This is a genomic window from Saccharopolyspora terrae, from assembly GCF_004348435.1.
Lineage (GTDB): Bacteria > Actinomycetota > Actinomycetes > Mycobacteriales > Pseudonocardiaceae > Saccharopolyspora > Saccharopolyspora endophytica.
In genome coordinates this window covers 57,672-113,920 of sequence record NZ_SMKS01000006.1, presented here as the reverse complement: position 1 = coordinate 113,920, position 56,249 = coordinate 57,672, and the positions used below count along the sequence as shown (strand labels likewise).

Genomic DNA, 56,249 nt, shown 5'->3' with positions numbered 1-56,249 from the left:
ACCACCCCCCGCCGCTTCCGTAGCGCTAATTGTCGCGCTAATGTTCTCGCATCGCTCAAGGAAGGAGCCCGAGAGATGGACTCTCACAACCACGACCCGTTCACCTCTGACCTGGACGGACACCACGACATCGAGGCCTACACCTCGTTCGGTGCCGAGCTGGCCTACTGCGAGGCCGAGCTCAGCGAGTTCGAGCAGGGAGCGGTGCAGGACTACTGGTCGCAGGTCGTCGCTGAGGAGCTGGGTGATCTGCCGGTGGCGCCCTTCGTCTGGTCGGAGTTGGGCGCGGGGGAGCGGACGCGGCTGCGGCGGTACGAGCGTCGCGAGGCCGGCGCGGTGCTGCGGCTGATCACGACCGAGGCGGACTCCGGGGAGGCGGCGTGAACGGGCTGGTGAATTGGCTGTTGTCGGGGCGGCGTGTTCCGCGGTTCTCGACTGCTGATGGTTCCCGGGGTGCTCGGCGCCGCCGTGAGCTGACCTGCGGCGAGCACAAGCCGAGTCGCGGTGAGCAGGTCAGCGAGGTCTCGGTGCGGTGGACCTGCGAGTGCGGGGCCTATCGCTTCGAGATCGACGCGCCTCCGCCGCACGTCGACGAAGTCCCCACGGCCGCCTATCTGGAGATGGAGCGCCGGGGGCTTCAGGGCAAGAAGGGGCCGTGGCGGTCTCAGATCACCGGCAAGCCCCTGAAGGTCGAGCCCGCCGAACCGGCCGCCGAGGAGGCCGAGGCGAGCGCACCGGAGCGGGCAGAGCACGAGCTGCGCTGCGACCGGAAGGCCAGGGAGTACGTCAAGCGCTACGGGCCGCAAGCGGCGCGGGACGAGGCCTATTGGGCGGATAACGCCAACGATGTCTGGATGGCCGAGGCCCTGTTCAAGGCCGCCGATCGTCTCGACGGCGGCGAAACCACCTGGCCTTTTTGATGACCCCGACCCAGCAGGCCAGTCGCCAAACCAACTGCTGGGCCGGGTCTCCCACCGATCACCAAACCGCTAGGAGACCTCTGATGCTACGGATCGCCACTAGCCCCTGTGGGGGTGTGCGATGAAGTCCCTGATCATCGGGCTGTTGAGCCTGGTTCTGCACCTGGCCGTGACCCTCGCACTACCGCTGGCGCTCCTGTTGGTGGCCGGGCTGCTGCGGGTCACCGTCGTGACTGTCTTTCCGTTGGTCGTGCTGCTGGCTCTGGCGGTGGCCTCCGGGATTGCCCGCACTGTCGGCCTTGGCCTGTTCGGTCTGGGTGTGGTGCTGCGGCTGGTCATGACCGCTGTCGATGCGGTGGGCGCTCGGGTGCCTGCTCCGCGGCTTCCCGTAGGGGTGGTTCGATGACCACCGCGAAGAGCTCGTATCCGGTGCCGGTCGCCGAGTTGCTGCCGCAGGCCCGCCAGCTCGTCACGCAGCTGGGACGGGTTCCGAGTCGGAACCAGTTGATGGCTGAGCTGCGGATTGGGGCGCCGAAGGCCCGTGAGGTTCTGGAGCGTCTGGCCGCCGAGGGGCCGGTGAAGGCTTCCAACCCGGTGGGTCTGCACGTGGTCACCGATCCTGCCCCGGCCCCGGCCGAATCCACCGAGGCCCACGACGACGAACCCACCGAACCTGATCCCGAGCTCACGGAGTCCACGCACGACTCCGCCGAGGCGGAGCAGGAGACCGAGTCTGCCCCGGTTTCGGCCGAGGAGTCGGAGCCGGTGCGGGAGGCGGTGTCGGAGCCGATCACGGTCGACGCAGACCCGGCCACGCCCACCCGACCGGCCGAGACGACCGCCTCGAAGCCAGTCGCCGTGTGGCCGGTGATGCTGCTGGCTCTACCGGCGTTCGTTGCGATCTGGTCCGGGTGGGTCGGACTCGGTCAGCTCACAGGGTTCGGGATCGTGCACCCGCTGCCCGGGATCGCGGATGGGTTCGCGATCAACACCGCGATCACGCTCCCGATCGGGGTCGAGACCTACGCGGCCTACGCCCTGCGGGTGTGGCTGTCGGGTCAGGTTCCGGCCCGTGCTCGGCGGTTCGCGAAGTACTCCGCCCTGGGCTCGCTCGGGCTGGGGGCGTTGGGTCAGATCGCGTTCCACCTGATGAAGGCCGCCGGCATGACCTCCGCGCCCTGGCTCATCACCGCCGCCGTGGCCTGCCTGCCCGTTGCCGTGCTCGGCATGGGCGCGGGCCTGGCGCACCTGATCAAAGACACCCACCGGGAGGTGCAGCAATGACCGAACAGCCCCAGACCCACAAGCCCACGGGCAACGAGCACCAGGCAGAGGAACAGGCGCGGGTACTGCGCTTCCCCTCCGAACGCCTCAACCACGACCAGACCCAGGCCAAGGCCGAGGCCGAGGCCGGTGCTGAGACGCAGGTGATCGACGGCGAGCTGGTCGACGACGACCGGGACCAGGCCGCACAGGTCGACCAGGCCCAGACCGAGGCGGGTTCGAGCCTGATCCGCCGTGAGAAGCGCGAACCCGTCCTGCCCGGCTGGGCGAGCAGCGTCGAGGAGTTCCGGGAGACCGCGAAGTGGGCGGTCAGCTACGCGGGACACACGCTGGCGTTCCACGCGGTGCGGTGCCCGGTCTACCTCGCCCGCATCCTGATCCGCGTTCCACAAGGGACCCTGCGGCTGCTGCGCGGTTTCCTGCGGTGGGTGACCGACGCCGAAGGCCGGCCGGTTCGGCACGCTGCCGCTGACCGCGCCGACGCCGCCGAATACCTCCGCCTGTCCGGACAACGTGATAGCCGAGTCCGGGGCCGGGTCTACACCACGGTGGGTCTGGGTGCGGCGGCCCTGGCGGCGTTCTTCCTGGGCCGCGAGTTCCTGCCGGAGATCGTGCAGTACGCGATCGTGGCCGGTGCCCTCGGCACTGTGGGGTGGTTGGGAGCTCCGGCGGATCAGCCGATCGCCTCGCGGGCGGTGGAGGCGACGAAGGTGCCGAAGCTGACCAGCAACGCCGTCGAAATCGCCCTGGCCGCCCTGGGCATCTCCGGCATCAACCAGGCGATGGGCAAGGGCGGCGAAGGCATCGGCTTTCCGAAGCCGATTTCGCGTGATGGCAAGGGGTGGCGGGCGGATGTGGACCTGCCGCACGGTGTGACGCCGGGCGACATCATGGACCGCCGCGAAAAGCTCGCCTCCGGTCTCCGCCGGCCGCTCGGGTGCGTGTGGCCCGAGGCCGACAACGGCGAGCACGCGGGCCGGTTGATCCTGTGGGTGGGGGATCAGGACATGCGCAAGGCCAAGCAGCCCGCTTGGGCGCTGCGCAAGGGCGTGCGCGTGGACCTGTTCCAGCCCCAGCCGTTCGGCACCGATCAGCGCGGACGCTGGGTGGACCTGCGCCTGATGTTCACCTCGGTGGCGATCGGGGCGATCCCGCGCATGGGCAAGACCTTCGCACTGCGCGAGCTCCTGCTCATCGCCGCACTCGATCCCCGAGCCGAGCTGCACACCTACGACCTCAAGGGCACCGGCGACCTCGACCCACTGGAAAAGGTCACCCACGCCCACGGCGTCGGAGACGACGACGAGGAGATCGAGAAGGCTATTAGTGACCTGCGGAAACTCCGCGACGAGCTCCGCCGCCGGGCGAAGCTGATCCGGGACCTGGCCAAGCAGGGGCTCGCGCCGGAGAACAAGGTCACCCCGGAACTCGCGGGCAAGAAGTCGCTCGGTCTGCACCCGATCGTCATCGGGGTGGACGAGTGCCAGGTGTGGTTCGAACACCCCGACCACGGCGAGGAGTTCGAAGCCATCTGCACCGACCTGGTCAAACGAGGCCCGGCGCTGGGAATCATCATCATGCTGGCCACCCAGCGCCCAGACGCGAAGAGCCTGCCCACCGGGATCAGTGCGAACGTGTCCACGCGGTTCTGCCTGAAGGTCCAAGGGCAGACCGAAAACGACATGGTCCTGGGCACCTCGAAGTACAAGCAGGGCGTCCGAGCGACGACGTTCGCTTGGGCGGATAAGGGCATCGGCTACCTGGTCGGTGAAGGCTCGGACGCGCAGATCGTGCGCACGGTGGCAGGTTTGGACGGTCCGGCCTCGGAGAAGGTCGCTGCCTACGCCCGCACCTTGCGCGAGCAGGCCGGAACGCTGACCGGCCACGCCATCGGCGAGGCACCGGAGGTCGACGAGTCGGTGTCCAAGAAGGACACGTTGCTCGAAGACATCCTGGCCGTGGTCGGTGAGACGGAGAAGAAGGTCTGGAACGAGCGCGTCATCGCCCGCCTCTACGAGCTGCGGCCGGAGGTCTACGGCACCTACCGCGAGTCGGCGGACCTCACCGCGGCTTTGAAGCGGCACGGCATCCGCACCGCCCAGGTGTGGGGCACCACCGACGACAACAAGGGCGCCAGCCGCATCGGCATCACCCACGCCGACATCGCCCAAGAAGTCGCGGAACGTAATCGCCGCGAGGGGTCCGGCTAGCCCTTGCCGGGTCTCTAGACCTAGACGACCACGCCTCTAGGTCTAGAGACCCCGCTAGACCCGCATTCCGTTCTTCACCAGCGCCCTAGCCCCTAGAGGTGCGTGGGCCAGTGCGCCCAAAAACAGCCCAGGAGGCCACCTGTGACCCCCGCCGACTCCGCTAGCACCGTTCTGTTCCTCGCCCTCGTGTTGGTCACGTTCGGTTACGTCGTGGCGTGCTGGTTCTGGCCGTTCAAGGCCTGCCGCACCTGCCGAGGCACCGGCAAATTGCGCTCCCCGTTCCTGCGCGCCATCCGCCTCTGTCCGCCCTGCAGCGGCACCGGCCTCCGCCTGCGTGATGGCCGCCGGGTCATCAACGCCGCTCGCCGCATCCACCGCGCCAACCACCACCGCCACTGAAAGGAGGGCAGCCATGACCACGAACCTCACCATCGCCAGCTGGCTCGCCGCACAGGGCATGTATGTCTTCCCACTGCGGCCAGGAAGCAAGCGCCCGTTCGCCAACTGCCCGCACTGCAAGGCCGGTCACGCCGCCCCGGCCGCGTGCAGGTGCCTGACCGCCGAGCAGCCCTGCCACGGCCTGCTCGCCGCCAGCACCGCTCGGGAGTTGATCCGCCGGTGGTGGGCCCGCACGCCGGGCGCCGGCGTCGGCATCGCTACGGGGCCGTCCGGGATGGTCGTGCTCGACCTCGACCGCAAGCCCAAGCCGCCAGCCCCGGCAGCGCACGACGTGCCCAGCCCGGTCGGCGACGGGCTGGAAGCCCTCGACGCCCTGACCATCACCGCCGGAGCACCCTGGCCAACCACGCTCACCGTCTCCACACCCTCCGGCGGCCGACACCTGTACTTCCGCGCACCGGCCGGGCTGGAAGTGCCAAGCGATGCGACGGGGCGTGTGGGGCACCAGATCGACGTTCGTGCCCTGGGCGGCTACGTCCTGGCGCCCGGAACCAGCACCACAACACCCCCGGAGGACGTCGCCGGGTCCTACACGCGGATCTCAGCGACCGCTGAGATCGCCGAGCTGCCCTCCTGGCTGCGATCCAGGGTCATGCCCCCGGCCACACCAGCCCCAGCAGCTCCCAACCTCACGGCAGCCCGCCCGGGTGATCACGCACCGGGCTACTGGCAGCGCGTCTGGGAAGGCCAGCTGTCCAAGGTCGAAACCGAGCCGGGGGAGCGCTGGCGCCTGGTCTATGCGGCAGCTCGACGCCTGGCCAACCTCGCCACCCACGACACCGCCCCCTGGACCGCGACCGACGCGATCGACGCCCTGACCGCCGCCGCGCTCCGCCGACGTGAACGCACGGGCAAGCCCCTCGAACCCGCCGCCGCCCGACGCAACGCCATCCGCGGTTGGGAGCGCGGAACCCACGACGACCCGGAATCCCTGCACGGCCTCGGAAACCGCATCGCATGACCACGAGCTCGGAAGGAGGTAGCTCAATGACGACTCAACCCAACGGGGCCGGGCTACTGGACCAGCTGCACACCGCGCTGACCCGCTACGTCATCCTGCCCAGCCCGCAGGCCGTCGACGCCGTAGTGCTGTGGACCGCCGCGACCCACGCCCAGCCGGCATGGGCTCACGCCCCGCGCCTGGTCATCCGCGCACCGGAGAAGCGCTGCGGGAAATCGCGACTGCTCGATGTGGTCGAGGCGGTCTGCTACGAGCCGTTGATCACCGTCAACGCCTCGCCCTCAGCGATCTACCGCTCCATCACCGACGACCCGCCCACGATGCTCGTCGACGAAGCCGACACGATTTTCGGTGCCGAGGCCGCGAGCAACGAGGACCTGCGCGGCCTGCTCAACGCCGGCCACCAACGCAACCGCCCGGCGATCCGATTCGACGCCAACACCCGCAAAGTCGAGTCGATCCCCACGTTCGCCATGGCTGCGTTGGCCGGCATCGGCGCCATGCCCGACACCATCGAAGACCGAGCCGTGATCGTCCGGATGCGGCGACGTGCTCCGGGCGAATCGGTCTCGCCCTACCGCCACCGTCGCGACCGCCCGGCCCTGACGCACTTGGGCGACCAGATGACCGCCTGGCTTCGAGGCGACCTCAACGTTCTCGAACGCGCCGAACCGGAGATGCCGCTGGAAGACCGAGCCGCGGACACGTGGGAGCCGCTGATCGCGGTGGCAGACCACGCCGGCGGCAGCTGGCCGGACCGCGCACGCCAAGCCGCGGTTGCCCTTCTGGCCGAGGCGACCGACAACGACGAGGGCACCATCCGCACTCGGCTGCTGGTCGACTGCCGCACCGCGTTCAACGACGCACAGGTCATCTCCACCGCCGACCTGCTCCGGCAGCTCAACTCCGACCTCGAAGCCCCGTGGCGCGACTACGGACCTGGCGGGTTGAGCCCGGCGAAGCTGTCCAAGCTGCTCGTCGAGTTCGAGATCCGATCAGCGAACGTGCGGTTCCCCGACGGCTCCCAAGCCAAGGGCTACCGCCGCGCCGACTTCGCCGACGCCTGGGCTCGGTACTGCCCGCCGGAGTCCCGGGCGGAGGAGCCGTCCCAGCCGTCCCAAGCGTCCCAGCCCAGGTCAGCGCGGGACGGCACCACCGCCCGGGACGGCTCAAGCCGTCCCACCCAGATCACCGGCCCAGTCCCCTGGGACGGCACAAGCCGTCCCAGCAACCCAAGCCGTCCCAGCCTGACCTGCATTGGGACGGATGGGACGGCTGGGACGGCTACCCCACGCACCATCAACTCCAGGGGGATCGCATGACCACCGCGCACTTCTCGGCTGAGGGCGTCCCACAGCGTCTGCTGTACCCAGTCCGCGAAGCGATGGTTCTTCTCGCGCTGAGCCGATCGACCATCTACGAACAGCTTCGCTGCGGTCGGCTCCGCTCCGTCACTCAGGGCGCTACGCGCCTCATCCCGGCAACTGCCCTCACCGACTACGTGGAACTGCTCGAAAAGGAAGCCAAGGAGGACGGCAATGGCGAAGCGGCGTAGCCGAGGCGAAGGCGGTCTGCACTGGCACGAGGGCCGACGTCGTTGGATCGCCTGGGTGACGGTCGGTTTCGATGCTGCGGGCAAACGCAAAACGCGCAGCGCAAGTGGAGTCACGAAGACCGAGGCGAAAGACAAGCTTCGTGAGCTCGTCGACAACCGTGAGAAGAACCAGCCTGCACCGAGTACCTACACCGTCGAGGAAGCTGTTCGAGGTTGGCTGGCCTACGGGCTGAGTGGCCGGTCCAAGTCCACAGTCGAGAACTACCGGAACAACGTCGAGATGCACGTGATCCCGTACCTGGGCAAGAGGAAGCTGGTTGATCTGTCCACAGAGGATGTGGAGCGATGGCTGGCAGACCGAGCAAACCAGCTGAGCACCCGGACGCTGCGGCTCTTGCACTCTCTCTTGAGCCGCGCCGTCCGGTACGCCCAGGCTCGCGACAAGGTCATGCGCAACGTGGTCGAGCTGTGCGAGATCCCAGCGGGGCTGCAAGGCCGGCCATCGAAGTCCCTCACACTCGACCAGGCCGAAGCGGTGTTGAAAGCCTCAGAGAACTCGAACATGCACGCCTACATCGTGCTCTCGCTGCTGATCGGGGCTCGGCAGGAGGAGCTTCGCCCGCTGACTTGGGATCATGTCGACCTCGACGGCGACCCAAGCGCAGATCCGCCGGTCCCACGCTCGATCGAGGTTTGGCACTCAGTCCGCGAGGGCGGTGACACGAAGACAAGGAAGTCACGCCGCACCTTGGCGCTCCCCGCCCGGTGCGTCGTGGCCCTCCGACTCCACCGACTTCGTCAACGCGACCTGGCACAACGTCAAGGTCAGCAGTGGGACCCGACAGGACTGGTATTCCCATCAACCAACGGCACGGAGCTTGATGCCCACAACGTTCGGCGTGCCTTCCGGCGAGTCGTCAAAGCCGCCGACCTCGAACCACATCAGTGGACACCCCGCGAGATGCGGCACAGCTTCGTATCCATCATGTCCGCATCGGGTGTCTCTCTAGAAGAGATCGCCCGCCTGGTTGGCCACAGCGGCACCCGCGTGACGGAGCTGGTTTACCGCAAGCAAATCAAGCCCGTGATCGTCGAAGGCGCCGAAGCGATGGATCAAGTCTTCCAACGATCGAAGACTTAATTTCAGCCGGTAGCAAGAATGCAGCTAGGGCCGATTAACCAAGATCGGCCCTAGCTATACCCCATGCGCTCCCGGGATTTTTTCAGTTCACCCGGAGCCGTATTTAAAATGATCTGCACTCACCCCAAGATCCCCTCCTGATATTTTTTAGCGCTCGTTCCACCTGCTGCAGGGTCAGAGACCCCAGCCTCCTTTTAGCCTTACGCGACTAGCGTCATCCCTGGGCTTTCAGCTACCCCTTTCAACCCGTTGCCCGTTGTCTTCTTCACCGTGCTCGCGAGCTTCTTCGCTATCCGTCCGGCCAGGATGAACAACCACTCCTCCACTGACCGAGCCTGCTTGCAGTACCGTGCCGCCAGGTTCAACACGACCGAGGGAGTTCATAGACTCTCCTCCCCCCGTTGCGTACCGAACTGCGACACGCTCAACAATTCGGGCCACCGGCAGCAGGTGCGGCAACATGAGACCACCGATTAGCAGCGTCGCCACGATCCGAACAAGCTGGATAACCCCATCAATATAAAAGCCGCTACTGAGCGATAGCACTAACTGAGAAAGGGTGAGCAAGACAGCTTGGACCACGAACGGACGGACATGCTCCTGATCTTCCTTGACTCTTGAAACATCACCGCGCTCAAACGCGACTCCACCTTCCTCATTCTTCGGGTGAATGTCGGTCCAATTAGCCCAGTCACCACCGTCCGATATAAATCGGAACTGAACGCTCTGACCCGGTTCGAGGTGTCCGATCCGGAACCGGCGACTACCCGGTGGCGTATCGGAGTCGGTCACCTCGCTGACGTCCAACTCCGGCTCCGGGACCGGATCAAGAGCGGCCTCGAGCACCTTGGCATCGGAGGGAAACGCAAAGCGCACGAACTCATTGAAAACGGGTGCGCCACCGGTGTTGACGATCCGAAACGTGACCGTGGTCAGGTCACGCACGGTTTCCTCGCCATAACGAACTTGCACCTGCCCCCTGAGCTCTTCCTTGACCTCCACGAGACTCGAGTCAACGTCCATGTCCCAAGACAGCTGCTTGAGAGCCTTCTTGTTCTTCCTCGCCTCAAGACGCACGCCGGTGAGGTAGGCGAGCAGACCTGTGATGATCGCCGCGAAGACTGTAGGGCCATACTTGGTGACAAGAAGGTCAACCAGCTGCGTGTTACCAGCCAACGTGCACGCTCCTCCTAGATCAAGTACGGCTCATTGTGCCGCGCAGGGAGCCGCGCTGTCCTCTGATCGAGAAGTTAGACAGGCAGTTAGACAGGCAGAACGAGACCAGGGCCGATGCTCGGAAGCATCGGCCCTGGTCGTAAGGGTGGAGCTGACGGGATTCGAACCCGTGACCCCTTGACTGCCAGTCAAGTGCGCTACCAGCTGCGCCACAGCCCCTTGTTCTGTTTTCCCGAGGTGTTCGGTTTGTTTCCGCCCCGCTCATCTCGTGTGCCAATACAGTACAACAGCCGTTCGGGCCCGTTTTCAGGGGGTCCCCATAAGGTGGCGAACCGGCCCTGAGCTGGGCAAACGGGTGCTGTCGCCTTCATCGACGGTACCTGTCCTCACGGAGTCGTGGGGACTCCGTGAGGACGGTCACCCCGATCATCCTGCGGCGGTCGTTCCGCGGGGTTTCGGGAGGCCTCTGGTGTTGGCGGCTTTGACGAACTCCGCTCTCGGGTCGTGGAGTTCTCCCAGGGCGACGACCTGGCGGCGGAATGGGAGTTCCAGCAGCCAGTCGCCGAGGATGCGGGCCTTGCGGGACGTCGTCGGCATCTTCATCAGGTGGTACGCGCGGTGCAGCAGCCACGCCGGGAGGCCCTTGAGCTTGATGCCGTAGACCTCCGCCGCGCCCCGGAACAGCCCCAGGCCCGCGACCGAGCCCGCGTGCTTGTGCCGGTACTCCTGCAGCTCCTCGCCGCGCAGCTGGGCGATGATGTTGTCCGCCAGCAGCTTCGCCTGGCGGACCGCGTGCTGGGCCGAGGGGCTCGTCAGGGCTTCCGGATCGCTGCTGGTGAGGTCCTGGACCGCGGCGCAGTCCCCCGCCGAGAACACGTTGTCGGTGCCCTTCACCTGCAGCCTCGTCGTGCATTCCAGGCGCCCCTTGGAATCTCGGGGCAGATCGCTGTCCTCCAGCATCGGGTGCGGTTTGACGCCCGCGGTCCAGACGATGGTGTCCGCGTGGAAGTCGTCGCCGTCGGACAGGACCGCGTGCCCGTCCACCAGGGAGCTCGCGGTCGTGTTGAGCTTGACCTCGATGCCGATGTTCTCCAACTGCTGCTTGGTGTACTCGCCCATGTGCGGGCTGACCTCGGGCATGATGCGGCCCATCGCCTCCACCAGCACCCAGCGCATGTCGTGCTCGGACAGCTGCGGGTAGCTGCGGATCGCGTAGCGGGCCATGCTCTGCAGCTCCGCAAGGGCCTCGATGCCCGCGTAACCGCCGCCGATGAACAGGAACGTCAGCAGCCGTCGGCGCAACTGCTCGTCCTCCGTGCTCGCCGCTATGTCCAATCTGGACAGAACGTGGTTGCGGAGGTAGATGGCCTCGCCGATGGTCTTGAACCCGACGCCCTGCTCCGCCAGGCCCGGGATCGGCAGCGCGCGGGAGATCGAGCCCGGGACCGGGACCAGGATGTCGTAGTCCAGCTTCTCGGCCTTGCCGTCGCCCAGCGTCGCCGTCAGGCACCGGTTGGCGTGGTCGATGTTGTTGACCTGCGCGGTCAGCACCTCGCAGCGGCGCAGCGCCTCGCGCAGCGGAACCACCACGTGACGCGGTTCCAGCGAACCGGCGGCGGCCTCCGGCAGGAACGGCTGGTAGGTCATGTGCGGCTGGGTGTCGATGACCGTCACCCTCGCCTCACCCGCGTCCAGCTTCTTCTGCAGCCGGAGGGCCAGGGTGAGCCCCACGTGTCCGCCACCGATGATCACCACGCGTGGACTAGGCATGCTGCGGCTCCCCTCGTGCACCATCGCGCGTTCGGCGCGGGTCGACGTCGCGCTCCGGGTAGCGGCGCAGGTACTCCTGCTCCAGCTCGAACGTGCGGGCGGTGTGCTCGCGCAGCGCGTCCGGCGAGCCGTGCAGGAACGTCTCGTTGCGCGTCTGGTGCAGGTGCCGGAGTTCCCGCAGCAGCAGGTCCTCGGTCAGCTCGTGCCCCGGAATACCGGTGGTGTTCATCTCGTCCTCCCGCATCGGGCAGGGGCAACCGCAACGCCGGCGGCGTCACACCCGAGTACCCGGAACGGGGGCGATCAACACCTCAGGCCGCGGCACGCACCTGTTCGGTGCCCGATTCCGGGCGCGGACGCGTCTCGGGTGCACCCACCCAGGCCAGCAGGCCGAGGGCAGCGGTGGCGCCCGTGACCAGGAACGCGGCCTGGTAGGAGACGGTGTCGGCCAGGACCCCGGCGATCAGCGGCCCGAGGATGGCGCCGAGGTCAGCGGCCTGCTGGAACGTCGCCAGCACCGTTCCGCCGCGCCTGTTGCCGCCGATGATGTCGGCGACCGCCGCGTTCTGCGCCGGATTGAGGACTCCCGCGCCCATGCCCGCGATCAGCGACGCCGCCAGGAACACCGGGACCGACGTGGTGAAGCCCAGCGACGCCGTTGCCACACCCGAGACGACCAGGCCGATGAGCACCATCGGCTTGCGGCCGTGCCGGTCGGTCATGCGCCCCGACAGCAGCAGCACACCGGCGTTGCCGATGGCGAACACCGACAGGGCGATGCCGGACATCGACTGCGGAGCCTTGAGTGCCTCGACCACGAACAGCGGGACCAGGGCGATGCGGACGCCGAAGACCGCCCAGCCGTTGCCGAAGTTCGACAGCAGCGAGGCGACGTAGGAGCGCATGCGCATGGCCTCGCCCAGCGGCATCGACGGGGTCGCGTCATCACCCAGCGGAGCGGCCAGCGTCGACTTGCGCAGCAGGAACCAGCCGAGGAAGGCGGCCACGAACAGCGCGATGCCGTAGGTGACGAACGGCAGCCGCAACGAGTAGCCGACCATCACGCCGCCGACGATCGGGCCGGAGACGTTGCCCAGCAGGAAGCTCGTCGCCCACACGCCCGAAGCGCGTCCGCGCAGGTGCGGCGGCGACATCCGGATCAGCAGGCCCACGCCCGCGACGGTGAACATCGTCGAACCGATGCCGCCGAGCGCGCGGAAGATCAGCAGCTGCCAGTAGGAGTCGGCGAACGCGCACGCCGTGCTGCTGATGCCGACGATCGTGATGCCGATGACGTAGATCGTGCGCTCGCCCGCCGCCGAGACCAGACGTCCGCTCAGCGGGGCGAACAGCAGGCGCATCATCGCGAAGGCGCTGACGATGAATCCGGCGGCGGTGACGCCCACGTCGAAACTCGTGGCGAACGCGGGTAACGCGGGCGCGACGATGCCCATGCCGACGGCGACGATGAAGCTGCCCGCACCGAGGATCCAGATCTCCCGGGGCAGGGAGGAGAGGCCCTGGCTCGTGGTGGTCTTCTCTGACGCTGAGCCGCTGGACACAGGCTTCCTCCCGGATTCTGGACAGTTCGAGCCACAGCAACCAACGCCGCCCGCGGGCGAGGAAATTCCGCCGGAGCGCTTTCGTGGCGCGCACCTCACCCGTGCGGTCCAGCATCCACATCGCGAGACGCCCGATGGGGCGGTGGCCGTTCGAATTTCGCGCGAAGTTCGAGTCCCGAAGTTCCCGCTCGAATTTCGCGCGAAATTCGAATCGCCACCGCGCCCGGGCGTGTCTTCGCAGGTCAGCGAACTCGGAGTCGGGTTTGGGTCACATTTCGCGCGAAATTCGAAACGCCACGCTCGCGAACGGGCTCGCCGCGTCAGAGCAAGTCGTCGATTCTGCGGGCATAGGCGGTGACGCCGTAGGCGACGTCGAAGCCGATGGCTTCGGCGAAGCGCTGAGCCGTGCCGCCTTCCTCGGTGTGGGCGGCGACCAGCAGCGCGCCCATGCGGCGGAGCTCTTCGGAGGCTTCGGTGACCAGGTCGTGGCCGATGCCGCGCCGACGGCGGCCCGGACGGACCACGACCTGCTCGACGAGACCGACGCCGCGTTCGACGAAGCCCTGGACGAAGCCGGCGATCCGGTCGACGCCCGGATCGTCGACGACGAGCACGACGCTGCGGTTCTCGTCGAAGCGATGTGCCAGGTGGCGGGCGAGGCGCTGCTCGCCTTCCTCGGACAGGCCGGTCTCGTCGGCGTAGAGCTCGACGATGCCCTCCAGGTCCCGGTCCTCGGCGGGGCGCGTGACGCCGCGGCTGAAGCCGCGGGTGCGGTGCAGCAGCACCACCTGCTCCTCGACCGCGCGCCAGGCGGCGTCGTCGGCGATGCCCTCGATCTCCCCGACCGTGGTCGGCGAGGCGTAGACGACGGCTTCGGACCGCCCCGCCTCGGCGAACACCTGCTCCAGCTCCATCAGCGTGCCCGCCACCTGCGCGCCGGTGCCCCACAGTGCGCACGCGTGGTTGGCGACCGGCAGCGGGTTGTCCTGGTTGAGCACGACCGTCGCCACGCCCACCCGGGTGCGCATGCCGTAGCGGACCACGGCGGAGGCCAGGCGGGCGGTCTCGACCAGCCCGGCCAGCTCGCGGGCTTGCCTGGGGTCGAGGAGGGTCTCGTCGTCCGGATCGTGCAGCGGGTCCACGGGGTTCATTGTCCCCTCAACCAATCCCGTTCCGCGTCGCCCTGCCGGATGTCGGTCCGGAGGGGCAGGATTGTTCGCGTGACGACGCCGGATCAGCTCGCCGAAGAACTGCTCGATCTCGAACTCGACTCCGACCCGATCGGTGCCTCGCTCTACGGGCTGCCGGGCCGCGATCACCTGCTGCCGAACATCTCGACCGCGGCGGAGCTCACCCAGCGCGACCACGCCGAGGACATCCGGGTGCGGGCGATGGCCGTCGACACCACCCACTCCAGCTTGGAGGAGCGGCTGACCGTCGCCGTCGTCGTGCAGCACGCCCAGTCCACGGTCGACCGGCTCGACGCCCGCGCCCCCGAGTACACGGTGATCGGCAACCTGTTCGCGCCGGTCGCGGGCCTGCTGTTCCACCTCGGGCAGGTGCCGGTGAGCGGCAGGGAGCAGTCCGAGGACTACCTGCGGCGGATCGCCCGCATCCCCGACTTCACCGCCGCTGCCGCGCAGCGCCACCGCGAAGGCGTGCGGGCCGGACGGGTTCCGGTGCGTCCGCTGCTGGACGGCGCGATCGCGGACCTGGATTCCCGCCTGGCCAACCCCGACCAGGACCCGCTGCTCACCCAGCAGCTCCCCGACGACCTCTCCGAGCAGCGCGAACGCCTGATCCGCGACGTGGTCAACCCGGCGCTGGCCGAGTACCGCGAGGTCCTGGCGCGGGAGATCGCCCCGCACGCGCGGGACGCCGAACACCCCGGGTTGTGCTGGCTGCCCGAGGGGCACGAGATCTACCAGCGGCTCATCCACGCCCACACCACCACCGAGCACACCCCCGGTGAGCTGCACGAGATCGGGCGCGCGCAGCTGGCGTCGCTGCGCGCCGAGATCTCCGGGCTGGGCGAACGGCTCTGGGGCGAACCCGATCCGGAGGCGGTGCTGCGGCGGATGCAGACCGACCGGTCGCTGTGCTGGGACGAACCGGACGAGATGCTGGCGGCGGCGCGCGAGGCCATCGACAAGGCGACCGCCGAGGCGCCGCGCTGGTTCGGGCGGCTGCCGCAGCAGCCGTGCGAGGTGCGGCCGGTGCCGGGCACCCCGTCGGAGAGCACGCCGATCGGCTTCTACATGTCGCCCGCGCTGGACGGCTCGCGGCCCGGCGTGTACTTCGCGAACACGCTGCGCGCCGAGCAGCGGCCGCGGTTCGCCGCCGAGGTCATCGCCTTCCACGAGGTCGTTCCCGGCCACCACCTGCAGATCAGCTTGGCCCAGGAGCTGACCGAGCTACCGCTGCTGCGCAGGCTCACCGGGTTCAACGCCTACACCGAGGGCTGGGGGCTCTACACCGAGCGGCTGGCCGACGAGATGGGGCTGTACTCCGGGGATCTGATGCGGCTGGGCATGGTCGTGCAGGACCTGCTGCGCGCGGCGCGGCTGGTCGTCGACACCGGGCTGCACGAGTTCGGCTGGAGCAGGCAGCGCGCGCTGGAGACGATGATCTCCAGCACCACCCTGTCGGACCTGGAGGCCGCCTCCGAGGTCGACCGCTACATCGTCTACCCCGGCCAGGCGCTGTCGTACCTGGTGGGGAGGTTGGAGATCGAGCGGATCCGGGACGCCGCGCGGCAGCGTCTCGGCTCGGACTTCGACATCAGCCGGTTCCACGACACCGTCCTCGGGCACGGTGCGCTGCCGATCTCCACTTTGGAGTTCCTGGTCAACGATCAGCCCCCTGCTACATCCAGGTGACGCCGTCCCAACTCGCTCGAAATCGCAACGGAACGCATTAATGTCGATACCGAGCGTGTTCACTGCTGCGCGCGATCAAGCACGGGTGGAGCTGGACAGGAGGCGCCGTGACCGGGACTTTCCACCACCGCCAGGAATTACTCCGGCGCGAAGCGGAGGCCCAGCTGCGGGACCGGCCACTGCCGACGTGGCAGAAGCGCGTCCTGCACCGCTTCGCGGCCGAGCGCGACAACGGCTGGTACCCGTTGCTCAACCAGTTCGCACCGCACACTCCCCGGCAGCGGCCGGATCTGGTGCTCGTCGGCCGGATGGGCGTTCTGGTGGTACTGCTCCGGGAAGCCGAGCCGGACTGGGAGGACTCGCGGGCGGCGTTCGTGTGGACCGCCGAGCTGCTGGCCGGGGCCGCGATCGGGTCCGGGATGCTCAGCGAGTCGGTGCTGCGCACCGTGGTGGTGCACCCGATAGAGCACACCGGACGCAAGGGCCGCAGCGCCGATCACCTGGCGATCACCGAGGACGAGCTGGACCGGTTGCTCAAGCGCGGCGAGCGGATCCTGACCGCCGACGAGGCGCTGGCGCTGGCCAAGCACCTCGACAGCCGCACCTTCGACCTGACGCCGATCATGTGGAACTCGCAGCGCATCCCGCGGCAGCGCGGCAGCGTTCCCGAGGTGCTGCAGGAGCCGGTCGCCCCGTCGTCGCGGCGACCTTTCCGGGACTGGCGCTACTTCCTCGACGACGCGCAGCTGGGCGCGGTGCGTCGCAGCTTCTCCGGTCCGGCGCAGATCAGCGGCCCGGCCGGGACCGGCAAGACCACCCTCGCGCTGCACCGGCTGGCCTACCTGGCCCGCCGCGGTGACGGCAAGCTGCTCTACACCGCGCCGCTGGACCGGGTTCCGGAGCGGGCCGCCGGCCGGTTCGGGCAGATGGCCCCGGAGCTGTCCGGGCAGATCGAGTTCGCCTCGCTGCACGGATGGGCGCGGGACTTCCTCGCCGGGCGCGGGCGTTCGGCGGACGTCGACGAGCAGGAGGTGCGGCGCGCCTTCGACGCGGTGTGGTCGCGGGACGAGGTGCTGCGCGGTGTCCGGAACTCGCGGGAGTACTGGAAGGACGAGATCGACCGGGTGATCAAGGGCCGCGGGATCTCGTCTCTCGACGCCTACCGGACGGTGTCCCGGAAGGGCCGGGGCGGTCAGCTGCCGGCGGATTTCCGGTCCCACGCCTGGCGTTTCTACTGCGACTACGAGCGGGAGCTGTCCGAGCGCGGCGTCTTCGACCACAACGACGTGCTCAAGCGCGCGCTCGCCGAGCTGGAGCGGCGGCCGCTGCCCCGGCAGTACACCGCGGTCGTGGTCGACGAGGCGCAGGAGCTGACGGTGATCGGCCTGCGGCTGGCGCACGCGATCAGCGGCGACGAACCGGACCAGCTGCTGCTGGTCGGGGACGGTCAGCAGCAGGCCTTAGCGGGTGGCTGGCGGTTGTCCGATGCCGGGATCTCGTTGCACGGGCGCGGTGAGGTGCTGCGCAACGACTACCGCAACCGGGGCATGGTGCTGGAACGCGCCGGGCAGGTGGAGGCGATCAACCGCTACGACGACGGGCCGTCGCTGCCGTTGAGCGCCGCGCTGCCGGTGCGCAGCGGCGGGCGCGTCGTCGAGTGGCACGGCGAGGACCAGGAGCGCGCGCTGCTGGGTGCGCTGCTCGCGCTCGACGACGGCTCGTCGGCGGCGATCATCACCCAATCCGAGTCGGCGACCGAGCACTGGCTGCGCGTGCTGCGCGACGCGGGCATCACGACTCTCCCGCTGGCGACCTGGGACGGCCGCGACACCTCGGACACCCTCGTCGGCACGGTCCTGGAGGCGAAGGGAGCGGAGTTCCGCACGGTCTTCCTCCCCGCCGAACCCGCTCCCCCGGCCGATTCCCACGAGGACCGCGAGACCCACGAGCGCCGACGCCTGGTGGCGATGACCAGGGCCCAGGACCACCTCTGGCTCTCCCACCTCCACTGACCGCACGTCACCGGGGTGGGCGGAACTCCGGTTGGTCGAGGAGGCGGAGCCAGGTGCCGTCGGGTTGGCGACGGGCGACCTGCGCTCGGGCGCCCGCGCCGTCCTCGGGCGGGGTCGCGGTGAGGGCGATGTCGCCGCTGATCAGGGTGGGCAGCGGGGGTTCCGGTTCGAAGCGGGGGCGGTTGGCCAGGACCTCCTCCCAGAGGGCCTGGATCGCGTCGCGGCCCACCGTCGTCTCGCCGGGCGGGTAGGCCATGACCGCGTCGGGTTCGTAGAGCTCGGCCACTCCCTCGGCGTCCCCTGCGTTGCTGCGTTCGACGAAGAGCCTGGTCAGGTCTTCGGGTTCGCGGGCCTTCTCGCGCATCTGAGTTCTCCTCTCGGTCACGGGTCCAGCCTGCGTCCGCCCTCACCAGAAGTCCAACAGATGGTTCTGATGATAACTAGAATCAGCGGTTGTGGACTTGCGTCAGCTGGAGTACTTCGTCGCGGTGGCCGAGGAGCGGAACTTCACCCGGGCCGCGCAGCGCGTGCACATCAGCCAGTCCGGGGTGAGCGCGCAGATCAGGCGGCTGGAGAAGGAGCTCGGGGCGGAGCTGTTCGACCGGTCCGCGCGTGCGGCGGAGCTGACCGCGGCGGGCAAGGCTGCGCTGGAGCACGCGCGCAGCGCGCTGGCCGCGGCAGGCGCCGTGGGGCAGGCGGTCGGTGAGATCACCGGATTGCTGCGCGGGAACCTCACTCTCGGGATGGTCATCGGCTGCACCGTCACGCCGCTGTTCGACGCGCTCGCCGAGTTCCACCGCGCGCATCCGGGCGTGGAGCTGTCGTTGCGGGAGGACAACTCCGATCGACTCGTCGACGAGGTGCGCAGCGGGACGCTGGACCTCGCCCTGATCGGCGCCGAATCGGCGCCCGAGGGACTGGAAACCCTCACGATCCTCAGCGAACCGCTGGTCGCGGCCGTCCCCGAAGGTCACGAGCTGGCCGGGCGCGCGATCGCGCTCCGCGAACTCGCAGCGCACCCGGTGGTCTGCATGCCGCCCGGAACGGGGCTGCGGGCGGTGTTCGACCGCGCCTGCGCGGCGCGCGGCGTGGAGCCGGTGATCGCGTTGCAGGCCAGTGCGGCGGGCGCGATCACCGACCTGGCGCTGCGCGGGCTCGGCGTGGCGATCCTCAGCGAGTCGATGGCCGCCGAGCACCCCGGCCTCACCGCGCTGCCGATCACCGACGCCGGCGATCCCGCCCTGCTCGCGATCACCTGGCGCCCGGACGCGAACGTCGCCGCGCGCGAGATGATCCGCCACTGCCGCAAGGCCTTCCGGACCGCCTCCTGACACCCTCACCCCAACGGACTACCGCGGCACCAGGGGTTTCGAATTTCGCGCGAAATTCCAACGCCAAAGTTCGGGCTCGAACTTCGCGCGAAATTCGAATTCGCCACCCCGGTGGGTTACTGCAGTCCGGAGGGTTCGCAGCTGACGGCGTCGCGGAGTTCGGCGCAGGGCCGGTGGCCGGAGTGCCGGAGGATGTCGACGCCCTCCTGGTAGGTGAGGAAGCGCAGGAACTTCGCGGGCAGGGACTCCGGCTCCGGTTCGCCGTAGGTGTAGGCGTACTCGGTCTGCCAGTACGGGTAGGCGCCGGCCTCCGCGGCGTCGAAGTCGGCGGCCTGCCCGTCGATGCGGACCTTGATGACACCGGGGTTGCTGTTCGCCGCGAAGGACTCGCTGTAGCCGATGGCACCGGGGGTCTTCGCGACGGTCTCCAGCATCGCGGGGGTGCTGGTGCGGCGGCACCGCAGCACCTGCCCCGTGGCGTCGCCGCGCACCTGCTCGCAGTCGGTCGAGTTCTCACCGGGTTGCGGGGAGGAGCCGAAGAACCGCTCCTCCAACGTCATCCGGGTGCCCGACTCGGATTCGCGGTCGACCACGACCACCGGAATGTTCTTGCCACCGAGCTCCGCCCAGTTGCGCACCTCGCCGCGCAGCACCCGGCGGAGTTCGTCCTGCGTCAGGTTGTGCACCTCGGTTCCGGGGTTGGCGATGATGCTGAACAGCATGAACGCCTTCGGCCGGGGAACCAGGGCCGGCGAGCCGGCGGCCGTGCTCCCGTCGGAGAAGACCACCGTGTTCGCCCGGAGCTTCGGATCGGCCTCGCCTTCCAGCCGTTGCAGGCCGTCGACGCTGCCGCGCATTCCGCTGGTGTCGATGTCCGCGCCGGAGCAGTAGTCCTCGTAGCTCTTGGCCGCCTGCTCCACCACGGGCTTGAAGGCGGTGGAACCGGTGACCTTCAAGGTTCCCCTGGCGCATTCCAGCGGAGCGCCCGTTCCCATCGTCTGGCCGAAGATGAACGGCTCGGTCAGGCCGACCATGAGCAGGAAGCAGATCAGCGCGACGACCCAGCGCGGAGTTCCGGTCTGGCCGCGGGTTTTGGAGATCCGGCCGTCCCCGGCCTTGGTGATGGTGCCGACCACCTCGGGCTCGGGCAGCGTGCCCTCCTGCTTGCCCGCTCGTTCGAGCACCACGAGGACCTTGTAGTGATCGTCGGGGTTGAGCTTGACCTTCGGCAGCTTGACGATGCCGACCTTGTGGCCGTCCTCCTCCTCTTCGTCGCTGGCGTCCGGCCACTTGTCCTTGTGGAAGAAGCTCTCCAGGTTGTCATCGCTGAGCTCGGTGACGAGCACTCCGGCGACCGTGCGCCCCGGGAACCTGACGGACAGGCCGAGGTTGTCGGTGTCGGGCCTGGCGTAGTCGCCGGTGTTGATGGGCGCGCTGCCGATGTTCTCGATGCGGATCAGCACGAACGACGGGTGCTTCAGCCGCTCGCCGGACCTGCGCTCCAACCGCTGCCAGGCCCGAGCGTGCTCGGTGTTGAGCCCGGAGGGCGTGGTGTCCATCTGTATCCGGTAGCCGAGCCGCTTGCGCCCGACGATCGCGAACTCCCACACGAACGCGATCACCGGGATCAGCACACCGAGAACTGCGAGGATCTCCTGCCACGGGAACCCAGTCACGACCGCCTCCGCGAAACGAATTGGGTCGTAACGGTATTAACCCCCACTCCTCGGCAGACCGGGTTCAGCCACCAATTCCCGCGCTGTTCACCACCCGTTCAGCAGTCTTGGGCCGGGGCTCCTGCTGCTAGGACTCGGAGGCGTTCCGCGTCGTCGAAGGAGCGGGCTTCGCCCGACAGGTAGTCGTGGAGCATCCGGAACAGGAGGTCGACCAGGTCGTTCATGCCCGCCTTGGCGGCGCTCTCCGCCGCGCACATGAGGTTGGGGCGTTCGGTGTCCAGCCAGTTCACCGCCGACTCCTGGTTCGACAGGGTCGGCATCGCCACCGGTCTCGGCAGGCCGCCCGCGTCCGGGTCGCGGGTCGGCTGCAGAATGCGCAGCGCCTGGTCGGCGGTGTGCAGGTAGAAGCCGAGCAGCCGGGCCACGACCTCCGGTCGGTCCTGCTCCAGCTCGGCGAGTTCGGCCGCGTAGTCGCCGAGCAGCGCGTGCATCTCGTAGCGCCCGTAGCTGACCTCGGTGAGCAGGTGCGCGCGGACCAGCACGTCCAGCAGGCGCCGCGTGGTCTGCACGTCGTCGGCGCCCAGCAGGGCGGTGAGCGCGAAGACGCCGATGCGGTGGCCCGCGTGCCTGCAGGTGAAGCCGTAGAGCCGGAACAGGCGGGCCGCGTCGTCGGGCAGGTTCCGGTACGACCACGAGAACACCGCGCGCACCGAGGTGTGCTCATCGCCGGTGTCCAGCGCGTCCAGTCCGCGCTGCTCGTCGGTGAGGTCCTCCAGCAGCTCGCCCACGTCGCGGCTGGTGCTCTGGTGGATGCGTTCGGCGGCGACCCGCAACGCGAGCGGCAGCCGGGCGCACCGCTCGATCAGCGGCTGGGCGGCTTCGGCGCTCATCACCTGCTCGCCGAGCCGGTCGGTGAGCAGCGCGTGCGCCTCGTCGGCCTCCATGCGGTCGAGTACCAGCCGGTACGCGCCGTCGCGGGCGCTGAGCCCGGACAGCGAATCGCGGCTCGTGACGACCACGAAGCTCGTGGGGGTTCCGGGCAGCAGCGGGCGGATCTGGCCCGGTGCGGCGGCGTTGTCCAGCACGATGAGCATCCGCCGCTGGTCGACCACGGTGCGGAAGCGGGCGGCGCGCTCGGTGGCGTCGGCGGGGATCGCATCGCCGGGAATGCCCAGGGCGCGCAGGAATCCGGCCAGCACCTCGGTGGTGGTCAGCGGCTGGTCCGGACCGTAGCCGCGCAGGTCGACGTAGAGCTGCCCGTCCGGGAAGCGGTCCCGCGCGGCGTGCGCCCAGTGCGTCACCAGCGCGGACTTGCCGACCCCGGCGGTGCCGGCGACGACGGCGATGGGCACCTCGGGCTTCTCGCTGAGCCGGTCGAGTTCGGCCAGCGCGGAGTCGCGGCCGACGAAACCCGGTACGTCGTGCGGAAGTTGCGCCGGGCGCGTCACCGGGCGCGCGGTGGGCGGCTCGAACTCGATGTGCTCGCCGGCGAGGATGCGCTGTTCGAGCTCCCGCAGCGCGTGGCCCGGTTCCAGCCCCAGCTCGTCGACGACGGTGCGGCGCGCGCGGCGGTAGACCGCGAGCGCGTCGGCCTGCCGGCCCGAGCGGTACAGCGCCGTCATCAGCAGCGCGTGCAGGCGTTCCCGCAACGGGTTCTCGCGCACCAACTCGGTGAGCTCGGCGATGATGAAAGCGTGCCTGCCGCAGTCGAGTTCGGCCGCGTGCAGCTGTTCCAGCGCGACCAGGCGGCGTTCGTCGATGCGCTGCGCCTCGCCGGCCAGCTCGGTCAGGTCGAGGTCCTGGTACGGGGTTCCGCGCCACAAGCGCAGGGCTTGGCGCAGCATGTCGGCCCGGCGCTGCGGGTCGAAGTTGCGTTCGGCGAGGTCCAGCAGCGTTTCGAAGCGCTCCACGTCGAGCTCGTCGGGTTCGACGTGCATCCAGTAGCCGCCCGCGTCGGAGACCAGGCGTTCGGGCTCGCCGAGGGTCTTGCGCAGCCGGTGGACCAGCAGGTGCAGCTTGCTGCCGCCGCGCCGCTCCGGCTCGCCGCCCCACAGCGCGGCCGAAAGCCACTCGGCCGAGACGGGCGTGTTGGCGTGGGCGAGGAGCAGGGCGAGCAGGCGTTGCCGCAACACCCCTGGAACCGGTACCTCCGCGGTGCCGTGCCGCACTCGAACCGGCCCCAGCACGTCGAACCGCACCGGATTTTCACCCCCGAAGAACTAGGCCGAATGGTGAGACCGAGTTTCCTCGGGTCCGGGGTTTCCGCGCAAGAAATTCGGGCGGCATTTCCGCGGAATCGACCCGATAATCCCGCTGGGCTATTCCAAAAGCGTGAAATCCACGCTAGTCGAGCGTGCGCTGCGGCAGGCCCGCCAGCCGCGACAACGCCGCGAACCCCTCGTCCGAACCCGGCCAGTGCCGGTGCACGGCGTCGGGACCCGCCCGACGGACCACGGACCGCAGCACCGCCACCACGACGATCGCGTCGTCGGCGTAGCCCAGCACCGGGACGAAGTCGGGCACCAGGTCGAACGGCAGCGCGAGGTAGGCCAGCAGGGCGCCGAGGCGCACCCGCACACCGCGCGGCATCTCGGGGTCGACCGCCAGCCTGCGCAGCAGGCGCAGGGTGTCCGGCAGCAGCTGCAGCGCCTCGGACAGCACGCCCTTGCGCGGGCACATCACCAGCAGGACCACCACGAGCGCCAGCCAGGCCAGCAGCAGACCCGCGGCGAGGCTCAGCAAGGCAGTCACCAGTGTCATGCCACGAGTGTAACGGTGGTTAGACACCGCAGGTAGGCCTCGGTGAGCGACGCCATCCGGTCAGGTGCTCGCCTCGGCGGCGTACACGCGTTCGGCGAAGGCGTCCAGGGCCCGGGCGCAGGCGTCCACGGCCGCCACGGTCTCCGCCCCTCGCGGGGCGCCGAGGGTGTCGCGGGCGCGGATCTTGTCCAGCCAGCGGCGGAGCTTGGCGAGGTCTTCCTCGTTCTCCTCCAGCTCCGCGTAGGTGAACTTGCCCGCCTCGGTCTCCTTGTCGATCTCGGCCTGGAAGTCCTCGCAGCGCGACAGGACCTCCTCGTACTCGGCGTCCCGGGCACCGTGGAAGGCGGCGACGACCTCGTCCTGCCCCGCCAGGGCCTCGGCCCGCAGCAGCTGCCCGGTGCCGCCCATGCCCTCGATCTCGGCCCGCAGCTTGCGCAGCGCCCGCTCGGCCTCCGCGGATTCCGGCAGCACGGCCACCGAGTTCGCCAGGTACACCGCCCCGGCGGCCTTCAACCGGCGCCACACCGTCGCCCGCAGCCTCGTCGGCTCCCCCGGAACCCGGTACACCAGCATCAACCACGCCCCAGCCGTCACACCCACAGTCTCCCGCATCGGCGCAACACCCGACCGCCGGTTGCGCTCGACCACCCGTTCATTGCGAATGCGATTCCGCCCGTCGAGCAACGGGTTGCCACCCGCCCTCGGCGACGCGATGGTGTTTTGACCAGCGAGCACCGTCGGCACGATGTTTCGAGGCGCCCATGGAATCGGTACTGATCTTCGCCGCCGGCGCGGCCCTGCTGATCTACAGCGCCGAGAAGCTCGTCGGATACCTCGTCGGAATGGCCGCCGGGCTCCGCATCTCGGTGTTCCTGCTCGCCATCATCTTCACCGGTATCGAATTCGACGACATCTTCCTCGGCGTGGCCCTCAACATGGAGGACCTCGACGGCGTCGCGCTGGGAATCGTGTTCGGCACGGCGCTCTCCCTGCCCGGGGTCGTCCTGGCCCTGGCCGCGATCCTCACGCCGACGAAGGTGAACATCCCCCGCGACTACCTGGTGCTGTTCGCCGTCGCTCCCCTGGTCCTGATCGGGTTCGTGGCGTTCGCGCCGATGAACGTGTTCGTCGGCCTGGTGCTGCTGGCGCTGTTCGTGGCGTTCCTCGGCTACGTCGTGGTGCGCGAATCCCGGGGCGCGCGACCGGTGTTCCGCGACGCCGAGCTGTACGAGGCGTTCGCGACGACCCGCGAGGGCGGCGGGACCGCGGTCGCCGAGCTGCCTCCGGACGTGCCGAAGGAGCCCGGCTTCGCCGATCGCATGCCCTTCGCCGAAGCGCGCAAGCTGCCCGGCTGGACCGGTGCCGCGCTCGCCGTTCTCGCGCTGGCCGGGCTCATCGCGGGCGCGTGGGCCACCGGCATGGGCACCGAGGGGATCCTGGAGGAGTTCGGCCTCGAAGGGACCGTGTTCGGCGCCACCATCGCCACGCTCGTGCTGACCATCGAGGACGTCTTCCTCACCGTCGAGCCCACCCGGCGCGGAGCTCCGGAGATCGGCGTCGGCAACGTCATCGGCAGCGTCGTGTTCTCGGTGACCGGCAAGCTCGGGATCATCCTGCTCGCAGGGGGTCTCGTGGTGGATTCCAGCGTGCTCAGCTGGCACCTGCCCGCGCTGGTGGTGCTCACGGCGCTGGCCGCGTACTTCCTGTCCACCGGGCGCCTGCGCCGCTGGCACGGCTTCGTGCTGCTCGCCGGTTACGTCGTGTACTGGGCCGTCAGCTACGGGGTTCTCGGCACCGTCCCCATCGAACTCGACTGACGCGGAACCCGGCCTCCACCAAGCGAAAACGATCGCTGCTCGAACTGAATCGCGGGGAACCCCCGCGGCAACCTCCGGGGTGCCCGGGACGTCTGCTGGGTGTTGGACGTACCGACTCACTGGGGAGTGACCATGCGACGTGCACTGGGGATCGTGGGGGCGTTGGCCGCGGCGCTGACCGTCGGGGGCACCGGGCTCGCGAGCGCCGCGGAGGAACCCGTCCCGATCGGGCCGGACTGCTACAAGACGCTGTGCCTGGGCCAGTCCGAGCAGGACGCGCTGGCCACCGGCCTGGTCGTCGACGAGACGCCCGGAGAGCCGCCGCAGGGCTGCAACGTCCTCGACTTCCGACCCGAGGAGGGCCAGGGCCACCCGGCCAACGGCGTGTTCGTCCACCCCACCCGCGGCGTGGTGGAGATCCAGGGCACCGACAGGATGCGGACGCCCGAGGGCGCCGGGTTCGGCCAGACCCTCGACCAGGTCCGGGCGATCTACCCGGACCTGTACAACGTGCCGCCGATGGACTTCACCTACGGCGCGGACGTTCCGGGCCGGCCGGGAGTGCGCTACATCTTCGCGTTCAAGGACGACGGGTACCTCGCCGACTTCGGTCTGGAGGACGTGGCGGGCATGGACGCCTGCTGACACCCTGAAGTTCGCGGGGTGATCGCAGTTCAGGAGTGTCGGGGTCGAATCTCGGGGTTGGGTCTCACCGGGGGCGTCGCTAGCGTTCGAGCAACGTCCGCACGCTCTGGGAGACCCGCTCGATGACCCGAAAGTCAGATGAAGAAAAGGCCCGCGACCTCACCGCCAAGACCGGCCGCAGCTACGACGACGCGCTGCGGCTGGTCCACATCTCGCGCAAGACCAGGCTCACCGTCACCGAGGCGGCGTTCGCGCTCGGCCACCCGCTCGCGGTGCTCGCCGACGGCCCCGGAGAACCCGCTGTCGTCGGCACCTCCGGGCTCGGACCGCAGCTGCGGGACGTGCGGCTTGCCTACGGCACCGGCCACTTTTCGGACGTCGTGGTGATCACCAGCATCCCGATGGCCGGCGAGGAGGTCGAAGACCACCTGCTGCCCGAGGTGCTGAGCAACTTCCTGCGGTTCCGGGACTCCTCGTACGAGGAGATCAAGCGCACCAGCCCCAGGGAGAGCTGGGACCGCGCCCAGGCCGCCGTCCCCGAGCCCGTGGAGATCTCCTTCGCCGGAGCCACCACCCCGGGCACCCGGATCAGCGCCGACGGCCTCAGCGCTCTGCGCGTCCCCTACCTCCACGGACAGGTCGTCGTCGGCACCATCGGCACCGATCTCCCCGCCCTGACCCTGGCGGACTGAGGCGCACGTCAACGGGGCCCGGTCCTCGATGGATCCGGGCCCCGTTCGTGGTGGGTGTCAGAGGGCTCGCCAGTCGAGGACCGCGTCCGCGAGGTTGGTGATGGTGGCCAGCAGGCCGAGGCGGGCCTTGCGGAGCTCGGCGTCCTCGGCCATGACCATGACCTCGTCGAAGAACGTGTTGATCGGGGCCACCAGCGGCCCGGCGATCGTGGTGAACTCGGCGAGGGTCGTGGTGTCCGACAGCCGGTCGGCGACCTCGGCGACCGCGGCGTGCAGGTCGCGCTCGGCCTGATCGGTGAGGCGGTCCGCGTCGTAGGCGGGCTCGGTGCCCTCCGGGACGATGCGGCGGGCCCGCTGGATCACCGCGACCAGCGCGGCGAAGTCCTCGTCGTTGATCCGCTTCTCCAGCTCGGCCAGCGTCGTGTCGGCCACCGCCGGGGCGTCGGCGAGCGGGAGGACAGCCTGCACGAGCCGGTGCTCGTGGTCGGCGTCGAGCAGCTGCTGCTCGTAGCGGCGGACGATGAACTCGTGCGCCTCGGCCAGGGCCTCGTCGCTGAGCGCGGAGCCCTGCGAGGCGACCTCGGCGCTCGCGGCCTCCAGGCCCGCCCGCAGCGTGATGGCGCTGGCGGCCGGGGTGGCGCGCAGGATCGTCACCACACCACCGGCGGCGCGGCGGAGGCCGAACGGGTCGGAGCTGCCGGTCGGGTTGGCACCGATCGCGAACAGGCTCGCGAGCAGGTCGAACCGGTCGGCCAGCGCCAGCACAGCGCCCGGGTTGCTCTCCGGGAGCTTGTCACCGGCTCCGCGCGGCTGCTCCATCTCGGCCAGAGCCGTTGCCACGGCGGGGGTTTCGCCCGCGCGCAGCGCGTACTCGCGGGCCATGGTGCCCGCCAGGCCCGAGAGCTCGACGACCATCTGCGAGGCGAGGTCGAACTTCGCCAGCGCACCGGCGCGCGCGACGGTCTCCTGATCCGCCCCGGACAGCCCGGTCGCGGCGCCGAGGGCGACACCGACCCGGGCGATGCGGTCGGCGCGGTCGGCCATCGAGCCCAGGCGTTCCTCGAAGGTCAGCTTGTGCAGGCCCTCGCGCAGCTCCTCGGGCTTGCGCTTGAGGTCGGCGCGCCAGAAGAACGCGGCGTCCTCGTAGCGGGCGCGGAGCACCGACTCGTTGCCCTCGCGGACGAGGTCGACGTCGCAGTCGCCGTTGGCGACGGCCACGAAGTGCGGCAGCAGGCCGTTCTCGCCGCGCACCGGCAGGTAGCGCTGGTGCTTGCGCATCACGGTGGTGAGGATCTGCTCGGGCAGTTCCAGGTAGCGCTCGGCGAAACCGCCCAGGATCGGGTTGGGCCGCTCGACGAGGTTGGTGACCTCGTCGACCAGTCCTGCCTCACCGGCGAAGTCGACGGTGCCGCCGACGCTCGCCGCGAGCTCGGTGGCGGCACCGACGATCGTGCGGCGACGCTCGGCGGCGTCGGCGACGATGCCGTGCCCGGCCAGGAACTCCAGGTAGCCGTCGGCGGAGGTCACCGGGACCTCGGGCTCGGCGGCGGTGCGGTGCACCCGGGTCGTGGTGCCGCTGACCAGCGAGGACACCGCCACCGGCAGCGGGGTGTCGCCGAGCAGCGCGAGCAGCCAGCGGACCGGGCGGCTGAAGGACAGCTTCGGGTCGCGCCAGCGCATGTTCTTGTCCGCGCGCAGCTCGCCCACCAGCTGGGCGAGCAGGTCGGTGAGCACGACCGGAGCGGTGCGGCCCTGCTCGGTGCGCACCACGGCGACGTGCTCGACGCCGTCGGCCTCGACCCGGCTGAGCTCCTCCGGGGAGACGCCGTGCTTGCCCGCGAAGCCCTGGGCCGCCTTGGTGGGCGTGCCGTCCTCGCCGAAGGCGGCGGAGGTCTTCGGGCCGCGCACGGTGCGCTCGGCGTCCGGCTCGGCCGGAGCGACGTCGGCGACCTGCACGATGATGCGCCGCGGCGTCGCCCAGGCGCTGATCTCGCCGTGCGCCAGGCGGGTCGAGGCGAGCTTCGACTCCAGCGAGTCGCGCACCGAACCGGCCATCGTGGACACGTCCGCGTGCGGGAGCTCCTCCAGTCCGATCTCGAACAGCAGCGTCGCCGGCTCGCTCACCGTCGGCAGCTCACCGGCCGTCGCGGCAGGCGCCGCCTCGACCACGCCGAGCGGGTGGCCGAGCTCTTCGCGGCGCTCGGCCCACAGCTGGGCGACGCGGCGGGTGAGGCTGCGCATCTGCCCGAACGCCTTGGCGCGCTCGGTGGTGCTGATGGCGCCGCGCGCGTCGAGCACGTTGAACATGTGGCTGCACTTGAGCACGTGCACGTACGCCGGCGAGGGCAACCGCAGGTCCAGCAGCCGGTCCGCTTCGGCGGCGCTGGTGTCGAACATGCGGTGGGTGGCCTCGATGTCGGCGTCGTCGAGGTAGTAGCGGCTCATCTCGTACTCGGACTGGCCGAAGATCTCGCCGTAGGAGACGCCGTCGGAGTAGCGGATGTCCTTGAAGTGGTCGACGCCCTGCAGCGCCATGATGATGCGCTCGATGCCGTAGGTGATCTCCACCGACACCGGGTCGAGCACCAGGCCACCGGCCTGCTGGAAGTAGGTGAACTGCGAGATCTCCAGCCCGTCGAGCCAGACCTCCCAGCCCAGGCCCCAGGCGCCCAGCGCCGGGGAGGCCCAGTTGTCCTCCACGAAGCGGATGTCGTGCGCCTTGGTGTCCACGCCCAGCGCTTCGAGGCTGCCCAGGTAGAGCTCCTGCGGGTTGCCCGGGTCGGGCTTGAGGATCACCTGGAACTGGGTGTGGGTCTGCAGGCGGTTCGGGTTCTCGCCGTAGCGGGCGTCGTCAGGGCGGACGCTGGGCTCGACGTATCCGACGTGCCAGGGCTCCGGACCGAGCACCCGCAGCATCGTGGCGGGGTTGGCGGTCCCGGCTCCGACCTCGGTGTTGAACGGCTGCATGATCATGCAACCTCGTTCGGTCCAGTAGCGTTGCAGCGCCAGCAGCGCGTCCTGCATCGTCGGTGTGCTGCTCTCGGTCACCGGTTCCGAACCCTTCATCGCCCGTGGTCGTGTGGATACTCTGGGTTTTTCGAACACGCGCATTCTGCCACGCTCGGTTCCAGCGCCTGTTCACCGTCATCATCGCCCCAGGGTGTCGAGGACCGGCCGGGCGGCCTCCTCCGGGGTGGCGAACTCGACATCGGCGGGCGGGTCGCGCGCATCACGGCGAGCACGGCGTCCGAAAAGGTGCCGTCGCGGTTCTCCACGTGGCCGGGCAACATCCGGGCGGGCGTGAAGCCGATGCGCTCGGCCAGCCGCAGCGAGGCCCCGTTGGCGGCGTCCGCGATCCACTCCAGCCTGGTCAGCTTCCGGCACCTCCTGCACCGCGCCCGCGCGTGAGGATCACTCCACGCTGACCCGGCCACCGGGGATGGTCAGCGTGCCACCGGCGAGGTCGGTGTTGCGGACGACCGCGTCGGTGAAGGTCAGCTCGGGCAGCTGCAGGAAGCCGAGGTCCAGGTCGGGCACGGCCAGCGACTCCGCGGTGAGCGTGGTGCGGGCGATGGCCAGGGTTCCAGTGAGCTCCCGGGTGTAGAGCTCGATCGGGCCGTTGACCACCCGCGACACGCTGCCCGGACGGGCTGCGGTGCGGAGGATCTTGCCGTTGCCCAGGTCGCCGCGCTGCACGAGATCGGTGATCTCCAGGCGGTCGACGGTGAAGTGCAGCGTCCGCACCCCGTCGCGCTCGACGACGCCGCGGTACCGCGAGCCGACGAGCTTCAGGGCGCTGGCGGTCATCGTCCACGACCGACCGGGGCCGGGCGTGGTGCCCGAGTCCCCGGCGGGCGGCAGCGCAGGCGGTTTCGGATCCGGCGCGGGTGCGGGTGCGGGTGCGGGGATCGGAGCCGGAGCTGGTGCCGGGGTCGGGGCCGGACTCGACCCCGACCCCGGAGCGGGAGCAGGCGCCGACGCCGGTGCCGGTTCCGGTGCGGGCGCGGGAGCCGTCGACGTCGAGGGTGGAGCCAGCAGCTCCCCCACGCCCGACAGCGGACCACCGCCGGATTCCTGCGCGGAGGCCACCGGGGCGAGCACGCCCAGCGCCAGCACCGGACCGAGCACGCCCGCGAGCAGGCGAAGTCTCGGCGAACTCACGCACGGCCTCCGGCGACCCCGGCCGGGCTGGCGGGAGCGTCGGACTCCTCGACCGCGGCGCGCTGGCGAGCCTTGGGCGTCCAGGCGATGCCGAGCGCCGCGCCCACCACGCCGAGCAGGGTGCCGAGCAGGAACGACCCGAGGTTGGCCGTGACGATCGCGGCCACCGACAGCAGCAGCGCCACGACTCCGGCGGGAACCCGGAACTCCTGTCGGGTCCAGAACGACAGTCCGCAGCACACCAGCAGAACCCCGATGACCATCGCGGAGATCCCGGTCAGCGTGTTCAGCGAGACGACGATGTCGCCGAACTTCAGCGAGGCGTACGGCGGGAACAGGATCAGCAGCCCCGCCGCCAGCGTGCAAAAGCCGGCCCAGAACGGGCGAGAACGCCGCCACTGGCGGAACTTCGCGCGGTTGGTGTTGTACGCAGCCATGAGATCACCCCCAGCTCAGAAGCACTCGTCGCGGCCGGCGCTGGCCTTGATCTGCACCTGGTTGAGCTTGAGCGTGGACGCCGTGGTGGACCAGGCGACCTGGCGCAGACCCGTGATCTGCGTGCTGTCGGCCTGGATGCCGAACGTCCCGGCGTCACCGAGCGCGCCGCTGGGGCCCTTGTCCATGGTTCCGGCGTCGCGGCCGATCTCGACGTTGTTCAGGGTGATGTCGCCGGTGACCTCCTCGATGCCGAGCACCAGGTTGTCCGCGCTCATCCCGCCCGGTGCGGCGATCTTCACGGTGATGTCGCCGACCGCGGGCAGCCCCGGGACCACGATGGATTGGCAGAAGTTGTCCAGCTTGGCCTTCCGGAATCCGTTGACCAGCACCGGATGGGCCTGATCGGCGCTGCGGTCGACGGAGCCGTACTGCACGACGCCCTGCGCGTCGAGCCTGTCGGCCGAGGCCTTGTAGCTGGTGCCGGCCACAGCGAACGAGGCCGCGATCGCGCCCTGCGACAGGCCGGTGAACATCAGCCCGACCCCGAAGATCCCGACCAGCAGCACCAGTCCGAACACGTGCCAGCGGGTCCGGCCGCCCGTTGTCTCGCCCACATCGGTTCCCATCACTCGGAGTGGTCGTAGCGCGATGAGCGCTACTCCGATGGGGGCAAACGTAGGCCGAATGTCACGCAGATCGCTGTGCCGGGCGTCACATTATCGGGAGAATCTGAAATTCGTTCGTTCCAAATCGAGCTCAGCCGTCACACCCGCCACAAAGCGGACCGGGCGAGAGCGACCCGGTCCGCGCGGCGAGTGCCCGAGCGGCGGCGACCGCAGGCGGTTCTGGTCCGAACTGACCGGGCGAGAGGGATTCCGATCATGGGCGGTTCGGACCGGCACCGCCGCTGCGGCCCACCGCGCTCAGGCGACGGCGTTCTTGTCCGGAACCACCAGGGCGTACATGACCAGCACCGCGAGCGCGATCGAGGCGAGTTCCCAGAGCGGGAAGGCCGCCAAGAAGGTCAGGTGCCCGATCGCCGACAACCCGGCCAGGCCGATCCCGGTCATCCGCGCCCACCGCTGCCCGGCGAGGCAACCCGCACCGGCCAGCAGCTGCAGGAGTCCGAAGGCCAGCCAGATGTATCCCCACGCGTCGAAGTTGAACACCAGCAGCTCGCCACCGCCGACCACGAAGTAGTCGGGGCGGAACAGCGAGGTCAGCCCGGCGATGATGTTGAACGCACCCGCCAGCACCAGCACCCAGCCGCCGAAGGCCAGCCACCCCGCTCCACCGGCGTCCGACCGGGCCCTGGACATCGCCCATTCCTGCCGCTGCCCGGCCGCCTGCTGCTGTTCACCAGCCTGCTGCGGCTCGGCCGCGTGCCGGGGCTCGGACCCCTGCCGCTGCTCGGGCGCCTGGGGCTGCTCGGATAACTGCCGCTCGGTCGGCCGTTCGCCGCCGGCCTGTCGTCCCGTGTTCGGACTGGACATGTCGAACGCCTCCTCCTCGCCGAGGTGTTGTCGGGCCATCATCACTCCGCTCCCCCGAATCCGCAGCCTGACCAGGACTTTCGACCCGGTTCACAACATCATCGGGAGTGTTCGCGGAGCCGGGGGATCACCTCGCGCTCCCCCGCATCTCGACCCACGCGTGGCGGAAGAGGACCTTCAACGCAGCGACCACCGGCAAGGCCAGCATCGCGCCGAGGACGTCGGCACGCGGCCTCCCGAGCCCGGTTGGCGCCCTCGGACGTCCACGCTGACGATTGCCGGAGGGCGCGGAGGTGGCCGTCTCCAACCCGCCGAACGGGAGGTCGTGATGTCCCTGGAAACCGGTTCTCAGCCCGCTCGACCGGCGATCGCGGCGGGCAACGCGGCGGTGCGCGAGACGTTCCCGTTCGACGACACCCGCGATCTCGACGACGCACGCCGCGGCTTCCTCGGCACCGCCGAGGACCCGCTCATCCGCGGCTCGTCGGGGACCGTCGTGTGGGACCTGGACGCCTACGGCTTCCTCACCGAGGACTGCCCCGACACGGCCAACCCCAGTCTGTGGCGGCAGAGCCGGTTGTGCGTCGAGCATGGGCTCTTCGAGGTCGTGGAGGGCATCTACCAGGTCCGCGGTTTCGACCTGTCCAACATGACGGTCGTGGAAGGTTCCCGCGGGATCCTGGTCATCGACCCGCTGCTGTCCGCGGAGACGGCCGCCGCAGCGCTCTCGCTCTACCGGCGTCACCGAGGCGACCGCCCGGTGACCGGCGTGCTCTACACGCACAGCCACGCCGACCACTTCGGCGGAGTTCGCGGCGTCGTCACCGAGGCGGAGCTCGCGGCCGGGATTCCGGTGCTCGCGCCGCGAGGATTCGTGGAGCACGCGGTCAGCGAGAACGTCTACGCCGGCACCGCCATGGCTCGCCGCGCGGCCTACATGCACGGAGCCGCGCTGGCCAAGGGGCCGCGGGGGCAGATCGGCGCGGGGCTGGGACCGACCACCTCGACCGGTGCTCTCGGCATGGTGCCGCCGACCCACGACATCACCGAGACCGGCCAGTCGGAGACGGTCGACGGGATCCGGATGGTCTTCCAGCTCACCCCGGGCACCGAGGCCCCGGCCGAGCTCAACATCCACTTCCCGGACCACGCCGCGCTGTGCATGGCTGAGAACGCCACCCACAACCTGCACAACCTGCTGACGCTGCGCGGAGCGGAGGTGCGCGACCCGCACGCCTGGGCGGACTACCTCACCGAGGCCATCGACCTGTTCGCCGAGGGTTCCGACATCGCCTTCGCCTCCCACCACTGGCCCGTGGTCGGCCGCGACCGGGTCCTCGAGTTCCTCTCCGAGCAGCGCGACCTCTACGCCTACCTGCACGCCCAGACGCTGCGGATGATCAACGAGGGCATGACGCCGCTGGAGATCGCCGAGCGGATCGAGATGCCTCCGGGCTGGAACGCGCCTGGCACACCCACGGGTACTACGGCTCGGTCAGCCACAACACCAAGGCGGTCTATCAGAAGTACCTGGGCTGGTTCGACGGCAACCCCGCCCACCTGTGGGAGCACCCTCCTGCCGAAGCCGCGGAGCGGTACGTGGAGTTCATGGGCGGTGCCGACGAGGTGGTCCGACGCGCCCGCGAGTCCTTCGAGGAGGGTGACTTCCGCTGGGTCGTGCAGGTCGTCAACCGCGTGGTGTTCGCACGGCCCGACCACGAGGAGGCCCGAGCGCTGCAAGCGGACGCCCTGGAACAGCTCGGCTACGGCTGCGAGAACGGCCCCTGGCGCAACTTCTACCTCATGGGAGCGCACGAACTGCGCCACGGACCAGTCGGCACGCCCACGGTGACCTCGTCACCGGACGTGCTCCGCTCGCTGGACCTGGACCAGCTCTTCGCGGCGCTGGCCACCAGGGTGGACGGTCCGAAGTGCTGGGACGCGGACATCACGATCCGCTGGAACGTCGACGGCGGCCGGACGCACACCCAGCGCCTCCGCAACGGGGTCTTGGTCCACATCAGAGGAACCGGTCCGGCGGCAGGCCAGCCCGACGCCGAGGTCACCCTCGAAGAGCAAGACCTCCGGAAAGTCCTCCTGGGCACCACGACCACCGACGACCTGGCAGCCCAAGGCCGCGCCACAACAACCGGAGACCCGAAGAGAATCACCGAACTCTTCCACTACCTGGCAAACCCGAACCCGAACTTCACCATCGTCACCCCATAAGCACAGGGAGAAGACGAGACAGGGGCGCGAAGCCGAGTCCCTGAGGAAACCAGGCCGGGAACGCCACGACGGCGAGGAACGAAGCCGAAACCGGCCACCGCACCGTGGGGGCCTGCGGGGGCTCGGCCCCCGCAATCGAAATCCGGAACGAGAAACGGCGAGCGCTCTCCGCGAGCGCTCGCCGCCCATCGAGTGGAGGTGCCGGGAATCGAACCCGGGTCCTCCGTCGCTTCACCAAGGCTTCTCCGTGCGCAGTCCGCTATGCCTCTACTCGGCTCCACCGGTCACGCGAACTAGCCGGTGTGACGAGCCCAGTCGCTGTTTGATGTCCCGCTGGGTTCCGCGACCGAACCCAGCGGTAAGAGCCTCCTAGCTGATGCCGGATTCCGGGACGGAGGCGTTCCCGGTCCGACAGAGTCGCTCCTCGCTCAGGCGGCGAGGGCGAACTCGCGCTGACTCTTGTCGGCGCTTATTTGTTTGCGGCGACGCTCACGGTGGTCTCCCGCCTGCACCGGCACGCTTCCCAAGGATCAACGTACGGAGTCGAAACCGTTCACCCCCATGTCCATGCTCCACTTGCTACCGGTTTTCGAACCGGTGTCCAACAGGATAACGCGTCGGGTCCCGGCGATCATTCCCATATCCCTCATACCTTCAAGCCCAGCAGCTTCGCCGGTGTGTCGTGCAGCACCGCTCGCAGGAAGGGCTTGCCGAGCCGGGGGTCGCCGCCGGCCCAGTCGGCGATGACGGCGAGCTGGTCGGCGTACTGGTACGGGATGTTCGGGTAGTCGGTGCCCAGCACGATCCGGTCGGGGTGCGCGGCGATCCTGGCGGCCCAGTCCTTGGGCAGCGGCGCGAACTTCTCGCTGAACGCCACACCCACCATGGTCGTGTCCAGGTGGACCCGCGGATAGCGCTCCACCAGGTTCAACGCCGCGAGGTAGTCGGGCATTCCGGCGTGCGCCAGCACCGCGGTCAGCCTCGGGTGCCTGCGCAGCACGCCCTCGAAGACGTCCAGCCCGGTGTAGGCGCCGGCGATCGGACCGTTCCCGCAGTGCACGACGACCGGCACGCCGGTCTCGCCGAGCAGGCCCCAGGCCTGGTCCAGCAGCGGGTCGCGCGGGTCGAACGACCCCACCTGGACGTGCATCTTCACGCAGCGGGCGCCCGCGTCCAGCGCGCGAGCGAGGTAGTCGCCCACGCCGGGTTCGGGGTAGATGGTGGCGGTGGGAACCGCGTCCGGCGTGCGCTGGGCGAAATCGCGAACCCAGTCGTTGAGCCACGCGGCCATCGCGGGCTTGTGCGCGTAGACCAGCGGGGCGAACGCCCGCAGTCCGAACTCGCGCAGCAGCCGCACCCGGGTGGGCTCGTCGTGCCGGTAGAAGATGTCCCACCGCATCCCGTAGTGCTCGGAGGCGTTGTCGAAGTACGCCCACACCTTGTCCAGCACGTTCGCCGGCAGGAAGTGGGTGTGGATGTCGACCAGACCCGGCAAGCCGAGTTCGTCCAGCCAAGCGGGGATTCGGTTGTCGTCTTGCGGTGCCGTCAAGTCAGCGCCGGCCCTTTCGCGCGCGCCCGATGGCGCGCTGGATCTCGCGTTCCATATCGCGCTTGGCGATGTCCTGACGCTTGTCGTGCGCCTTCTTGCCTCGCGCCAGCGCGAGCTCGACCTTGGCCTTGCCGTCGCTGAAGTACAGCGACATCGGCACCAGGCTCAGCCCGCTCTCCTTGATCTTGCCGACCAGCCGCTCGATCTCGTGCCGGTGCAGCAGGAGCTTGCGGGAGCGCCGCGGTTCGTGGTTGGTCCAGGTCCCCTCGGTGTACTCGGGGATGTGGACGTTGCGCAGCCAGACCTCGCCGTCGTCCACAGTGGCGAAGCCGTCGACGAGCTGCGCCTTGCCCTGGCGCAGGCTCTTGACCTCGGTCCCGGTCAGCGCGATGCCGGCCTCGTAGACGTCCAGCACCGACCAGTCATGCCGCGCCTTGCGGTTCTGCGAGATGACCTTGCGGCCGCGTTCCTTCACCATGCGAACAACTCTAGTCCTCGTGTCACCCGTTTAAGCCGAACTCGGCGGCCCCTTCCGCAGGGGCCGCCGAGCACCAGGCTACAGCCGCACGTAGAGGCGGAGCGTGACGTAACCGGTGACCGCGGAGATCGCCCCCGCGACCAGCAGCAGGATCGGCGAGATCAGCGCGATGTCGCCCCATTCGACGGCCGGGATGATGCCGGTGCCCAGCACCGGCCCCATGACCCTGTCGATGAACGCCGCCTTCGCGATCAGCAGGCCGGCGATCGCCAGCACCGCACCGATCAGACCCGACACCATCGCTTCCAGGAGGAACGGCAGCTGCGTGTACCAGCGGGTCGCACCCACCAGGCGCATGATGCCGGTCTCCGTGCGTCGGGTGAACGCCGAGAGCTGAATGGTGTTGGAGATCAGCAGCAACGCGGCCAACGCCTGCACCAGCGCGATCGAGAACGTCGCGTTGCGGACGCCGTTGAGGATGTCGAACAGCCTGTCCAGGTACTCGGCCTGGTCGACGACGCTGTCCACGCCCGGCTTGCTGGCGAACTCGGCCTGGATCTGCGGGAAGCGCTCCTGGTCGGTGAGCTTCACGCGCAGCGAGGCCGGCATCGCCTCGGCGCGGGCCACGTCCTTGAGCTCCGGCTGCGACTCGAAGACCTTGTTGAAGCTGGCGAACGCCTGCTCCCGGTTCTCGTACTTGACCGACTCGACGCCCTCGGCCTTCTTGAGCGACGACATGACCGAGGCGCAGGGCTGCTGGCTGCAGTCGTTGTCATTGGCGCTGACGTCGTCGGTCATGAACACCACGACCTCGACGCGGTCCTGGTAGGTGTCCTGCATCTTGTCGATGAGCCGGACCACCAGCAGACCGCCACCGAGCAGACCCACCGAGATGGCGGTCGTCAGGATCATCGCGATGGTCATCGTCACGTTGCGCCGAAGGCCGTTGACGACCTCGCTGAATACGAAGCTCGCACGCATCTTGGGTCAGCTTTCCTGCCGTTCGGGGGTGTGTGTCCTCGGGTGCACGGGCCGGGCGATCGGGTCGCGCCGGATCAGCGGCCGACGCCGTACACGCCACGGGCGTCGTCGCGGATGACCCGGCCGAGGCTGAGCTCCACGACGCGACGGCGCATCGAGTCGACGATGCCGTGGTCGTGCGTGGCCATCACGACGGTGGTGCCGGTGCGGTTGATCCGCTCCAGCAGCAGCATGATGTCCTGGCTCGTGTCGGGGTCCAGGTTTCCCGTCGGCTCATCGCACAGCAGCACCAGCGGCCGGTTGACGAAGGCGCGCGCGATGGCGACGCGCTGCTGCTCACCACCGGAGAGCTCGTTGGGCATCCGGTCGGCCTTGCCGTCGAGGCCCACCAGCTGCAGCACCTGCGGCACCACGCGCTGGATGTCGGCGCGCGGCTTGCCGATGACCTCCAGCGCGAACGCGACGTTCTCGGCCACGGTCTTGTTGTTCAGCAGCCGGAAGTCCTGGAAGACGCAGCCGATGCGCTGACGCAGCCGGGGCACCCGGCGGCGGGGCAGCTTCGCGACGTTCCAGTCCGCGACGAAGACCCGGCCACGGCTGGGCACATCCTCGCGCAGCAGGAGGCGCATGAACGTCGACTTCCCGGAGCCCGATGGCCCGATGAGGAACACGAACTCGCCCTTGTCGATGCCCACGGAGACATCATCGAGAGCGGGCCGGGTCGACGTCTTGTACGTCTTGGACACGTGCTCAAGGCGGATCACGGCCGGGAGTTTACCCCCGCCCGATAGGGCGACCCGCACTCACCCACAGAGGTGGTTGCACCAGTTGTGACCTGGGGTTTTGACGGACGCGCTGGGCGTCGATCAGGCCACGCTCTGCTGCTGGCGGCGCCAGCGGATCCCGGCTTCCAGGAAACCGTCGATGTCGCCGTCGAGAACCGCGTCGGGATTGCCCACCTCGTGCTCGGTCCGCAGGTCCTTGACCATCTGGTACGGGTGCAGCACGTAGGAGCGCATCTGGTTGCCCCAGCTGGAGCCGCCGTCCTTGAGGGCGTCCAGCTCGGCGCGCTCCTCCTCCTTCTTGCGAGCCAGCAGCTTGGACTGGAGCACGCGCATCGCGGCGGCCTTGTTCTGCAGCTGCGACTTCTCGTTCTGGCAGGACACCACCACGCCGGTCGGGATGTGCGTGATGCGCACCGCCGAGTCGGTGGTGTTCACGCTCTGCCCGCCGGGGCCGGAGGAGCGGAAGACGTCGACGCGGATGTCCTTCTCCGGGATCTCGACGTGGTCGGTCTCCTCGACGACCGGCAGCACCTCGACACCGGCGAAGGAGGTCTGGCGGCGGCCCTGGTTGTCGAACGGCGAGATCCGCACCAGGCGGTGCGTGCCCTGCTCGATGGACAGGGTGCCGTAGGCGTAGGGCGCGTTGACCCGGAACGTCGCCGACTTCAGGCCGGCCTCTTCGGCGTAGGAGGTGTCGTAGACCTCGGCCGGGTAGGAGTGCCGCTCGGCCCAGCGCAGGTACATGCGCATCAGCATCTCGGCGAAGTCCGCGGCGTCGACGCCACCGGCCTCGGCGCGGATGGTGACCATCGCTTCGCGCTGGTCGTACTCGCCGGAGAGCAGGGTCCGGACCTCCAGGGTTTCGAGGTCCTTGGCGAGGCGGTCGCGCTCCTCGTCGGCCTCGGCCAGACCGGAGCTGTCGTCCTCGTCCTCGCTGAGCTCGTAGAGGACTTCGAGGTCCTCGACGCGCTGGCGGAGCTCGGAGATGCGGCGCAGGTCGGCCTGCCGGTGCACGAGCCGGCTGCTGACGCGCTGCGCGTTCTCGACGTCGTCCCAGAGATCGGGCTTGGCCGCCTCCTGCTCCAGCTCGGAGATCTCCGCGCGGAGTGCGTCGAGATCCATCACGCTCTCGATGCCTTCGAGCGTGTTGGACAGTTCCTTGAGGGAGGCCGCGACGTCGGGATTCACAGTGCTCAGGGTACTTCACCGGTGAGCGGCCGCCCACGAGGACGGCACTGATCGGCTTTCTCCTGCGGGCGAACGCGAACAACGGCTGCGCCGATCGAGCGGCGCAGCCGTTGTTCGCGAGCGGACCCGGGTCTCAGTCCGGGATGGAATCCAGGAGCTTGTTGATCGCGCGGTTGTAGGCGACGGTGAAGTCCGCGGCAGCCTTCTCGTAGGGGTCGCCCGCCGTCTTGGCGGCGTTGCGGGCCTCGTCCATCTTCACCGCGGTCTGCGCGCGGGCGGACTCGACGAGCGCGGCGCGCTGGCGCGGGGTGAGGGTGCCGGAGTAGACCAGCTTGAGGATCAGCGGGCTGCGGACGTTGTCAGGCCCGGGCGCGGTGTTCAGCCACGACTTGAAGGCCTTCTTCCCCGCGGCCGTGATCGCGTACTGCTGACTGGAGCGCGGTCCCTGCTTGCCGAGGCGCAGCAGACCGTCCTCGGTCAGCGCGGGCAGCTCGCGGTACACCTGGCTGCGGGTGACGCTGAAGAACCCGGCGAAGCGCTCGGTGGCCGCGGCGACCAGCTGGCCACCGGTCTTCGGCCCTTCGTGCAGTAGTCCCAACAGGGCAGCGGATGTCGCATTCAGCTCGCTCACGACACCAACGGTGCCACGTCCCGACGGAGCTGTCCACAGTGGTCGGCGCTTCTGTCCACAGTGGTTGCACTTGACTGGTCCGAGTGGACGAACCATTCCGCCATTGGTCCCAGAACGGGATTACCGGTTTTTCGGCGCGCGGGGGCTCGATGATCACAGATCCCACCCGAATGCAGCCCTGGTAGATGCACGCATTGCAACCGCCCGGCCGTTCGTTCGCCTGTATGGGGGTTCTTGGCCGCGCAATGAGGTGCTATCACGTTCTGAAACTGCACAACTACAGGTGGTAACCCTCACGCTGCTGTTGGCCGCCGGGTCGCCGGCGGGCGCACGGCATGGAAAGCAGGAGGTTCGGGCGTGCATCGCAGTTGGTTGCGTACCAAGGTCAACGAGAGCAAGGAGAAGGTGACCCAGAAGGTCACCGAGCGAGCCAAGTCCATGGTCCCGGTGCAGCGCGGCGCCGAGACGGACACCTGCATGGTCTGCGGCCGCACCATGCGCCAGACGGCCGTGGTCCGAGGCGACGGCAGGGTCTGCTCCCCCGGCTGCGCCCGCAAGTGGGCCGAAGGCCTGAAGGACTGAAGGACTGAAGGACTGAAGGCACAAGAAAAGTGCCTCCGGTCATCCGGAGGCACTTTTCTCTAGTAGCGGGGACAGGATTTGAACCTGCGACCTCTGGGTTATGAGCCCAGCGAGCTACCGAACTGCTCCACCCCGCGCCGTCGGCTGAAGTTTCCAGCCGCTTCGTTCTGTTGTAAATGGAACTCTACACCCCCGAAAACCGCCCTTCACACGGGGGCCCCGAAAACCCGTTCCCCCAGCTCAAGAAGCCAGGAAACCTGGGTCACGATCAACCCGAAGGCGACCACCGCACCGTGGGGGCCTACGGGGGCTCGGCCCCGTAAAGACATCGAAGAAAAAGGGAAAGTCCCCCTCGGCGAAGCCAAGGGGGACTGAACACCAAATTGGTAGCGGGGACAGGATTTGAACCTGCGACCTCTGGGTTATGAGCCCAGCGAGCTACCGAACTGCTCCACCCCGCGCCGTCGGCTGAAGTTTCCAGCCGCTTCGTTCTGTTGTAGGTACTAGCTTACGGACCGGGTCACGGCCGTTCAAACCGGGGGTGGCTAAGCGTTCCGCACCCGCCCTGACCTGGCTTTCAGATGCATCGGCGGGGTGGGAACCGCGCCGGTTCCCACCCCGCCGACTTCCACACGGACGGCTCAGCCGCCGGTGCCCTGCCCCTGCTCGAAGCGCTTGATGGCGTCGTCGAGCTGCTGGTACGCCTGGCCCATCTCGGCGAAGTTGCCGGACTGCTGGGCCGTGCGAACCCGTTCCAACGCCTCGCGGATCGCGCCGACCTCCTGGTTCGTCTCCGGCGTCCCCGGTGCGGGCGGCTGCCCCGGCTGTTGGGGCTGCCCCTCGGGCGTGCCCGGCTGGGTCGCCTGGCCCGCTCCGGAACCGAAGACCTGGTCGAGCGCCCCCTGCAAGGTCTCGGAGAAGCCGACCTTGCCGCCGAAGGACACCAGCACCCGCGCCAGCTGCGGGTACGACTCCTGCTCGTTGCGCTGGATGTAGATGGGCTCGATGTAGAGCAGCCCACCGGCCACCGGCAGCGTGAGCAGGTTGCCGAAGATCGCCGTGACGTTCGGGTTGTTGAACAGCGTCCGGTTCTCGGTGACCTCGGGGGTCGATTCCATCTGGTTCTGGACCTGGTTCGGACCCGGGGTCAGCGTGTTGGTCGGCAGCCGCAGCACGGTCATCTGCCCGTAGTTCTGCGGATCCGAGGACACCGACACCCACGCCGAGAGGTTCTGCCTCCGCAGCGCGGTCAGAGCGCTGGTCAGCTGGAAGTTCGGCTGCTCCTGGCCTTCGACCTGGGCGAGCACGTAGTAGGGCGGCTGCTGGCCCTCGCTGCTCCCGACGGTGCCGCGAGCCGTGGGGTCGTTGGGCACCTCCCAGAAGGTCTGGGTGGAGAAGAAGTCGCCCGGGTTGTCCACGTGGTACTCGGTCAGCAGCTTGCGCTGCACCTTGAACATGTCCTCCGGGTACCGGAAGTGCTCGCGCAGCTCCGGCGTGATGGCGCTGGCCGGCTTGACCACGCCGGGGAACACGCCCTCCCAGGTCTTGAGGACCGGGTCGTTCTCGTCGGTGGCGTAGAGGTCGACGCTGCCGTCGTAGGCGTCGACCGTGGCCTTGACCGAGTTGCGGATGTAGTTGATCTGCTGGTTGGGCTGGCGCTCAACGCCCGTGAGGGTGTCGTTGGTGGCCTCGCCCAGCTCGGTCAGCTTCGAGTACGGGTAGTTGTTCAGCGTGGTGTAACCGTCGACGATCCACTTGATGCGACCGTCCACCACCGCCGGGTACGGGTCGCCGTCGAGCTTGAGCCACGGCGCGACCTTCTGGACGCGGTCGCGCGGGTTGCGCTCGTAGATCAGCTTCGAGTTCTCGCCGATCACACCGCTGAACAGGAAGTTCCGCTCGCCGTAGTAGGCGGCGAAGGCCAGCCGCTGGAACGGGTTGGAGATCGGCACGCCGCCGCGGCCGTCGTAGGTGAACTGCTGCGTGTCGGTGTCGTACTCGCGCGGGGCCTCACCCGGGTTGCCGCCGACGATGGCGTAGTCGTCGGGACCGAGGAGCTCGCCGTAGTAGACGCGCGGCTGCTTGACCGGGATGGCGCCCTGACCCTTGTTGGCGACGTCGCTGATCTGGAAGACCGGGTAGCCGCCCTGCGTGGCGCCCTCGTTGAAGGTCGAGTCGACCCGGTCGGCCGGTGCGGCGATGAAGCCGTTGCCGTGGGTGTAGACGGTGTGCCGGTTGATCCAGTTCTGCTGGTTGACCGCCAGGCCGTCGGTGTTGATCTCGCGCAGCGCGACCAGGTAGTCCTGCAGCTGGCCGTTGGCGTCCCGGTAGCGGTCGACGTCGAGCTTGTCGGGGAAGCCGTAGAAGTTGTACTGCTGCGTGAGCTGCGTGAACGTCGCCGACAGCACGTTGGGGTCCAGCAGCCGGATGTTGGGGATGGTGCCCTTGTCGTCGGCGACCTCGCTGGGCTGCAGCTGGGTCTTGCCCGGGTAGTCGACGAAGTTGACCTTGTCGTCGCCGATGCCGAACGCGGACTTGGTGGCCGCCAGGTTGCGCTCGATGGAGACGGCCTCGCGCTGGTTGGCGTTCGGGCGGACCGAGAACTGCTCCAGCAGCGCCGGCCACACCGCGCCGACCACGACGCTGGACAGCAGCAGCAGGACCGTCGCCAGCGCCGGGATCTGCAGGTTCTTCAGGAAGATCACCGAGAAGAACGCCAGCGCGCAGAACACCGCGATGCACATCAGGATCAGCTTCGCCGGCATCACCGCGTTGAGGTCGGTGTAGCTGGCACCGGTGAACAGGTTGTTGCGCTGGGACAGCAGCAGGTCGTACCGGTCGAAGAAGTAGTCGACGGCCTTGAGCAGCACGAACAGCCCGGCCAGCACGCCGAGCTGAACCCGCGCGGGCATCGACAGCTGGCCGCTGCGGCCGGTGAGCCGGATGCCGCCGAAGATGTAGTGGGTGACCAGCGCGCCGAGGAACGACACGGTGACCGCGATGAACGCCCAGGACAGCACCATGCGCCAGAACGGCAGCTGGAAGACGTAGAAGCTGATGTCCTTGCCGAACTCCGGGTCGGTCTGCCCGAACGGGACGCTGTGCAGGAACAGCTGCAGCGTCTGCCAGTCGGCCTGCGCGGCCAGCCCGCCGATCACGGCGATCAGGATCGGCACGCCCAGGCCGAACAGCCGGGAGTGCTCGGTGATGACCGTGCGGTAGCGGGTCAGCGGGTCGTCCGGGCCGCTGACCGGGACGAACACCGGGCGGTTGCGGTAGGCGATCCAGAGGTTGAGCAGCAGCACCCCGCCGAGGAAGGCGGCGGCCACGATGCCCAGACCGAGCCGCGAGCCGACCTGAGTCGTGAAGACCTGCCGGTATCCGACCTCGCCGAACCACAACCAGTCGACGTAGGCGCCCAGCATCCGCGATCCGAGGATCAGGGCGAGCAGGACGACCCCGCCCAGAATCAGCAGGATTCTGCTTCGCCGGGATAGTTTCGGCATTCCTACCGGGGGCCGCATGGCCACAGCGCACGCTCCTGGGGACGGTCAGCTGAACTTGGCAATCGCATCGGAGAACACGATTCCCTCGTGATGTTCAACTCTACGACCCAGGTGTGAAGTTCCTGGAAGGCCCCGCGCGAACGGTATTTTTCGGACACAGATTGGTATCGATCGGCTCGACTCGGCGCGCCTGCTCCCGCCGGAGGCGGTTCTGCGACGATTGCCGCCATGCCTTCCGCAGAGGAATTGGGGTTCGCCCTGCCCGTCGCGACCCGCGAGGTCGAGGAGTTCGTCGCCTCCGCCGGCTGGGACCAGCCGACGCAGATCTTCGCCCTGGTGGCGACCGAGACGATGATCGCCGCAGCTCCCGAGATGGCCGACCAGCTCGACCCGGTGGCCTCTCCCCTGACACCGCTGGCGCAGGAGTCGCTGCCCGCCGAGGACCTCGGCGAGGCGCTGGCCCGCATCGAGTGGCCTGAGCAGGTCGTCGGCTGCGCGCTGGTGCAGGAGATCGTCGTGCTGCCGCCGGAGGCGGAGGCCGCGCTGCCGGAGGACGAGGACGGCGCCCGCAAGCTCGCCGCCGAGCACCCCGACCGCCGCGAAGCGCGGCTGGTGGCCGCGGTCCTGCGCGACGGCGGCGGCCAGTCCTGCGTCATGCGGCTGCGCGGCGAGGAGGACGAGGTGTTCAGCGACCCCTCGCTGGCCCCCAACCTGATCAAGGCCCTGAGCGCCACCTTCGCCTGAGCTCGGACTCATTTCCCGCGGTCGTTCTGCGTGGCGGTGCGGGTAGCGGAACCTGACACGGCGTCGCGGCGTCCTCGCGTGTCAGAACCCGCGGCGGTGCGAGTTGCGGGAGCGGCCTGCCGCGCTCGCGGCTGCGCCGCTCGCACGCAGTTCAGAAGTCGTGCTCAGCAGGCTGCCGGGGCTTGGTTGGCGCGCAGCGCTTCCATCGCCTTGGTGGCGTCGACGAGGTTGGCCACCCTTGCGAGCTGGAGACCGTCGGGGGCCTGGGACTTGGCCTCGGCGCAGTTCTCGGCCGGGACCAGGAAGGTCGTGGCGCCGGCTTCCTTGGCCTTGATCATCTTGAACGGGATGCCGCCGATCGGCCCGACGTTGCCCGCCGGGTCGATCTCACCGGTGCCCGCGACGAACTTGCCGCCGTTGAGCTCGCCGGGCGTCAGCTTGTCGATGATCGCCAGCGTGAACATCAAGCCCGCCGAGGGGCCGCCCACGTCGGCGAGGCTGATCTTGATCTCGAACGGCACGTCCGGGCGCTCGGTCGCGCCCACGCCGAGGAAGCCCTGCGACTGGTCGCCGCCCGGCTGGTCGTTGCGCCCCAGCTGCACGCTGGCGACCTGTTCGGGCTGGTCGGCGCGCTGGTAGCGGATCTCCACCCGGTCTCCGGGCTTGGTCCCGGCCAGCGCGGCCTTCAGCGACGCGGCGTCGGTGACCGGCTTGCCGTTGGCGTTGAGCAGCCGGTCGCCCGGCTCCAGCGTCCCGTCGGCGGGGCTGCCCTTGACGATCTGGCCGACGAGCACCTTGTGCGGGTAGCCGAGGAAGCGCAGCGCCGCGGTCTCGGCGGTCGTCTGCGAGTCGTTGAACGCCTCGGTGTTCTCCTGCTCGATCTGCTGCTCGCTCTTGTTCGGCGGGAAGTAGACGTCGCGCGGAGCCAGGGCGTAGCGACCGGAGACCCACAGGCCCAGCGCACCGAAGAGCGACAACTGGTCGGTGACCGATACGGTGGTCATGTTCAAGTGACCGGCGGTCGGGTAGGTTTCGTGCCCCTCGACGCCGATCACCGGGTGGTCGCCTTCCAGGCCGAGCGTGTCGTACGTCGGCCCGGGGCCCAGCGCCACGAACGGCACCCGCGCGAACGCGCCGAGGAGACCGAAGGCGACAACCAGCACGACACTCGTCAGCAGCGTCCAGGTACGGCGGTTCACGAGGCGACAGCGTACGTGTTCGCTCTTGGCGATGTGCCCGGGTGTTCGCACAGACCAGAGCCACGACATCTTCTTAGGGGCGGCTGAGGCCGCGTACGGTGGAACTATGACCAATATGCCGTTCGGGTTCAGTTCGCAGGACCCCGACGACCCCGACAAGGGCGACTCGTCGCAAGGCCGCTCTGAGGGTGGAGCCGGCAACAACCCGGGGGACAACCCCTTCGGTTTCGCCGGCATGCCCGGACCGGGCGGCAACTTCGACATCGGGCAGCTCGGCCAGATGCTGACCCAGCTCGGCCAGGCGCTCAGCCACTCCGGCGGTAGCGGCCAGTCCGGGCCGGTCAACTACGACCTCGCCAAGCAGCTCGCGGTGCAGCAGCTGCACAACAACCAGCGGACCGAACGACCCAGCCAGGAGCAGGTCAAGGCGATCGAGGACGCGGTCCGCCTCGCCGAGCTGTGGCTCGACGCCAGCACCTCGCTGCCCGCGGGGGTCCGCGCGGTGCAGACCTGGTCGTCCGTCGACTGGGTCGAGAAGACCCTGCCGGTGTGGCAGCGGCTGTGTGACCCGATCGCGCAGCGCATGTCCTCGGCCTGGCTGGAGGCGCTGCCGGAGGAGGCCAAGCAGGCCGCCGGCCCTCTGTTGAACATGCTCGGCCAGATGGGCGGGATGACCTTCGGATCGCAGTTGGGCAGCGGGCTCGCGCAGCTCGGCGGCGAAGTGCTGACCTCCACCGAGGTCGGGCTGCCGCTGGGACCGTCGGGGACCGCGGCGCTGCTCCCGGCCAACATCGAGAAGTTCGTCGAGGGGCTGGACCGGCCGATCAGCGAGGCCACCTTGTTCCTGGCCGCCCGCGAAGCGGCGCACCACCGGCTGTTCGGGCACGTCCCGTGGTTGGCTCAGCGCTTGCTGGCCACCGTCGAGGAGTACGCGCGCGGCATCCACATCGACACCTCGGCGCTGGAGGACCTGGCGGGCAAGATCGACCCGTCCAACCCCGCGTCGATGCAGGAGATGATGGGTTCGGGAATGCTCGAACCGAAGACCACTCCGGAGCAGCAGGCCGCGCTGACCAGGCTCGAAACGCTGCTGGCCCTCGTCGAGGGCTGGGTCGACGTGGTCGTGGCCGACGCTCTGGGCGAGCGGCTGCCGGGCGCGGAGGCGTTGGGCGAACTGGTCCGCAGGCGTCGCGCCAGCGGCGGTCCGGCCGAGCAGACCTTCGCGACGCTGATCGGGCTTGAGCTGCGCCCGCGCCGGATGCGCGACGCGGCGAACCTCTGGCGGCTGATGGCCGAGCGCCACGGCACCGAGGCCCGCGACCAGGTCTGGGACCACCCGGACCTGCTGCCGGACAGCTCCGACCTCGACGAGCCGCTGGACTTCGCCGACCGCTGGGGTTCGAACTCCGACCTCGACGACCCGATCGCGGCCATCCGCCGCGCCGAGGAAGCCGAGAAGTCCGAGGGCGACTCCTCCGACGACTCGGACTCCGACGGCTCCAACGGCGACGCCAAGTCCTGATCCACGCCCACCACCCGTCCACCGCACCTCGCGGTGGGCGGGTGGTGTTGCATCCGGGTCAGGAGGCTTCGGGGTCGTCGGTCTCGTCGTCGGTGAGGCCCACCTGGAGCTGGGACGCCGCGACCACGCCTTCGAGGTAGCCGATGGCGCGTTCGGTCTTCGGGTAGCGCTCGACCCACTTCCAGAAGTCGGCGCCGTGGCCGGGCACCAGCAGGTGCGCCAGCTCGTGGACGAGCACGTAATCGAGCACCCATCCGGGTACATCTCGCAGCCGCTCGCTCACTCGAATGGTGCCTTCGCTGGGCGTGCACGAGGCCCAGCGGGTGCGCATCGGCGGGACCCATCGAACGCTGCTCGGATCGGTCCTGCCGTCCAGGTACTTCACGGACAGCTCACGGCAGCGCTGCACCAGCGCCTCGTCCGAGTTGCGCGCGGGGGATCGGCGTCGCGTCTCACTGCGCTGCAGACGGCTCAGCATGTCCGCCACCCAGCGCTTTTCCTCCGCACGGCTCATCCGAGCCGGGAGCAGCACCACGATCTTGTCGCCGTCGCGATAGGCGCTCACCGTCTGGCGGCGGCGCTTGCTGCGGCGGACCTCGACCTGCGGTTCAGCCACGAAGGTGGACCTTAGCGACTGGCTCCGACAAACGGTTCCCCCTGTGAGCTGCACCTCAAGGTCAAGTTCCCATCAATGGACGAATGATTACTCCATCGAGTCGAACATGCCATGCTCGTAATGCATGCATCTCAATTACTCCGCCTGTACGGTTCCCCCAGCCGCCCGCAGGGGGCGCCGGCGATCCAGCTGTGGCGCTGGGTCAATTACCAGAAGGAGGGGAGCCGTGGCCGAGACGTACAACGGCTACTGCGTGAAGTGCCGGGAGAAGCGCGACTTTTCCGGTGAGGTCTCGGAGACCAACGGACGCCGGATGGCCAAGGGCACGTGCCCCGTGTGCGGGACCAAGATGACCCGCATCCTCGGCAAGGCGTGACAGGCACGGGTGGGCCGCCAGCGGCCCACCCCGCCCCGGTTTCCTGGGGGTTCCCGAAGCGGTAAATCCGTTTTGAGTCGCTTAACCGTTCCCGTCGGCCCAACCCATTCGGCCGCGGGAACGAACCCCGCTCAACCAGAATGCCGATCACAACCCACAACGCGCTCTTGAACGACTAGCATGTTGGTGGGTTTCTCGTTTTCCGAATGGCGACCGCATGGCTTTCGGTCTTCGAGAGGGTTTTCCTGCGCGCACCTAGGAGAATTCGTGGCCGACATTCCCCGCCAAGCTGCACACCGCACCGCCAAGCTCGCCAGCCTGCCACTGGGCGTCGCCGGACGGGTCGCTGCAGGCTGGGGACGCCGTCTGACCGGCCAGAACGCCGACGAGATCAACGCCGACGTGGCCGCCAAGACCGCTGAGCAGCTGTTCGCGGTGCTGGGGCAGCTGAAGGGCGGGGCGATGAAGTTCGGCCAGGCGCTGAGCGTGTTCGAGGCCGCCGTGCCCGACGCGATGGCCGGCCCCTACCGCGAGGCGCTGACCAAGTTGCAGTCGGCGGCGCCGCCCATGCCGATCTCCAGCGTGCACCGGGTGCTGACCGAGCAGCTGGGCACCTCGTGGCGCACGCGCTTCGAGTCCTTCGACGACGAGCCCGCAGCCTCGGCCAGCATCGGCCAGGTGCATCGCGCGGTGTGGCACGACGGCCGCGAGGTGGCGGTCAAGGTCCAGTACCCGGGCGCCGACGAGGCGTTGCGCTCCGACCTGCGGCAGCTGATGCGGTTCTCCCGCCTGTTCCAGTCGCTGGCACCGGGCGCCGAGGTCAAGCCGCTGCTGGAGGAGCTGCAGGAGCGGATGGTCGAGGAGCTCGACTACCGCATCGAGGCCGACAACCAGCGCACCTTCGCCAAGGTCTTCTCCGGTGACGAGCGGGTCGTGGTGCCCGCGGTGATCGCGAGCGCGCCGAAGGTCGTGGTCACGGAGTGGGTGACCGGCACGCCGTTCTCGAAGATCATCGCCGAGGGCTCGCAGGCCGAGCGGAACCTGGCGGGACGGCTGCTGGCCGAGTTCCACTTCTCCACCCCGGCGAAGGTCGGTCTGCTGCACGCCGATCCGCACCCGGGCAACTTCATGCTGCTGCCGGACGAGCGGCTGTGCGTGATCGACTTCGGCGCGGTCTCGCGGCTTCCCGGCGGCCTGCCGCCGACGTTCGGCAAGATGATCAGACTCGCTCTTCACGACCAGTCGATCGAGCTGCTGGAGCTGCTGCGCGAGGAGCGGTTCGTGCAGCCGGGCCAGGAGCTGCGGGCCGAGGACGTGCTCGCCTACCTGGCGCCGTTCGTGGACCCGGCGCGCACCGAGACGTTCCACTTCACCCGCCGCTGGTTGCAGCGGCAGGCCGAACGCGTCTCCGACCTGAGCAGCCCCGACTTCCGCACCGGGAGGCTGCTGAACCTGCCGCCGGACTACCTGCTGATCCACCGGGTCACGCTGGGCGCGACGGGCATCCTGTGCCAGCTCGACGCCGAGGTCGCCACCCGCGACATCATCGCCGAATGGCAACCCGGCTTCGCCGAAGCCGAAGCCTGACCAGCCCCCACCACCCCGCAGACGCCACCTCACCGAGGGCGACTCGAATTTCGCGCGAAATTCGAGTCCTGCACGTGGCGTTCGAATTTCGCGCGAAGTTTGAATCCTCCCCCGCGCTCTGGCGTGTCTTTGCAGGTCAGAGCCCTGCCTCAGGTGGAGAGGTCGAATTTCGCGCGAAATTCGAGTCCGAACTTTCGGGGTCGAATTTCGCGCGAAATTCGAATGGGAGGCGTCCCGCACCTGCGTTTGCGCAGGTCAGTGGATTGTCAGGCGGGTTTGGTGCCGACGTGGACGGTGTTGGCGCTGAGGTAGTAGAGGTCGTCGCGGTTGCCCGCGTAGTGCTCGCCCTCGGGGTCCAGCAGCTGGTCCAGCGCTTCGACGTCCTCGGCCGCGAGGCGTTCGTCGGCGTCGCGGCGGAGCATCGACAGCTGGCGCAGCGCTGCGGCCCGGCCGGATTCGTCCAACGGCGCGGGCCGGTCGATGAGGTAGCTGAACGAGGTGGCGTCCGCGAGCCCGGCCTCGGTCATGGCCTTCGGCCAGCCCATCGGCAGCCGGACCGAGTCGTCCATCTCGGTCCGCATCTGCTGGAACCACTGCTCGCTCGCGCTGATCAGCCTGGCTTCCAGGCCGGGTTCGCCGATCCCGATGTCGGCGGGCAGAACCCTGGTCTGCAGGCCGAATTCGACGACCGCCAGCCGCCCGCCGGGCTTCACGAGCCCCGCCAACCTGCGCAGACCGGCGAGCTGGTCGGGCAGGTGGTGCACGACGAACGCCGCGTAGACCAGATCGGCCTGCGGCGGGGCACCGGCCCCGGTGATCTCGTCGGCCAGCGCGTCGGCGGCGGCATCGGCCCGCACGGTGCGCACGGTGACGCCCTCGGCGGCCTCCGACGCCCGCTCCCCCGCCGCGGCCAGCAGTTGTTCGGCGGTGTCGACGATGGTCAGCTGCGGCTCGCCACCGTTGCGCGCCAGGCCCTTCGCGAGGATCGCCGCCGTGCCGCCGGCACCGGCTCCGATCTCGATCGCCGAGTGGTCCTCGGGACGCAGCAGTTTGGCGACCACCTCGGTGATGTCCGGTGCGATGAAGTCGTCGGCCGCGCGCAGGCGCTCCAGGTGCGCGTCCCAGTCGATGTTGTCATGCGAATGCGAATGTGCTCCCACGAGCCGGAACACTAGACCTGACACCGCGAAACACGCACGTCGGTTTGCCGGTTCGGCAAAAGAATGCGTCGGCCGCCGCGGAACGCGACGGCCGACGCGGCACCCGCGAGCGCGCGATCACGAAGTTCAGCGCCGCTCAGCGGATTCGGCTCTTCTCGTCGCGTAGCGGGCGATCGCCCGCCATCTGCGACCGGCCGACATCGAGCGAGCTTCGCGTTGTCGCTCGGCTTCGGCCATCATCTCCTTCCTATGTATCCGGATCAGCTCCTCGGTCGGGTACATGCGCATCTCCGCGTTGTTCGGGTGGATCAGTCCAGTGGTGTTGGTCATGCTGCTCGCTCCTGCTTGCGGGGTTCGACTTCTTCGGGACGTGGGTGCTTGCGCGGACGACCGCGCCTGCGCTTGCGCGCGACGACCTCGCCGCGTTCGAAGATCTCGCCGCCCCAGACCCCCCAGGGTTCGCAGCGATCCAGCGCGCCGGCCAGGCACTCGGTCTTGATCGGGCAGTCGCTGCACAGGACCTTGGCCTGCTCCAGGTCGGACGGGCTCTCGGCGAACCACAGGTCCGGGTCCCGGCGGCAGGGCAAGCGGCGTTGCAGCGATGAGCCCGTGGGTTGCTCGGGCTCGAACTGCGAGTCCACGGCCGACTCGGGTATCGGCACACTCGCGGTGAACATACGACTTCCTCCAGTAGTCGATGGCAGGCGACTTGTGGTTGTGGATGGATGTGGTTGTGGTTGTGGATCAACCAGGAACACAAAAAGGCCGCGGACCCGTTGTGCAGGTCCGCGGCCTTCTGAGAAGCCTGGGGCTCTCCTAGATCAGCGGATCCAGGAAAGACCAACGGACCGACCTGCGCGGGTGCTGCAGGGTCGCCGGGACAAAGCCGTAGCCACGCGGCTTGTCGACGCGCAGATCATTGGCAATGGCGGCGGCGAGCACAAAGGTGCCCGAGAGCAGCGAAACGACCCCGGCCATGAAGGAGTGCGGGGCGTGCGTGGTCTCGAAGATCTTCACTGTCCCCACCTCCTTCTCGGTCTCCGTCGGCGAATGCGGGCCAACTCGGCCCGCGCGTGTCTACGAGGTTATGTGCCGCGAGGTGCAACCCGCAACATATTTTTGACCTGCGGTTTTGCTAGTTCACCCGATTGATCAAGGCGAGAACGTCGCCACCGAACTTCTGGATCTTGGTGGCGCCGATTCCGGAGATCCCCACCAACGCGGACTCGTCGGCGGGCCGCTGCTCGGCGATCGCGGTCAGCGTCGCGTCGGTGAACACCACGTAGGCGGGCACCTTGAGCTGCCGCGCCCGCTCGCTGCGCCACGCCTTGAGCTGCTCGAGCAGGTTCTCGTCGACGTCGGACGGGCAGTCCGAGCAGCGCCCGAGCTTGATGTCCATGGTGCTGACCAGCGTCGACGAGCACATCCGGCACTGCGGTTTGATCGTCGCGGCCTGCCGGGCGGGCGGCTGCGGCTGCTTGGCCTTGCTCGGCAGCGCGGCCGGGTGTCCGTCGGGCACCAGGTTGTATACGAACCGGCTGCGGCGCCGGAACCGGCGTCCCCCGGCGCGGGCCAGCGCCCAGGACAGGTGCAGGTGCTCGCGGGCGCGGGTGACGCCGACGTAGAGCAGCCGGCGCTCCTCCTCCACCGCCGCGTCGGTGTCGGCGTGCTGGATCGGCAGGGTTCCCTCGACCAGGCCCGCGAGGAACACCGCGTCCCACTCCAGTCCCTTGGCCGCGTGCAGCGAGGCGAGCGTGACGCCCTCGACGGTCGGCGGGTGCTGCGCCTCGGCGCGGGCGTCGAGCTCGGCGACGTAGCGGCGCAGATCGGCGTCGGGAACCGTGGCGACGAGCCCTTCGGCGAGCTCGACCAGGGCGATCAGCGACTCCCACCGCTCGCGGGCGGACCCACCGGCCGGTGGTTCGTCGGTCAGGCCCACCTCGACGAGGAGTTCGCGCACCGTTCCGGGCAGGTCCTCGGCGGCGGTGTCGCGGGCGATCGCGGTGCGCAGGGTGGCCATGGCCTGGCGGATCTCGGCGCGCGCGAAGAACCGCTCCCCGCCGCGCACCTGGTACGGGATCTCGGCGTCGGACAGCGCTTTTTCGTAGACCTCGGACTGGGCGTTGACGCGGAACAGGATCGCGATCTCCGACAGCGGCACGCCGCGCTTGGCCAGCTGGGCGATCTTGCGCGCGATGGCGTCGGCCTCGTCGGTCTCGTCGTCGTACTCGGCGAAGTCCGGGTGCGGACCGTCCGGGCGCTGGCCGACCAGCTTCAGCCGGGTCCCGGCCGGGCGTTCCCGCGCGGCGCCGATGACCTGGTTGGCCAGGCCCACGACCTGCGGGGTCGACCGGTAGTCGCGTTCGAGGCGCACCACGGTCGCCTCGGGGTACTTGCGCGGGAAGTTGACCAGCCACTTCGGGGAGGCGCCCGCGAAGGAGTAGATGGTCTGGTTGGCGTCGCCGACCACGGTCAGGTCGTCGCGGTTGCCGACCCAGGCGTCAAGGACGCGCGCCTGCAGCGGGTTGACGTCCTGGTACTCGTCGACGACGAAGGACCGGTACTGGCTGCGGAACTCCTCGGCGATGTCCTCGCGGTCCTCCAGGATCGCGGCGATGTGCAGCAGCAGGTCGTCGAAGTCGAGCAGCTGCGCGCCGCTCTTGAGCTTCTCGTACCCGGCGAACGCCTTGGCGATCAGCTCGGGCAGGATCGGCGTCTCGCGACCGGCCTGCTGCGCGGCCGCGGGGTACTGCTCGGGGCTGATCAGCGAGGACTTCGACCACTCGATCTCGCTGGCGAGGTCGCGCACGTCCTCCCGCTCGGTGGACAGCCCCAGCCGGTTCGCGGCCTGCATGACCAGGCGGAACTTGTTGTCGGTGAGCTGCCACATCTGGGCGTCGTGGACGCGCGGCCAGAAGTAGCGGAGCTGTCGGAAGGCCGCCGCGTGGAAGGTCTGGGCCTGCACCCCCGCGGCTCCGAGCTCACGCAACCTGGTGCGCATCTCGCCCGCGGCGCGCGCTGTGAAGGTCACGGCCAGGATCTGCCGGGGCGTCACCAGCCCGCGCTGGACGAGGTAGGCGATGCGGTGGGTGATGGTCCGGGTCTTCCCCGTTCCCGCACCGGCCAGGACGCACACGGGTCCGCGCGGTGCGATGACGGCCTGCCGCTGCTCCGGGTCCAAACCTTCCAGGAGACGCGGTTGATCGGCCATGCAGGCATCCTCGCAGACCCCTGACCCCGATCAGGCGATACCCACCACCGTGTGTCGCCCAGATCGCGTCCCGATGGCCTTGACCAGTGCGGACACGCCCGGCACCGGGGGCGGATTCGAATTTCGCGCGAAATTCGAGCCGGAAAGTTCGGACTCGAATTTCGCGCGAAATTCGAAATGCCCTGGGGGTGCGGGTGTCACGGCTTGGAGGTGGCCCAGCCCTTGATCATTCGGTACGCGATGGAGACGCCCGGTGGCAAGCGGAGGCCGTCCACAGGTTCGCCTTCGGCGTCCAGCGCCGCGAGGATCGTGTCCCGGTGGACCCAACGCGCTTCCTCGATCTCGCCGTCGGCGGGCACCAGCGGCGCGTTGCGGTCGGCGACGGCGGCGAAGCCGAGCATCAGCGAACGCGGGAACGGCCACGGCTGGCTGCCGAGGTACCGGATGCCGAAGACCTCGACGCCGACCTCCTCCTGGATCTCGCGCGCGACGCAGGCCTCCAGGGACTCGCCGACCTCGACGAACCCGGCGAGCACCGAGAAGCGGTACTGCGGCCAGATCGGCTGGCGGGCCAGCAGCACGTGGTCCTCGCCGTCGCTGACCAGGCAGATCACCGCCGGATCGGTGCGCGGGTACTCCTCGCGGTCGCAGCCGGAGCACCGCCGCGCCCAGCCGACGCGGACGCGGGTGGTCGCCGCGCCGCAGACCGCGCAGTAACGGGCGTTGTCGTGCCAGCCGAGCAGGCCGACGGCCGTGGTGAGCAGTCCGGCGTCGGTGTCGTTGAGCAGCGCGCCGCCGGAACGCAGGTCCCGCCAGCCCTCCTGCGCACCGTCGTGGTCGGTGCGCAGCGCCCAGTAGCTGACGTCGTCCTCGACGCCGAGCAGCACCGCGTTCGGCGACGGGCGGTCACCGAAGTCGACGGCGGGTTGCACGATCAGCCGGGAGTCCTCGCCGATCTGGGTG

53 protein-coding genes, 3 tRNA genes, 1 other RNA gene and 2 pseudogenes (1 of these 59 only partly in view) are annotated in these 56,249 nt (G+C 69.1%); 25 read left to right on the top strand and 34 right to left on the bottom strand.

Annotation, left to right across the window (positions count from 1 at the left end; genetic code table 11):
• Window positions 1–75: 75 nt before the first annotated feature.
• The 10 genes from E1181_RS06480 to E1181_RS06435 all read left to right on the top strand — a co-directional run bounded on the left by E1181_RS06480 (window position 76) and on the right by E1181_RS06435 (window position 8,530).
• Window positions 76–384 carry a hypothetical protein gene (locus tag E1181_RS06480; RefSeq protein WP_235876511.1) on the top strand — a complete coding sequence of 103 codons (309 nt, stop codon included), beginning with the start codon at window positions 76–78 and terminating at the stop codon, window positions 382–384.
• On the top strand, window positions 381–920 hold the full coding sequence (locus E1181_RS06475; RefSeq protein ID WP_132672982.1) for a hypothetical protein: 540 nt from the start codon (window positions 381–383) through the stop codon (window positions 918–920). The genes E1181_RS06480 and E1181_RS06475 overlap by 4 nt, the downstream gene beginning before the upstream one ends.
• A 121-nt stretch (window positions 921–1,041) precedes the next feature.
• Entirely contained in the window at window positions 1,042–1,326 is a 285-nt protein-coding gene (locus E1181_RS06470; protein WP_132672981.1) for a hypothetical protein, read from the top strand.
• Window positions 1,323–2,204 (top strand): ABC transporter permease, encoded by an 882-nt coding sequence (locus E1181_RS06465; RefSeq protein WP_132672980.1) that lies wholly within the window; start codon window positions 1,323–1,325, stop codon window positions 2,202–2,204. The genes E1181_RS06470 and E1181_RS06465 overlap by 4 nt, the downstream gene beginning before the upstream one ends.
• On the top strand, window positions 2,201–4,414 hold the full coding sequence (locus E1181_RS06460) for an FtsK/SpoIIIE domain-containing protein (RefSeq protein WP_132672979.1): 2,214 nt from the start codon (window positions 2,201–2,203) through the stop codon (window positions 4,412–4,414). The genes E1181_RS06465 and E1181_RS06460 overlap by 4 nt, the downstream gene beginning before the upstream one ends.
• A gap of 141 nt (window positions 4,415–4,555) precedes the next feature.
• Entirely contained in the window at window positions 4,556–4,813 is a 258-nt protein-coding gene (locus tag E1181_RS06455) for a hypothetical protein (protein WP_132672978.1), read from the top strand.
• A 13-nt stretch (window positions 4,814–4,826) separates the two neighbouring features.
• A complete protein-coding gene (locus tag E1181_RS06450; RefSeq protein ID WP_132672977.1) occupies window positions 4,827–5,834 on the top strand; it encodes a bifunctional DNA primase/polymerase in 1,008 nt (335 codons plus the stop codon).
• 26 nt (window positions 5,835–5,860) lie between these two features.
• A complete protein-coding gene (locus E1181_RS06445) occupies window positions 5,861–7,156 on the top strand; it encodes a DUF3631 domain-containing protein (protein ID WP_132672976.1) in 1,296 nt (431 codons plus the stop codon).
• A complete protein-coding gene (locus E1181_RS06440; protein ID WP_132672975.1) occupies window positions 7,153–7,389 on the top strand; it encodes an excisionase family DNA-binding protein in 237 nt (78 codons plus the stop codon). The genes E1181_RS06445 and E1181_RS06440 overlap by 4 nt, the downstream gene beginning before the upstream one ends.
• The gene (locus E1181_RS06435) at window positions 7,373–8,530 is read left to right on the top strand and encodes a site-specific integrase (RefSeq protein WP_132672974.1); all 1,158 of its coding nucleotides are present in this window, start codon (window positions 7,373–7,375) and stop codon (window positions 8,528–8,530) included. The genes E1181_RS06440 and E1181_RS06435 overlap by 17 nt, the downstream gene beginning before the upstream one ends.
• A 228-nt stretch (window positions 8,531–8,758) precedes the next feature.
• Here the strand turns inward: E1181_RS06435 and E1181_RS06430 are convergent, their stop codons facing one another.
• The 6 genes from E1181_RS06430 to E1181_RS06405 form a co-directional block, all read right to left on the bottom strand.
• Window positions 8,759–9,706 carry a hypothetical protein gene (locus tag E1181_RS06430; protein WP_132672973.1) on the bottom strand — a complete coding sequence of 316 codons (948 nt, stop codon included), beginning with the start codon at window positions 9,704–9,706 and terminating at the stop codon, window positions 8,759–8,761.
• 146 nt (window positions 9,707–9,852) lie between these two features.
• Window positions 9,853–9,925: transfer RNA gene (locus E1181_RS06425), tRNA-Ala, on the bottom strand.
• A gap of 207 nt (window positions 9,926–10,132) precedes the next feature.
• Complete coding sequence (locus tag E1181_RS06420; RefSeq protein ID WP_132672972.1) at window positions 10,133–11,476, bottom strand: NAD(P)/FAD-dependent oxidoreductase; 1,344 nt, start codon at window positions 11,474–11,476, stop codon at window positions 10,133–10,135.
• Window positions 11,469–11,705 (bottom strand): DUF6158 family protein, encoded by a 237-nt coding sequence (locus E1181_RS06415; RefSeq protein WP_132672971.1) that lies wholly within the window; start codon window positions 11,703–11,705, stop codon window positions 11,469–11,471. Before E1181_RS06415 ends, E1181_RS06420 begins: the two co-directional genes overlap by 8 nt.
• Before the next feature lie 82 nt (window positions 11,706–11,787).
• A complete protein-coding gene (locus E1181_RS06410) occupies window positions 11,788–13,038 on the bottom strand; it encodes an MFS transporter (protein WP_235876509.1) in 1,251 nt (416 codons plus the stop codon).
• Between the two features lie 320 nt (window positions 13,039–13,358).
• Window positions 13,359–14,189, bottom strand: a complete 831-nt coding sequence (locus E1181_RS06405) for a GNAT family N-acetyltransferase (RefSeq protein ID WP_235876507.1) — start codon at window positions 14,187–14,189, stop codon at window positions 13,359–13,361.
• 69 nt (window positions 14,190–14,258) lie between these two features.
• On the opposite strand from E1181_RS06405, the gene E1181_RS06400 reads away from it, so the two are divergent.
• Together E1181_RS06400 and E1181_RS06395 are read left to right on the top strand one after the other, a co-directional pair.
• Window positions 14,259–15,917: a DUF885 domain-containing protein gene (locus tag E1181_RS06400; protein WP_235876505.1), complete on the top strand. Its 1,659-nt coding sequence runs from the start codon at window positions 14,259–14,261 to the stop codon at window positions 15,915–15,917.
• A gap of 107 nt (window positions 15,918–16,024) precedes the next feature.
• A complete protein-coding gene (locus tag E1181_RS06395) occupies window positions 16,025–17,929 on the top strand; it encodes a UvrD-helicase domain-containing protein (RefSeq protein ID WP_132672967.1) in 1,905 nt (634 codons plus the stop codon).
• A gap of 7 nt (window positions 17,930–17,936) precedes the next feature.
• Here E1181_RS06395 and E1181_RS06390 read toward each other — a convergent pair whose 3' ends face one another.
• Window positions 17,937–18,293, bottom strand: coding sequence for a YybH family protein (locus tag E1181_RS06390; RefSeq protein ID WP_132672966.1), 357 nt, complete (start codon window positions 18,291–18,293; stop codon window positions 17,937–17,939).
• A gap of 91 nt (window positions 18,294–18,384) precedes the next feature.
• On the opposite strand from E1181_RS06390, the gene E1181_RS06385 reads away from it, so the two are divergent.
• Entirely contained in the window at window positions 18,385–19,260 is an 876-nt protein-coding gene (locus E1181_RS06385; RefSeq protein ID WP_132672965.1) for a LysR family transcriptional regulator, read from the top strand.
• A gap of 116 nt (window positions 19,261–19,376) precedes the next feature.
• Here the strand turns inward: E1181_RS06385 and E1181_RS06380 are convergent, their stop codons facing one another.
• From E1181_RS06380 to E1181_RS06365, 4 genes are all read right to left on the bottom strand, one after another.
• Window positions 19,377–20,936 (bottom strand): substrate-binding domain-containing protein, encoded by a 1,560-nt coding sequence (locus E1181_RS06380; RefSeq protein ID WP_132672964.1) that lies wholly within the window; start codon window positions 20,934–20,936, stop codon window positions 19,377–19,379.
• 98 nt (window positions 20,937–21,034) lie between these two features.
• Window positions 21,035–23,134 carry an AfsR/SARP family transcriptional regulator gene (locus E1181_RS06375; protein WP_132672963.1) on the bottom strand — a complete coding sequence of 700 codons (2,100 nt, stop codon included), beginning with the start codon at window positions 23,132–23,134 and terminating at the stop codon, window positions 21,035–21,037.
• 145 nt (window positions 23,135–23,279) lie between these two features.
• On the bottom strand, window positions 23,280–23,696 hold the full coding sequence (locus E1181_RS06370) for a YkvA family protein (protein WP_132672962.1): 417 nt from the start codon (window positions 23,694–23,696) through the stop codon (window positions 23,280–23,282).
• Between the two features lie 60 nt (window positions 23,697–23,756).
• Window positions 23,757–24,308 carry a Chromate resistance protein ChrB gene (locus E1181_RS06365; RefSeq protein WP_132672961.1) on the bottom strand — a complete coding sequence of 184 codons (552 nt, stop codon included), beginning with the start codon at window positions 24,306–24,308 and terminating at the stop codon, window positions 23,757–23,759.
• A gap of 149 nt (window positions 24,309–24,457) precedes the next feature.
• Between E1181_RS06365 and E1181_RS06360 the strand changes: the two genes are divergently transcribed.
• From E1181_RS06360 to E1181_RS06350, 3 genes are all read left to right on the top strand, one after another.
• Complete coding sequence (locus E1181_RS06360; protein ID WP_132672960.1) at window positions 24,458–25,513, top strand: sodium:calcium antiporter; 1,056 nt, start codon at window positions 24,458–24,460, stop codon at window positions 25,511–25,513.
• 132 nt (window positions 25,514–25,645) lie between these two features.
• Complete coding sequence (locus E1181_RS06355) at window positions 25,646–26,158, top strand: hypothetical protein (protein ID WP_132672959.1); 513 nt, start codon at window positions 25,646–25,648, stop codon at window positions 26,156–26,158.
• A gap of 122 nt (window positions 26,159–26,280) precedes the next feature.
• On the top strand, window positions 26,281–26,850 hold the full coding sequence (locus E1181_RS06350) for a hypothetical protein (RefSeq protein ID WP_132672958.1): 570 nt from the start codon (window positions 26,281–26,283) through the stop codon (window positions 26,848–26,850).
• 57 nt (window positions 26,851–26,907) lie between these two features.
• Here the strand turns inward: E1181_RS06350 and E1181_RS06345 are convergent, their stop codons facing one another.
• A complete protein-coding gene (locus tag E1181_RS06345; protein WP_235876501.1) occupies window positions 26,908–29,898 on the bottom strand; it encodes a glycine--tRNA ligase in 2,991 nt (996 codons plus the stop codon).
• A 207-nt stretch (window positions 29,899–30,105) separates the two neighbouring features.
• On the opposite strand from E1181_RS06345, the gene E1181_RS31320 reads away from it, so the two are divergent.
• Complete coding sequence (locus tag E1181_RS31320) at window positions 30,106–30,258, top strand: hypothetical protein (protein WP_165944535.1); 153 nt, start codon at window positions 30,106–30,108, stop codon at window positions 30,256–30,258.
• 3 nt (window positions 30,259–30,261) lie between these two features.
• On the opposite strand, the gene E1181_RS32010 is transcribed toward E1181_RS31320, so the two are convergent.
• From E1181_RS32010 to E1181_RS32005, 4 genes are all read right to left on the bottom strand, one after another.
• Window positions 30,262–31,011 (bottom strand): hypothetical protein, encoded by a 750-nt coding sequence (locus tag E1181_RS32010; protein ID WP_235876495.1) that lies wholly within the window; start codon window positions 31,009–31,011, stop codon window positions 30,262–30,264.
• The gene (locus tag E1181_RS31315) at window positions 31,008–31,448 is read right to left on the bottom strand and encodes a DUF6114 domain-containing protein (RefSeq protein WP_165944534.1); all 441 of its coding nucleotides are present in this window, start codon (window positions 31,446–31,448) and stop codon (window positions 31,008–31,010) included. Before E1181_RS31315 ends, E1181_RS32010 begins: the two co-directional genes overlap by 4 nt.
• A 15-nt stretch (window positions 31,449–31,463) precedes the next feature.
• Window positions 31,464–32,063 (bottom strand): DUF6230 family protein, encoded by a 600-nt coding sequence (locus E1181_RS06330; RefSeq protein ID WP_235876494.1) that lies wholly within the window; start codon window positions 32,061–32,063, stop codon window positions 31,464–31,466.
• 309 nt (window positions 32,064–32,372) lie between these two features.
• Entirely contained in the window at window positions 32,373–32,984 is a 612-nt protein-coding gene (locus E1181_RS32005) for a DUF7144 family membrane protein (RefSeq protein WP_235876492.1), read from the bottom strand.
• On the opposite strand from E1181_RS32005, the pseudogene E1181_RS32715 reads away from it, so the two are divergent.
• The 3 genes and pseudogenes from E1181_RS32715 to E1181_RS31990 all read left to right on the top strand — a co-directional run.
• A pseudogene (locus tag E1181_RS32715) lies at window positions 32,941–34,188 on the top strand (MBL fold metallo-hydrolase); the annotation flags it as partial. The gene E1181_RS32005 and the pseudogene E1181_RS32715 sit on opposite strands and share 44 nt — an antisense overlap.
• Window positions 34,179–34,712: pseudogene (locus E1181_RS32710) on the top strand (alkyl sulfatase dimerization domain-containing protein); the annotation flags it as partial. The pseudogenes E1181_RS32715 and E1181_RS32710, both read left to right, overlap by 10 nt.
• 33 nt (window positions 34,713–34,745) lie before the next feature.
• Window positions 34,746–35,171 (top strand): alkyl sulfatase C-terminal domain-containing protein, encoded by a 426-nt coding sequence (locus E1181_RS31990; RefSeq protein WP_235876491.1) that lies wholly within the window; start codon window positions 34,746–34,748, stop codon window positions 35,169–35,171.
• A gap of 190 nt (window positions 35,172–35,361) precedes the next feature.
• On the opposite strand, the gene ssrA is transcribed toward E1181_RS31990, so the two are convergent.
• The 7 genes from ssrA to E1181_RS06285 all read right to left on the bottom strand — a co-directional run bounded on the left by ssrA (window position 35,362) and on the right by E1181_RS06285 (window position 40,783).
• Window positions 35,362–35,732: a transfer-messenger RNA gene (ssrA, locus tag E1181_RS06315) on the bottom strand.
• An 85-nt stretch (window positions 35,733–35,817) separates the two neighbouring features.
• Window positions 35,818–36,720 (bottom strand): amidohydrolase family protein, encoded by a 903-nt coding sequence (locus E1181_RS06310; RefSeq protein ID WP_132672954.1) that lies wholly within the window; start codon window positions 36,718–36,720, stop codon window positions 35,818–35,820.
• 1 nt (window position 36,721) lies between these two features.
• Window positions 36,722–37,198, bottom strand: a complete 477-nt coding sequence (gene smpB, locus E1181_RS06305) for an SsrA-binding protein SmpB (protein ID WP_132672953.1) — start codon at window positions 37,196–37,198, stop codon at window positions 36,722–36,724.
• A 78-nt stretch (window positions 37,199–37,276) separates the two neighbouring features.
• Window positions 37,277–38,179, bottom strand: coding sequence for a permease-like cell division protein FtsX (gene ftsX / locus E1181_RS06300; protein WP_132672952.1), 903 nt, complete (start codon window positions 38,177–38,179; stop codon window positions 37,277–37,279).
• A 74-nt stretch (window positions 38,180–38,253) separates the two neighbouring features.
• The gene (gene ftsE / locus E1181_RS06295; protein WP_132625127.1) at window positions 38,254–38,943 is read right to left on the bottom strand and encodes a cell division ATP-binding protein FtsE; all 690 of its coding nucleotides are present in this window, start codon (window positions 38,941–38,943) and stop codon (window positions 38,254–38,256) included.
• Window positions 38,944–39,045: 102 nt separating this feature from the next.
• Complete coding sequence (prfB, locus tag E1181_RS06290) at window positions 39,046–40,152, bottom strand: peptide chain release factor 2 (protein WP_132672951.1); 1,107 nt, start codon at window positions 40,150–40,152, stop codon at window positions 39,046–39,048.
• Window positions 40,153–40,285: 133 nt separating this feature from the next.
• Window positions 40,286–40,783 carry a PadR family transcriptional regulator gene (locus E1181_RS06285; RefSeq protein WP_132672950.1) on the bottom strand — a complete coding sequence of 166 codons (498 nt, stop codon included), beginning with the start codon at window positions 40,781–40,783 and terminating at the stop codon, window positions 40,286–40,288.
• A 357-nt stretch (window positions 40,784–41,140) separates the two neighbouring features.
• Between E1181_RS06285 and E1181_RS06280 the strand changes: the two genes are divergently transcribed.
• Window positions 41,141–41,365, top strand: a complete 225-nt coding sequence (locus E1181_RS06280) for a hypothetical protein (protein ID WP_132672949.1) — start codon at window positions 41,141–41,143, stop codon at window positions 41,363–41,365.
• Window positions 41,366–41,428: 63 nt separating this feature from the next.
• Here E1181_RS06280 and E1181_RS06275 read toward each other — a convergent pair.
• From E1181_RS06275 to E1181_RS06265, 3 genes are all read right to left on the bottom strand, one after another.
• Window positions 41,429–41,502: transfer RNA gene (locus tag E1181_RS06275), tRNA-Met, on the bottom strand.
• A 247-nt stretch (window positions 41,503–41,749) separates the two neighbouring features.
• Window positions 41,750–41,826, bottom strand: a tRNA-Met gene (locus tag E1181_RS06270).
• Between the two features lie 180 nt (window positions 41,827–42,006).
• On the bottom strand, window positions 42,007–44,889 hold the full coding sequence (locus tag E1181_RS06265; protein WP_132673076.1) for a UPF0182 family protein: 2,883 nt from the start codon (window positions 44,887–44,889) through the stop codon (window positions 42,007–42,009).
• A gap of 210 nt (window positions 44,890–45,099) precedes the next feature.
• On the opposite strand from E1181_RS06265, the gene E1181_RS06260 reads away from it, so the two are divergent.
• Window positions 45,100–45,615: a PPA1309 family protein gene (locus tag E1181_RS06260; RefSeq protein ID WP_132625137.1), complete on the top strand. Its 516-nt coding sequence runs from the start codon at window positions 45,100–45,102 to the stop codon at window positions 45,613–45,615.
• 164 nt (window positions 45,616–45,779) lie between these two features.
• Here E1181_RS06260 and E1181_RS06255 read toward each other — a convergent pair whose 3' ends face one another.
• The gene (locus E1181_RS06255) at window positions 45,780–46,814 is read right to left on the bottom strand and encodes a YlbL family protein (RefSeq protein WP_235876489.1); all 1,035 of its coding nucleotides are present in this window, start codon (window positions 46,812–46,814) and stop codon (window positions 45,780–45,782) included.
• A 106-nt stretch (window positions 46,815–46,920) separates the two neighbouring features.
• Between E1181_RS06255 and E1181_RS06250 the strand changes: the two genes are divergently transcribed.
• Window positions 46,921–48,336 (top strand): zinc-dependent metalloprotease, encoded by a 1,416-nt coding sequence (locus tag E1181_RS06250; protein ID WP_132672947.1) that lies wholly within the window; start codon window positions 46,921–46,923, stop codon window positions 48,334–48,336.
• Window positions 48,337–48,394: 58 nt separating this feature from the next.
• Here E1181_RS06250 and E1181_RS06245 read toward each other — a convergent pair whose 3' ends face one another.
• A complete protein-coding gene (locus E1181_RS06245; protein ID WP_132672946.1) occupies window positions 48,395–48,952 on the bottom strand; it encodes a M48 family metallopeptidase in 558 nt (185 codons plus the stop codon).
• 226 nt (window positions 48,953–49,178) lie between these two features.
• On the opposite strand from E1181_RS06245, the gene E1181_RS31310 reads away from it, so the two are divergent.
• Both E1181_RS31310 and E1181_RS06240 read left to right on the top strand, forming a co-directional pair.
• Entirely contained in the window at window positions 49,179–49,328 is a 150-nt protein-coding gene (locus E1181_RS31310) for a DUF5679 domain-containing protein (protein ID WP_010693945.1), read from the top strand.
• 267 nt (window positions 49,329–49,595) lie between these two features.
• The gene (locus E1181_RS06240; protein ID WP_132672945.1) at window positions 49,596–50,915 is read left to right on the top strand and encodes an ABC1 kinase family protein; all 1,320 of its coding nucleotides are present in this window, start codon (window positions 49,596–49,598) and stop codon (window positions 50,913–50,915) included.
• 266 nt (window positions 50,916–51,181) lie between these two features.
• Here E1181_RS06240 and E1181_RS06235 read toward each other — a convergent pair whose 3' ends face one another.
• The 6 genes from E1181_RS06235 to nudC form a co-directional block, all read right to left on the bottom strand.
• Entirely contained in the window at window positions 51,182–52,075 is an 894-nt protein-coding gene (locus E1181_RS06235) for a class I SAM-dependent methyltransferase (protein ID WP_132672944.1), read from the bottom strand.
• Between the two features lie 126 nt (window positions 52,076–52,201).
• Complete coding sequence (locus tag E1181_RS06230) at window positions 52,202–52,405, bottom strand: hypothetical protein (RefSeq protein ID WP_132672943.1); 204 nt, start codon at window positions 52,403–52,405, stop codon at window positions 52,202–52,204.
• A complete protein-coding gene (locus E1181_RS06225; protein ID WP_132672942.1) occupies window positions 52,402–52,752 on the bottom strand; it encodes a WhiB family transcriptional regulator in 351 nt (116 codons plus the stop codon). The genes E1181_RS06230 and E1181_RS06225 overlap by 4 nt, the downstream gene beginning before the upstream one ends.
• A gap of 139 nt (window positions 52,753–52,891) precedes the next feature.
• The gene (locus E1181_RS06220; RefSeq protein WP_132672941.1) at window positions 52,892–53,092 is read right to left on the bottom strand and encodes a hypothetical protein; all 201 of its coding nucleotides are present in this window, start codon (window positions 53,090–53,092) and stop codon (window positions 52,892–52,894) included.
• Between the two features lie 118 nt (window positions 53,093–53,210).
• Entirely contained in the window at window positions 53,211–55,286 is a 2,076-nt protein-coding gene (locus E1181_RS06215) for an ATP-dependent DNA helicase UvrD2 (RefSeq protein WP_132672940.1), read from the bottom strand.
• 197 nt (window positions 55,287–55,483) lie between these two features.
• Window positions 55,484–56,249, bottom strand: the 3' portion of a protein-coding gene (gene nudC, locus E1181_RS06210; protein WP_132672939.1) for an NAD(+) diphosphatase. Its footprint extends 161 nt past the window's final position; 766 of the gene's 927 nt are visible here — the last part of the coding sequence; its start codon lies beyond the right edge, outside the window — the gene reads right to left on this strand; the stop codon is at window positions 55,484–55,486.

Bases quoted from the DNA above. Each gene is read 5' to 3' on its own strand.
- E1181_RS06480 (WP_235876511.1), top strand. From the start codon at position 76: ATGGACTCTCACAACCACGACCCGTTCACCTCTGACCTGGACGGACAC.
- E1181_RS06470 (WP_132672981.1), top strand. From the start codon at position 1,042: ATGAAGTCCCTGATCATCGGGCTGTTGAGCCTGGTTCTGCACCTGGCC.
- E1181_RS06465 (WP_132672980.1), top strand. From the start codon at position 1,323: ATGACCACCGCGAAGAGCTCGTATCCGGTGCCGGTCGCCGAGTTGCTG.
- E1181_RS06460 (WP_132672979.1), top strand. From the start codon at position 2,201: ATGACCGAACAGCCCCAGACCCACAAGCCCACGGGCAACGAGCACCAG.
- E1181_RS06450 (WP_132672977.1), top strand. From the start codon at position 4,827: ATGACCACGAACCTCACCATCGCCAGCTGGCTCGCCGCACAGGGCATG.
- E1181_RS06445 (WP_132672976.1), top strand. From the start codon at position 5,861: ATGACGACTCAACCCAACGGGGCCGGGCTACTGGACCAGCTGCACACC.
- E1181_RS06440 (WP_132672975.1), top strand. From the start codon at position 7,153: ATGACCACCGCGCACTTCTCGGCTGAGGGCGTCCCACAGCGTCTGCTG.
- E1181_RS06435 (WP_132672974.1), top strand. From the start codon at position 7,373: ATGGCGAAGCGGCGTAGCCGAGGCGAAGGCGGTCTGCACTGGCACGAG.
- E1181_RS06420 (WP_132672972.1), bottom strand. From the start codon at position 11,476: ATGCCTAGTCCACGCGTGGTGATCATCGGTGGCGGACACGTGGGGCTC.
- E1181_RS06415 (WP_132672971.1), bottom strand. From the start codon at position 11,705: ATGAACACCACCGGTATTCCGGGGCACGAGCTGACCGAGGACCTGCTG.
- E1181_RS06405 (WP_235876507.1), bottom strand. From the start codon at position 14,189: ATGAACCCCGTGGACCCGCTGCACGATCCGGACGACGAGACCCTCCTC.
- E1181_RS06390 (WP_132672966.1), bottom strand. From the start codon at position 18,293: ATGCGCGAGAAGGCCCGCGAACCCGAAGACCTGACCAGGCTCTTCGTC.
- E1181_RS06370 (WP_132672962.1), bottom strand. From the start codon at position 23,696: ATGACACTGGTGACTGCCTTGCTGAGCCTCGCCGCGGGTCTGCTGCTG.
- E1181_RS06365 (WP_132672961.1), bottom strand. From the start codon at position 24,308: ATGCGGGAGACTGTGGGTGTGACGGCTGGGGCGTGGTTGATGCTGGTG.
- E1181_RS06360 (WP_132672960.1), top strand. From the start codon at position 24,458: ATGGAATCGGTACTGATCTTCGCCGCCGGCGCGGCCCTGCTGATCTAC.
- E1181_RS06355 (WP_132672959.1), top strand. From the start codon at position 25,646: ATGCGACGTGCACTGGGGATCGTGGGGGCGTTGGCCGCGGCGCTGACC.
- E1181_RS06350 (WP_132672958.1), top strand. From the start codon at position 26,281: ATGACCCGAAAGTCAGATGAAGAAAAGGCCCGCGACCTCACCGCCAAG.
- E1181_RS31315 (WP_165944534.1), bottom strand. From the start codon at position 31,448: ATGGCTGCGTACAACACCAACCGCGCGAAGTTCCGCCAGTGGCGGCGT.
- E1181_RS32005 (WP_235876492.1), bottom strand. From the start codon at position 32,984: ATGATGGCCCGACAACACCTCGGCGAGGAGGAGGCGTTCGACATGTCC.
- E1181_RS31990 (WP_235876491.1), top strand. From the start codon at position 34,746: ATGGGAGCGCACGAACTGCGCCACGGACCAGTCGGCACGCCCACGGTG.
- smpB (WP_132672953.1), bottom strand. From the start codon at position 37,198: ATGGTGAAGGAACGCGGCCGCAAGGTCATCTCGCAGAACCGCAAGGCG.
- ftsX (WP_132672952.1), bottom strand. From the start codon at position 38,179: ATGCGTGCGAGCTTCGTATTCAGCGAGGTCGTCAACGGCCTTCGGCGC.
- E1181_RS06265 (WP_132673076.1), bottom strand. From the start codon at position 44,889: ATGCGGCCCCCGGTAGGAATGCCGAAACTATCCCGGCGAAGCAGAATC.
- E1181_RS06260 (WP_132625137.1), top strand. From the start codon at position 45,100: ATGCCTTCCGCAGAGGAATTGGGGTTCGCCCTGCCCGTCGCGACCCGC.
- E1181_RS06250 (WP_132672947.1), top strand. From the start codon at position 46,921: ATGACCAATATGCCGTTCGGGTTCAGTTCGCAGGACCCCGACGACCCC.
- E1181_RS06230 (WP_132672943.1), bottom strand. From the start codon at position 52,405: ATGACCAACACCACTGGACTGATCCACCCGAACAACGCGGAGATGCGC.
- E1181_RS06225 (WP_132672942.1), bottom strand. From the start codon at position 52,752: ATGTTCACCGCGAGTGTGCCGATACCCGAGTCGGCCGTGGACTCGCAG.
- E1181_RS06215 (WP_132672940.1), bottom strand. From the start codon at position 55,286: ATGGCCGATCAACCGCGTCTCCTGGAAGGTTTGGACCCGGAGCAGCGG.